The organism is Pedobacter sp. KBW01, assembly GCF_003852395.1.
Taxonomy (GTDB): Bacteria; Bacteroidota; Bacteroidia; order Sphingobacteriales; family Sphingobacteriaceae; genus Pedobacter.
This window is the reverse complement of record NZ_QAJQ01000004.1, coordinates 298360-354439: the sequence shown is the minus strand read 5'-3', so window position 1 is coordinate 354439 and position 56080 is coordinate 298360. Positions and strand designations below refer to the sequence as shown.

At 39.4% G+C, this 56080-nt stretch carries 65 protein-coding genes, 2 tRNA genes and 1 other RNA gene (1 of these 68 cut by a window edge); 50 read left to right on the top strand and 18 right to left on the bottom strand.

Annotated elements, in window-relative coordinates; genetic code table 11:
* From DBR40_RS05375 to DBR40_RS05335, 9 genes are all read left to right on the top strand, one after another.
* A protein-coding gene (locus DBR40_RS05375) for a DCL family protein (RefSeq protein WP_158673989.1) crosses the window boundary here: on the top strand, nucleotides 1–458 show its 3' portion. 181 nt of this gene lie to the left of the window's left edge; only the last 458 of its 639 coding nucleotides appear in the window; its start codon lies beyond the left edge, outside the window; the stop codon is at nucleotides 456–458.
* A 148-nt stretch (nucleotides 459–606) separates the two neighbouring features.
* Entirely contained in the window at nucleotides 607–1059 is a 453-nt protein-coding gene (locus DBR40_RS05370; RefSeq protein ID WP_124558728.1) for an HNH endonuclease, read from the top strand.
* Entirely contained in the window at nucleotides 1060–3363 is a 2304-nt protein-coding gene (locus DBR40_RS05365) for a DUF3987 domain-containing protein (protein ID WP_124558727.1), read from the top strand.
* Nucleotides 3364–3788: 425 nt separating this feature from the next.
* Nucleotides 3789–5141 (top strand): SNF2-related protein, encoded by a 1353-nt coding sequence (locus DBR40_RS05360; protein ID WP_124558726.1) that lies wholly within the window; start codon nucleotides 3789–3791, stop codon nucleotides 5139–5141.
* The gene (locus DBR40_RS05355) at nucleotides 5141–5395 is read left to right on the top strand and encodes a VRR-NUC domain-containing protein (protein WP_124558725.1); all 255 of its coding nucleotides are present in this window, start codon (nucleotides 5141–5143) and stop codon (nucleotides 5393–5395) included. The genes DBR40_RS05360 and DBR40_RS05355 overlap by 1 nt, the downstream gene beginning before the upstream one ends.
* On the top strand, nucleotides 5388–5675 hold the full coding sequence (locus DBR40_RS05350; protein ID WP_124558724.1) for a hypothetical protein: 288 nt from the start codon (nucleotides 5388–5390) through the stop codon (nucleotides 5673–5675). The genes DBR40_RS05355 and DBR40_RS05350 overlap by 8 nt, the downstream gene beginning before the upstream one ends.
* Before the next feature lie 57 nt (nucleotides 5676–5732).
* Complete coding sequence (locus DBR40_RS05345) at nucleotides 5733–6161, top strand: hypothetical protein (protein ID WP_124558723.1); 429 nt, start codon at nucleotides 5733–5735, stop codon at nucleotides 6159–6161.
* Nucleotides 6162–6650, top strand: coding sequence for a terminase small subunit (locus DBR40_RS05340; protein ID WP_124558722.1), 489 nt, complete (start codon nucleotides 6162–6164; stop codon nucleotides 6648–6650). It begins immediately after the preceding gene.
* A complete protein-coding gene (locus DBR40_RS05335) occupies nucleotides 6640–8076 on the top strand; it encodes a hypothetical protein (RefSeq protein WP_124558721.1) in 1437 nt (478 codons plus the stop codon). Before DBR40_RS05340 ends, DBR40_RS05335 begins: the two co-directional genes overlap by 11 nt.
* Here DBR40_RS05335 and DBR40_RS05330 read toward each other — a convergent pair.
* A complete protein-coding gene (locus DBR40_RS05330) occupies nucleotides 8073–9029 on the bottom strand; it encodes a hypothetical protein (RefSeq protein ID WP_124558720.1) in 957 nt (318 codons plus the stop codon). The two genes, DBR40_RS05335 and DBR40_RS05330, sit on opposite strands and share 4 nt — an antisense overlap.
* 443 nt (nucleotides 9030–9472) lie before the next feature.
* Between DBR40_RS05330 and DBR40_RS05325 the strand changes: the two genes are divergently transcribed.
* From DBR40_RS05325 to DBR40_RS05305, 5 genes are all read left to right on the top strand, one after another.
* Nucleotides 9473–9545, top strand: a tRNA-Pro gene (locus DBR40_RS05325).
* Between the two features lie 170 nt (nucleotides 9546–9715).
* Nucleotides 9716–9788: transfer RNA gene (locus DBR40_RS05320), tRNA-Ile, on the top strand.
* Between the two features lie 444 nt (nucleotides 9789–10232).
* Nucleotides 10233–10634, top strand: a complete 402-nt coding sequence (locus tag DBR40_RS05315; RefSeq protein ID WP_124558719.1) for a hypothetical protein — start codon at nucleotides 10233–10235, stop codon at nucleotides 10632–10634.
* Between the two features lie 92 nt (nucleotides 10635–10726).
* Nucleotides 10727–10930 carry a hypothetical protein gene (locus DBR40_RS05310; RefSeq protein WP_124558718.1) on the top strand — a complete coding sequence of 68 codons (204 nt, stop codon included), beginning with the start codon at nucleotides 10727–10729 and terminating at the stop codon, nucleotides 10928–10930.
* Nucleotides 10931–11409: 479 nt separating this feature from the next.
* Entirely contained in the window at nucleotides 11410–12051 is a 642-nt protein-coding gene (locus tag DBR40_RS05305; RefSeq protein WP_124558717.1) for a thymidylate synthase, read from the top strand.
* Nucleotides 12052–12121: 70 nt separating this feature from the next.
* On the opposite strand, the gene DBR40_RS05300 is transcribed toward DBR40_RS05305, so the two are convergent.
* Entirely contained in the window at nucleotides 12122–12952 is an 831-nt protein-coding gene (locus DBR40_RS05300; RefSeq protein ID WP_124558716.1) for a hypothetical protein, read from the bottom strand.
* A 147-nt stretch (nucleotides 12953–13099) separates the two neighbouring features.
* Between DBR40_RS05300 and DBR40_RS05295 the strand changes: the two genes are divergently transcribed.
* The 10 genes from DBR40_RS05295 to DBR40_RS05255 all read left to right on the top strand — a co-directional run bounded on the left by DBR40_RS05295 (nucleotide 13100) and on the right by DBR40_RS05255 (nucleotide 18605).
* Entirely contained in the window at nucleotides 13100–14548 is a 1449-nt protein-coding gene (locus DBR40_RS05295) for a phage portal protein (RefSeq protein WP_124558715.1), read from the top strand.
* A gap of 233 nt (nucleotides 14549–14781) precedes the next feature.
* Entirely contained in the window at nucleotides 14782–15084 is a 303-nt protein-coding gene (locus DBR40_RS05290) for a hypothetical protein (RefSeq protein WP_124558714.1), read from the top strand.
* Complete coding sequence (locus DBR40_RS05285) at nucleotides 15078–15266, top strand: hypothetical protein (RefSeq protein WP_124558713.1); 189 nt, start codon at nucleotides 15078–15080, stop codon at nucleotides 15264–15266. Before DBR40_RS05290 ends, DBR40_RS05285 begins: the two co-directional genes overlap by 7 nt.
* Nucleotides 15267–15373: 107 nt before the next feature.
* Entirely contained in the window at nucleotides 15374–15706 is a 333-nt protein-coding gene (locus DBR40_RS05280; protein ID WP_124558712.1) for a hypothetical protein, read from the top strand.
* Between the two features lie 2 nt (nucleotides 15707–15708).
* On the top strand, nucleotides 15709–16275 hold the full coding sequence (locus tag DBR40_RS05275) for a hypothetical protein (protein ID WP_124558711.1): 567 nt from the start codon (nucleotides 15709–15711) through the stop codon (nucleotides 16273–16275).
* Nucleotides 16272–16421 carry a hypothetical protein gene (locus tag DBR40_RS26635; RefSeq protein ID WP_158673988.1) on the top strand — a complete coding sequence of 50 codons (150 nt, stop codon included), beginning with the start codon at nucleotides 16272–16274 and terminating at the stop codon, nucleotides 16419–16421. The genes DBR40_RS05275 and DBR40_RS26635 overlap by 4 nt, the downstream gene beginning before the upstream one ends.
* Before the next feature lie 270 nt (nucleotides 16422–16691).
* Complete coding sequence (locus DBR40_RS05270; protein WP_124558710.1) at nucleotides 16692–16973, top strand: hypothetical protein; 282 nt, start codon at nucleotides 16692–16694, stop codon at nucleotides 16971–16973.
* The gene (locus tag DBR40_RS05265; protein ID WP_124558709.1) at nucleotides 16973–17488 is read left to right on the top strand and encodes a hypothetical protein; all 516 of its coding nucleotides are present in this window, start codon (nucleotides 16973–16975) and stop codon (nucleotides 17486–17488) included. Before DBR40_RS05270 ends, DBR40_RS05265 begins: the two co-directional genes overlap by 1 nt.
* A gap of 154 nt (nucleotides 17489–17642) precedes the next feature.
* Nucleotides 17643–17951, top strand: a complete 309-nt coding sequence (locus tag DBR40_RS05260) for a hypothetical protein (RefSeq protein WP_410522634.1) — start codon at nucleotides 17643–17645, stop codon at nucleotides 17949–17951.
* A gap of 108 nt (nucleotides 17952–18059) precedes the next feature.
* On the top strand, nucleotides 18060–18605 hold the full coding sequence (locus DBR40_RS05255) for a hypothetical protein (RefSeq protein ID WP_124558707.1): 546 nt from the start codon (nucleotides 18060–18062) through the stop codon (nucleotides 18603–18605).
* Between the two features lie 55 nt (nucleotides 18606–18660).
* Here the strand turns inward: DBR40_RS05255 and DBR40_RS05250 are convergent, their stop codons facing one another.
* Nucleotides 18661–18900 (bottom strand): hypothetical protein, encoded by a 240-nt coding sequence (locus DBR40_RS05250; protein WP_124558706.1) that lies wholly within the window; start codon nucleotides 18898–18900, stop codon nucleotides 18661–18663.
* A gap of 120 nt (nucleotides 18901–19020) precedes the next feature.
* Between DBR40_RS05250 and DBR40_RS05245 the strand changes: the two genes are divergently transcribed.
* Genes DBR40_RS05245 through DBR40_RS05200 form a run of 10 tightly spaced genes read left to right on the top strand, consistent with a single transcriptional unit; the run spans nucleotide 19021 to nucleotide 24301 of the window.
* Complete coding sequence (locus tag DBR40_RS05245) at nucleotides 19021–19701, top strand: hypothetical protein (RefSeq protein ID WP_124558705.1); 681 nt, start codon at nucleotides 19021–19023, stop codon at nucleotides 19699–19701.
* Nucleotides 19702–19729: 28 nt separating this feature from the next.
* A complete protein-coding gene (locus DBR40_RS05240) occupies nucleotides 19730–20320 on the top strand; it encodes a hypothetical protein (RefSeq protein ID WP_124558704.1) in 591 nt (196 codons plus the stop codon).
* A gap of 3 nt (nucleotides 20321–20323) precedes the next feature.
* A complete protein-coding gene (locus DBR40_RS05235; protein ID WP_124558703.1) occupies nucleotides 20324–21421 on the top strand; it encodes a major capsid protein in 1098 nt (365 codons plus the stop codon).
* Between the two features lie 11 nt (nucleotides 21422–21432).
* A complete protein-coding gene (locus tag DBR40_RS05230; protein ID WP_124558702.1) occupies nucleotides 21433–21750 on the top strand; it encodes a DUF6706 family protein in 318 nt (105 codons plus the stop codon).
* Complete coding sequence (locus DBR40_RS05225; RefSeq protein WP_124558701.1) at nucleotides 21751–22068, top strand: hypothetical protein; 318 nt, start codon at nucleotides 21751–21753, stop codon at nucleotides 22066–22068.
* On the top strand, nucleotides 22065–22499 hold the full coding sequence (locus DBR40_RS05220; protein ID WP_124558700.1) for a hypothetical protein: 435 nt from the start codon (nucleotides 22065–22067) through the stop codon (nucleotides 22497–22499). The genes DBR40_RS05225 and DBR40_RS05220 overlap by 4 nt, the downstream gene beginning before the upstream one ends.
* The gene (locus DBR40_RS05215) at nucleotides 22496–22933 is read left to right on the top strand and encodes a hypothetical protein (protein WP_124558699.1); all 438 of its coding nucleotides are present in this window, start codon (nucleotides 22496–22498) and stop codon (nucleotides 22931–22933) included. The genes DBR40_RS05220 and DBR40_RS05215 overlap by 4 nt, the downstream gene beginning before the upstream one ends.
* A 29-nt stretch (nucleotides 22934–22962) precedes the next feature.
* The gene (locus DBR40_RS05210; RefSeq protein WP_124558698.1) at nucleotides 22963–23529 is read left to right on the top strand and encodes a hypothetical protein; all 567 of its coding nucleotides are present in this window, start codon (nucleotides 22963–22965) and stop codon (nucleotides 23527–23529) included.
* Between the two features lie 2 nt (nucleotides 23530–23531).
* Entirely contained in the window at nucleotides 23532–23711 is a 180-nt protein-coding gene (locus DBR40_RS05205) for a hypothetical protein (RefSeq protein ID WP_124558697.1), read from the top strand.
* A gap of 47 nt (nucleotides 23712–23758) precedes the next feature.
* Nucleotides 23759–24301 (top strand): hypothetical protein, encoded by a 543-nt coding sequence (locus DBR40_RS05200; protein ID WP_124558696.1) that lies wholly within the window; start codon nucleotides 23759–23761, stop codon nucleotides 24299–24301.
* Between the two features lie 204 nt (nucleotides 24302–24505).
* Here DBR40_RS05200 and DBR40_RS05195 read toward each other — a convergent pair whose 3' ends face one another.
* From DBR40_RS05195 to DBR40_RS05185, 3 genes are all read right to left on the bottom strand, one after another.
* A complete protein-coding gene (locus DBR40_RS05195; protein WP_124558695.1) occupies nucleotides 24506–24898 on the bottom strand; it encodes a helix-turn-helix domain-containing protein in 393 nt (130 codons plus the stop codon).
* Nucleotides 24899–24997: 99 nt separating this feature from the next.
* Nucleotides 24998–25189 (bottom strand): type II toxin-antitoxin system HicA family toxin, encoded by a 192-nt coding sequence (locus DBR40_RS27245; RefSeq protein ID WP_124558694.1) that lies wholly within the window; start codon nucleotides 25187–25189, stop codon nucleotides 24998–25000.
* 608 nt (nucleotides 25190–25797) lie between these two features.
* Nucleotides 25798–25977, bottom strand: a complete 180-nt coding sequence (locus DBR40_RS05185) for a hypothetical protein (RefSeq protein WP_124558693.1) — start codon at nucleotides 25975–25977, stop codon at nucleotides 25798–25800.
* Between the two features lie 200 nt (nucleotides 25978–26177).
* On the opposite strand from DBR40_RS05185, the gene DBR40_RS05180 reads away from it, so the two are divergent.
* From DBR40_RS05180 to DBR40_RS05135, 10 genes are read left to right on the top strand one after another with little or no spacing between them, the layout of a single operon-like run.
* Nucleotides 26178–30488: a phage tail tape measure protein gene (locus DBR40_RS05180; RefSeq protein WP_233603810.1), complete on the top strand. Its 4311-nt coding sequence runs from the start codon at nucleotides 26178–26180 to the stop codon at nucleotides 30486–30488.
* 2 nt (nucleotides 30489–30490) lie between these two features.
* Nucleotides 30491–30973 carry a hypothetical protein gene (locus DBR40_RS05175; protein ID WP_124558691.1) on the top strand — a complete coding sequence of 161 codons (483 nt, stop codon included), beginning with the start codon at nucleotides 30491–30493 and terminating at the stop codon, nucleotides 30971–30973.
* Nucleotides 30973–32367 (top strand): phage tail protein, encoded by a 1395-nt coding sequence (locus DBR40_RS05170; protein WP_124558690.1) that lies wholly within the window; start codon nucleotides 30973–30975, stop codon nucleotides 32365–32367. Before DBR40_RS05175 ends, DBR40_RS05170 begins: the two co-directional genes overlap by 1 nt.
* A 1-nt stretch (nucleotide 32368) precedes the next feature.
* Complete coding sequence (locus tag DBR40_RS05165) at nucleotides 32369–33301, top strand: hypothetical protein (protein WP_124558689.1); 933 nt, start codon at nucleotides 32369–32371, stop codon at nucleotides 33299–33301.
* Nucleotides 33302–33304: 3 nt separating this feature from the next.
* Nucleotides 33305–33745 carry a hypothetical protein gene (locus tag DBR40_RS05160; protein ID WP_124558688.1) on the top strand — a complete coding sequence of 147 codons (441 nt, stop codon included), beginning with the start codon at nucleotides 33305–33307 and terminating at the stop codon, nucleotides 33743–33745.
* A 1-nt stretch (nucleotide 33746) separates the two neighbouring features.
* Nucleotides 33747–36863 (top strand): beta strand repeat-containing protein, encoded by a 3117-nt coding sequence (locus DBR40_RS05155; protein ID WP_124558687.1) that lies wholly within the window; start codon nucleotides 33747–33749, stop codon nucleotides 36861–36863.
* 24 nt (nucleotides 36864–36887) lie between these two features.
* Nucleotides 36888–37232, top strand: a complete 345-nt coding sequence (locus tag DBR40_RS05150) for a hypothetical protein (protein WP_124558686.1) — start codon at nucleotides 36888–36890, stop codon at nucleotides 37230–37232.
* A 1-nt stretch (nucleotide 37233) separates the two neighbouring features.
* Nucleotides 37234–37695 carry a lysozyme gene (locus DBR40_RS05145; RefSeq protein ID WP_124558685.1) on the top strand — a complete coding sequence of 154 codons (462 nt, stop codon included), beginning with the start codon at nucleotides 37234–37236 and terminating at the stop codon, nucleotides 37693–37695.
* Between the two features lies 1 nt (nucleotide 37696).
* The gene (locus DBR40_RS05140) at nucleotides 37697–38038 is read left to right on the top strand and encodes a hypothetical protein (protein WP_124558684.1); all 342 of its coding nucleotides are present in this window, start codon (nucleotides 37697–37699) and stop codon (nucleotides 38036–38038) included.
* A gap of 15 nt (nucleotides 38039–38053) precedes the next feature.
* On the top strand, nucleotides 38054–38482 hold the full coding sequence (locus DBR40_RS05135; RefSeq protein ID WP_124558683.1) for a hypothetical protein: 429 nt from the start codon (nucleotides 38054–38056) through the stop codon (nucleotides 38480–38482).
* Nucleotides 38483–38513: 31 nt separating this feature from the next.
* On the opposite strand, the gene DBR40_RS05130 is transcribed toward DBR40_RS05135, so the two are convergent.
* Nucleotides 38514–38717, bottom strand: a complete 204-nt coding sequence (locus DBR40_RS05130) for a hypothetical protein (protein ID WP_124558682.1) — start codon at nucleotides 38715–38717, stop codon at nucleotides 38514–38516.
* Nucleotides 38718–38788: 71 nt separating this feature from the next.
* On the opposite strand from DBR40_RS05130, the gene DBR40_RS05125 reads away from it, so the two are divergent.
* The 4 genes from DBR40_RS05125 to DBR40_RS05110 are packed head-to-tail and all read left to right on the top strand — an operon-like array spanning nucleotide 38789 to nucleotide 40647.
* On the top strand, nucleotides 38789–39142 hold the full coding sequence (locus DBR40_RS05125) for a hypothetical protein (protein ID WP_124558681.1): 354 nt from the start codon (nucleotides 38789–38791) through the stop codon (nucleotides 39140–39142).
* The gene (locus DBR40_RS05120; RefSeq protein ID WP_124558680.1) at nucleotides 39139–39471 is read left to right on the top strand and encodes a hypothetical protein; all 333 of its coding nucleotides are present in this window, start codon (nucleotides 39139–39141) and stop codon (nucleotides 39469–39471) included. Before DBR40_RS05125 ends, DBR40_RS05120 begins: the two co-directional genes overlap by 4 nt.
* Before the next feature lie 12 nt (nucleotides 39472–39483).
* Entirely contained in the window at nucleotides 39484–39933 is a 450-nt protein-coding gene (locus DBR40_RS05115; protein WP_124558679.1) for a hypothetical protein, read from the top strand.
* Between the two features lie 3 nt (nucleotides 39934–39936).
* Nucleotides 39937–40647 (top strand): SOS response-associated peptidase, encoded by a 711-nt coding sequence (locus DBR40_RS05110; protein WP_124558678.1) that lies wholly within the window; start codon nucleotides 39937–39939, stop codon nucleotides 40645–40647.
* Nucleotide 40648: 1 nt separating this feature from the next.
* On the opposite strand, the gene DBR40_RS05105 is transcribed toward DBR40_RS05110, so the two are convergent.
* From DBR40_RS05105 to DBR40_RS05085, 5 genes are all read right to left on the bottom strand, one after another.
* Nucleotides 40649–40867 (bottom strand): DUF6965 family protein, encoded by a 219-nt coding sequence (locus DBR40_RS05105; RefSeq protein ID WP_124558677.1) that lies wholly within the window; start codon nucleotides 40865–40867, stop codon nucleotides 40649–40651.
* A 154-nt stretch (nucleotides 40868–41021) separates the two neighbouring features.
* Nucleotides 41022–42197 (bottom strand): tyrosine-type recombinase/integrase, encoded by a 1176-nt coding sequence (locus DBR40_RS05100; RefSeq protein ID WP_124558676.1) that lies wholly within the window; start codon nucleotides 42195–42197, stop codon nucleotides 41022–41024.
* Between the two features lie 152 nt (nucleotides 42198–42349).
* Nucleotides 42350–42717: a transfer-messenger RNA gene (gene ssrA / locus DBR40_RS05095) on the bottom strand.
* 137 nt (nucleotides 42718–42854) lie between these two features.
* Nucleotides 42855–44054 carry a pyridoxal phosphate-dependent aminotransferase gene (locus DBR40_RS05090; RefSeq protein ID WP_124558675.1) on the bottom strand — a complete coding sequence of 400 codons (1200 nt, stop codon included), beginning with the start codon at nucleotides 44052–44054 and terminating at the stop codon, nucleotides 42855–42857.
* A gap of 63 nt (nucleotides 44055–44117) precedes the next feature.
* Entirely contained in the window at nucleotides 44118–44510 is a 393-nt protein-coding gene (locus tag DBR40_RS05085) for a DUF1573 domain-containing protein (protein WP_124558674.1), read from the bottom strand.
* Nucleotides 44511–44680: 170 nt separating this feature from the next.
* Here DBR40_RS05085 and DBR40_RS05080 point away from each other — a divergent pair, with 170 nt between their 5' ends.
* The gene (locus DBR40_RS05080; protein ID WP_124558673.1) at nucleotides 44681–47101 is read left to right on the top strand and encodes a thiamine pyrophosphate-dependent enzyme; all 2421 of its coding nucleotides are present in this window, start codon (nucleotides 44681–44683) and stop codon (nucleotides 47099–47101) included.
* A gap of 306 nt (nucleotides 47102–47407) precedes the next feature.
* Nucleotides 47408–49696 carry a tetratricopeptide repeat protein gene (locus DBR40_RS05075; RefSeq protein WP_158673987.1) on the top strand — a complete coding sequence of 763 codons (2289 nt, stop codon included), beginning with the start codon at nucleotides 47408–47410 and terminating at the stop codon, nucleotides 49694–49696.
* Here the strand turns inward: DBR40_RS05075 and DBR40_RS05070 are convergent, their stop codons facing one another.
* The 6 genes from DBR40_RS05070 to DBR40_RS05045 all read right to left on the bottom strand — a co-directional run bounded on the left by DBR40_RS05070 (nucleotide 49697) and on the right by DBR40_RS05045 (nucleotide 56063).
* Nucleotides 49697–50449, bottom strand: coding sequence for a LytR/AlgR family response regulator transcription factor (locus DBR40_RS05070; RefSeq protein ID WP_124558671.1), 753 nt, complete (start codon nucleotides 50447–50449; stop codon nucleotides 49697–49699). It lies immediately after the preceding gene.
* A 127-nt stretch (nucleotides 50450–50576) separates the two neighbouring features.
* Nucleotides 50577–51188 carry a DUF1684 domain-containing protein gene (locus DBR40_RS05065; protein WP_233603808.1) on the bottom strand — a complete coding sequence of 204 codons (612 nt, stop codon included), beginning with the start codon at nucleotides 51186–51188 and terminating at the stop codon, nucleotides 50577–50579.
* Between the two features lie 4 nt (nucleotides 51189–51192).
* Entirely contained in the window at nucleotides 51193–52290 is a 1098-nt protein-coding gene (aroC, locus tag DBR40_RS05060) for a chorismate synthase (protein WP_124558670.1), read from the bottom strand.
* 165 nt (nucleotides 52291–52455) lie between these two features.
* The gene (aroA, locus tag DBR40_RS05055) at nucleotides 52456–53745 is read right to left on the bottom strand and encodes a 3-phosphoshikimate 1-carboxyvinyltransferase (protein WP_124558669.1); all 1290 of its coding nucleotides are present in this window, start codon (nucleotides 53743–53745) and stop codon (nucleotides 52456–52458) included.
* A 213-nt stretch (nucleotides 53746–53958) separates the two neighbouring features.
* The gene (locus tag DBR40_RS05050) at nucleotides 53959–55098 is read right to left on the bottom strand and encodes a chorismate mutase (RefSeq protein WP_124558668.1); all 1140 of its coding nucleotides are present in this window, start codon (nucleotides 55096–55098) and stop codon (nucleotides 53959–53961) included.
* Between the two features lie 131 nt (nucleotides 55099–55229).
* Complete coding sequence (locus tag DBR40_RS05045) at nucleotides 55230–56063, bottom strand: prephenate dehydratase (protein ID WP_090771471.1); 834 nt, start codon at nucleotides 56061–56063, stop codon at nucleotides 55230–55232.
* Between the last annotated feature and the right edge of the window lie 17 nt (nucleotides 56064–56080).

Below are 56080 nucleotides of genomic sequence, written 5' to 3'. Positions count from 1 at the left end.
TTAGTACCCGTTGTTTTTTCATTACTAGAATTGATGGCAGCACAACAGATATATCATATATCCGCTCAATTGATGGAGCCACATCAAAAATAAGCGATATCAAGTGCGCATGCAGGTCAGCAGTAAAGGATGTTGTTGAAAGAAGGAGGCTTAAGGTTGTTTATGGAGAGACTAAATGTCCAATCAGTGGAGATATTCTATATCCTGAAAATACCCACATTGATCATTACAATTTACCATTTAATGAGGTTTGTGATGCCTGGTTGAAGTCGCAAAATATTGATATCGTTCATTCGTGCTTAAATGACAATTCTGTTGATCATGTGCAAGAAATTTCATTCGCTTCAAAAACCTTGAAGGAGTCTTTTATTACATTTCATAATGCTAATACCAGGCTAAGGGCAGTCAGCAAAACCGCGAACCTATCTACATTAAAAAAAAGAAGGGAGAAAAATTAGTATGATATGCGGAAATAATTTTTTCGATTGTTCAGGTAATAAGACCGAATATAAAACTAAATGCGATACGTTTATAGTGTGCAACCATTGTTTAAATGGTAGAACAAAAGACTATGAAGGCTGTTGCATAAACCCGGATATAATACACGTGAATCAACCAAATGTTAATGGCACACCATCTAAAAAGCCATTTTGTAAAAACTGCGGTAGCACTTTTAAAGCTGTAAAATTTGATCACAATAAAGAGCACCTTGAACTGCCATTGTTAACTAAAGAGGTTCAGGAGACTATTCGGACTAACAGAAATAATAAAGTTAAAAAATTTAGAGAATGGATAGACGGGAGGAGAAGAACCGAAACATCGCCATTGCTAGAGGAATATAATAGTAAATACAATGAATATTTAAAAACGCCTGAATGGAAAGTCAAGCGAGATAAAGTTCTAAAAAGAGACAATTATATATGTCAGGGATGCTTAGAAAATAAAGCAACACAAGTGCATCACATCACTTACCAAAATATTTACAATGAACCTTTATTTGATCTTGTGTCGGTTTGCGATGCTTGTCATCATAATATACATTTCCCAATTCAAGATTAAATGGAGCAGTCTTACATAGTAGATTTATTGAACCTTGGTCTTAAGCCAGTCCCGATGGTATGGGATTCTGTAACAAAAACAGCTTCATCGCATTGTATTGCTCATTCTAAAATAACCAGCAACAACTATGATGTTACGAATTTTCACAATTTTATTTCAAATCTAGCAGAGGCGAACGGGATTGGAATCAAGTTATTTTCACCTTTCGGCTGTTTAGATTTTGATTTAAAGAATACTGAAGATAAGCAGCTTTTCGATAAGTGGCTCCAGGCAGTCAACTCGCTTGATGAAGAAATACTTGAAAAAATCTGTATAGAGACTACACGTAACGGAGGGTACCATGTATACATAAAGTATGCCAAATTAACATCCAAAAAAAGTCTAGCAAAAGGTATTAATGGCGAAGAAATTATCGCGATTTATACTGGTGGAACATTGTCTTACTGTGATCCTACTCCGGGTTATAATATGTATCATAACGAGTGGCAAGATCTAGAAGAACTGACAGATGATCAGTATGACATATTGGTATCATCGGCAATTGTTTTTAATTTACATAACGACCCTTTTAACGACGATAAAGAGCCAATAAAAGTTGAATATCCTATAGAGTATGAAAATTTATGTATTCAATTCGATAATAACATAACTGATGATGTGTTCAATATTTTATTGAATGACATGGGCTTATTTAATGTAGCGGATTACAAGTACGGAAAAAAGGATAAGTACATTGCTTACCTTAGGAAAGGATCAAAAGCACGTTATTCTGCAAAAGCATATTTTGGTGCTAAAAGGGTTCTATTATTCACATCATCGATCAAGGGGTTCCCTTGTTGGAGCGATAGACAGCATGACAAGGACCATACCTGGAATCTTAGTCCAACAAAGATTCTTTACTATAAAAATGATAAGGACTGGATTTCGACTATAGAAGAAATCAAAGCGATTGCTGAAAGTATAGGTCTCGATTTAGTTGAGCACAAACCGGTTACAGATCAGGGCCTCATACCTAAAGACAGACTTAAATTCCCCTACGATATTTTTCCTGAAGCAGTTCAAAACTACATTTCATCCCATAACTTTCAACATGAATACTTAGCTGGGTTTGCACTATCTGCATTTTCAACAGCGATAGGAAATTCTGTTTCGTTATTGGCCAACGAAGGCTACAATGTCAAGCCAATACTTTATATGGCGGTTGTTGCTCCACCTGGGGCGTCAAAAACACCATCGCTAAAATCAATGTTCAAATTTATTAATGATGTTGATTCGGATACATATAAGCATTATGTATCTGAACGGGATAAATACAAACAAGAATTAGCGCATTTTAAAAACCAGAAAAAAGGTGAGGGGATGAAAGAGCCTGAAGCTCCAGTGATGAGGCAAATGGTAATTAATGACTCCACCATTGAAATGGCTGTAAAAATATTAAAGTACAATCCTATGGGTTGTTGTGTAGTCGCTGATGAGCTTGCAGGATTCCTAAAAAGAATGGTTCGTTACGAAGGTGATGAGAAGGAAAAATGGCTTGAGATGTGGAGTGGTGGCAACATCAAGATACAACGTATGGCAAGAGAGGAAGATGTTGTTGAAAATGCATTTTGTTCGATAGTTGGCGGTATTCAACCTGGCGTTCTAGACGCTCTGAGCACAAAAGAAAATGCGCACAATGGATTTTACCATAGATTCTTATTCGTTTACCCTAAGCCAATGGATAAACCAAACTGGCAGCAATATGAAACCCCCGAGCATATCAAAGTGGATATGGCCAATGTGTTTAACTCAATATTCTATTTTCGAAACGATAAATGCGTTTATCGGCTTTCACCAGAAGCCAATGATTTGTATGCGGAATGGTATAATAATAAAAATCAAAAATATAACAGGTCAAGTACTGATGATCCAAAAGGAATCATAGCAAAGTACCAGGATTACTGTCTTCGATTTGCTTTAATTCTCCAGGTTATCCATGATGAAGGTGCAAGGCTATTTATAGTTGAATCAAAAAATATGGAGCGCGCCATAAGGCTCACTGAATACTTCTTTGGAAACATGCATAAGGCTATGAAGGTTCTTGCTCCTGAAACACCGGTAGATAAATTAAGTGGTAATCATCTTGATTTTTACAATGCATTGCCGCCATCATTTACATCAAAAACAGCTATTGAAGTGGCAAAGAATTATAACATTAAAGGGCCTAATTGCAAGATGCTTCTTATGAGGTGGAGCAAACAGGACGCTTACATTTTAACTAAGTCTGGAGATAAATATGATGCAACATACGATAAGAATTTTTAAACACAACGCAGTTTCAAGGGATAGAACACCCTTTTACGAAAGTAACAAAGTAACACGCATATAACAAAGACAATGTTACTTTAAAACGGTATTTAATGTTGTTTAAACGCTGTTTTTAGCTGAAAGTAACAAAGTAACAAACATTACTGATGTAGATAAATAAAAGTAACATAAGTAACATTTAACAGAGAATAATTAGAATAGTATTATTTATTTATTTAATACTTTATTCTCTTACATAAACACGTTAAATTCTAATTTTTAGAAAAACGTGTTACTTTGTTACTTTATGTGTTAACTATCTTGTTATCAGCATCTTGTGTATAACAAAAAAGTAACAAAGTATTATTTAGCTTGTTACATTTAAAATTAATATTACTGTAAACTGTTGTTTGTCAGTTGATTATAAAGTAACAAATACTATTATGAAGATTTTAAGGGATTACCAAATAGCTAATGCTAAAAAGGGGATTGAAATTCTACAGGAAAGACACTTAGTATACTTGCAATGCGAGGTGAGAACAGGAAAGACGTTAATGGCTCTTGAAATTGCAAAAATTGGAGGGTATGGCAATGTTTTATTTGCCACCAAGAAGAAAGCCATTTCATCAATTCAAAAAGATTATGATGATTTTGGATATAAATTCGATATCACAATCATAAATGACGAGTCATTGCATACTGTTGTTGGTGATTTTGACTTAGTGATTCATGACGAACACCATAGGTTTGGATCATTTCCTAAACCAGGCATAGCTACAAAAAAATTTAAGGAAAGGTTTTCGCATTTACCAATGATATTTTTATCAGGAACACCACATCCGGAATCATACTCGCAGGTATACCACCAGTTTTGGATATCTAACTTTTCTCCATTTGCAGAGTTTAAAAACTTTTATAAATGGTTTGCAGGTTTGGAGTTCGTTAAAACCGAATTTGACTTAGGATACGGGATGGTTGCCAACTATTCAAATAATGAAGATACGATTTACAAATTCTATTCGATACAGCTCAGAAAGCTTAATAAGAAAGATCCAAAATACACCGATAAGCAAATTGAAATAAAAGTCAATCAAACTAAAAGCATTGCTGCTATGCATAAAGCAAATGCAAAACTTATGCGAATAATTGATCCCTATTTGATTAAACAAACTCAAGCTGAAGCGGGGTTTACTTCTTCAGTTAATGAAAAGGTAATCTACTGCAAAATGCAGGATATCACTTATAAATTGATCAACAAATTGAAAAAGGATAAAGTTGTAAGGGGTAAGGATGAAGTGATTTTGGGGGATACAGCTGTGAAATGTATGGGAAAGGTACACCAACTTTCTTCAGGAACGATAAAGTTTGAAAGTGGTAATTCTGCTATAATTGATGATTCAAAAGCGAGATTTATCAGGGATAAGTTTACGTCGTATAAGATAGGTATCTTTTATAAATTCCAATCTGAGCTGGATATGCTTAAGCAGGTTTACGGAGATAAACTTTGTACAGACCTTGATACTTTTAATGCGACTGATAAAAATATTGCCTTGCAGATTGTTTCTGGACGTGAGGGCATTAGTTTGTCGAAAGCTGACTACCTAGTTTACATAAACATAGATTTTTCTAGCCTATCATACTGGCATAGTAGGGATAGGCTAACTACCATGGATCGAAAGAATAATGACATTTTCTGGGTTTTCGCTGAGGGTGGCATTGAAGATTATGTCTATAACGCAGTTATTAAGAAAAAAGACTATACGAGTTCAGTATTTAAAAAAGATTTTTTATCATAATGGCATCTGGATTTCAAAATAGAATCAAACGAGAGTACGAAAAAAAGGGATACAAGGTGATTAAGCTAGCTAAAACAAACGCCAACGGCATAACGGATTTGATGTGCTTAAAGGATGGAAAATCAATATTCATTGAATCTAAGGAGGCTAACGATTCACTAAAAGAACTACAAAAGTATCGAATCGACGAACTTAAGGCATTAGGTTTTGATGCGTTTTGCCTGCAGGATGGTAAGGGGAGGGTTTATGGTTGAGTTATTACGAAAAATGGGCCCAAACTCATATCAGTTCAACTATATTGCCTTTATTGGAGATAATGAAGAATGGATGTTAATCGGTACAATATGCGATTTGAAAGGTGAATCTGGGGATTCCTTAGATGAATATAAAAGTAAGTCAGGTAAATACATGGAAGTTTTAAGAAGTAGAATGTACAGAGAACAATTGAAAGGCAAGATTACACCAATAATCACCATGCCATCTATGGGGCCTAAACCATACAACAGCAAGGAGAAGAAAAAATTTTTCGGTTAATTATAACTATTTGTTATTAAAATTATTACTTTTGTTTTATCACAGATCAGGAGGAGAATGAATACACAAACAATCATTTCGCGCGTACTACAACACAGGGATTATGCCCTTTACCAGCAATTGCAAGAGGAGGTAACGCCGATGCTTAAGGACCTTACCCATATCGCAGAGATTTATCAGGTAGTACAGGATATGTTCCCGGATCTCGATTCCAGGGATAAGCAAATTTACTTCACCTCATGTGTGTATTACTTCTATTGCCCAGCATCATTCGTAGGTGCTAAAGTTCAAAAACTTCCGATCGGTATTCGTGATGAAGCAGCGAAAGTACTTGGTTATGCTAATCCCGAAAACATCAACGCCATTCGCAGCATAGGCGAGGTTTACATGAAATCACCGGTAAAGCGAGGAAAGATCGAGCAAGTTAAAGAGTATTTCAAAAAGTACTCGGTTAGGAACATGGATTGGGAATTAGCGCTTGTGTAGATGGGAAGGCCTAAAAAGCAAGACAAGCTCGGCGCTCCTTACAAGTTCACGCCTGAACAGTTTGAGTTAGCCTGGCAACAATATTTCCAATGGGTTGACGACAATCCATGGTTTAAATCAGAAGCTATCAAATCTGGCGAAATGGCTGGCCAGATCATTCAAATTCCAACAGCAAGACCTTATTCCGAAGTTGGTTTCTGCGCCTTCCACAATCTTGGAGAGAAATATATTACAGAGCTTGCCAATACGCTTGAAGGAAAAGAGAAGAAAAAAGATTTTGAAGTGCAATTATCCAACATCTTAACGCAGGCGCGCGCAAGATGCCGGGCGCAAAAGTTTGAAGGAGCAGCTGTGGGTGCCTTTAATGCAAATATAATTGCCAGGGACTTAGGGATGGTTGACAACAAGAAGATCGAACATGACGGAATCCCAGAGAATACCCAGCCTAAACAGGTGATCATTATAAACGGTAAAGAAATTGAGTTCTAATGTTGCTCCAGCTAAACAAGTTCTATTTGAACCATTCCCAAAACAGGAGGAGTTTATTAATGCCGTATTAAGCGGCAATTATTCATTCGTCCTTTTTGGTGGTGCTATTCGTGGAGGTAAGACTTTCGCATTGCTCGCTCTCTTTATTGTACTATCTAAAGTTTTCCCCGGCAGTAGATGGGCTTTGGTTCGTAAGGATCTTCCAACAATAAAACGTAACCTTTATCCTTCCTGGAATAAAATTAAACCCGATCGATTCATTAAGAATCATAATAATGAAACTCATACGGTTACTTTTAATAACGGTAGCCAGATTATTTTTTACCCTGAAAACTATGCCCAGGATAAAAATCTTGATAGATGGAAAGGACTTGAGGTAAATGGATTTGGCTTTGAGGAAATAAACGAATGCCAGCAGGTAAGTCTTTACAAAGCATTTGAGCGTGCCGGTTCATACGTAGTGCCAGGATTGAAGGTTCAACCAAAGCCGATTGTTATCGGGACCTGTAATCCAACACAAGGGTGGGTTAAGGAGTTGGTTTATACACCATGGAAAAATGGAAGTCTGAAAGATACATGGTTGTATATACAGTCGCGTATTCATGATAATTTGCCGTTATTAGCTGCTCAGCCGGATTATCTTCCTTCATTGCGGGAAAACCTTAACACTTATGAATTTTTGGTTTATGTTGAGGGTGACTGGGATGTACAGCTGAAAATGGGGGGAGAGTTCCTGGCGAAATTCGAATTAAGTGATCATGTTAGGCCAAATAGCTGGGATATCAATAAAATGATGTGCATTTCGCTGGATAGTAACGTTTATCCGCATATTGCAGTTACATGCTGGCAGATCGATGAAAAAGGCAACGGCAAGCTGATCAAACAGGTTCATGAATTGCCGGCTGAAGATCCGATCAATACTGGGACTAAAGCAGGAAAGAATGTTGCTGATTGGCTGAAATCTATTGGATACAATCAACGGGTGAAAATTTATGGTGATAGATCCACCAAAAACCGTAATAACATAGATGATAACAAGAAATCATTTTTCGCTCTGTTTACAGAGGCTATATCTAAGGAGGGTTTTAGAATTGAGGACTGCATGCTGAACAGTGCTCCAGTAGTATCGACCATTGCAGACTTCATTAACGCAATTTTTGCAGGTGAGGTACCGGGATTATCCATTGAGGTTGGTGAGCATTGCAAAAAGTCTATCAACGATTACATTGAAACGAAGACCAACGAAAATGGGGGTATCCTAAAGGTTCGTGTTAAACACCCGACGATTGATAAGTTGACCTACGAAAAGAACGGCCACTTAACTGATACGCTAAAGGATTTTATAGTTTCTGCATTCCATTCGGAATACCTGGCATTCATCAACAAGAAAAAAGGCTTGGGTGTTAAGGCGCTTAGCGGGATTTAGACTGTTTTTTTCTTAACGCTATCTTTGATGCCAGCGAGCTTGGAAATAATCGCCAGTGTATTTGTTTCATCATTTTTTGATTTTTCTAACTCAACAGTGCTTTCTCCTTTTTTTAAGATGAAGTTCCTTTCTGTCTTTAGAATTTCCATTGCAATTTTTTCTAGAAGCTTGGTATTGTCTTCCAACATTGCTGATTTAATTGCAATACTCTTGAATTCAATGTTTGTTAACTCATTGTTCCAGTATTTTATTTCTTCAAGATTTTTAGTGTATAGTCTCAAGAAGAAGTATGCAAATACCTCCAATATTATACTCAATGATATTCTTGGTATAAAATGGATTAAATAGTCACCAGCAGAAGTAAGGGTTGTATCAAACGTGGCAACAGAATAGCCTAAAAAAGCAATGACAGCAGCAGTTGTTGTCACTCCAATTGTTAAATTGAGGGCAGTAGACCTTGCAAGGCGTTGGGATTGATATCTAATTCTGTGCTTTAAATCATCAAGCTCTCTTTCGATTATCTTAACTTTGTTGTTGATAATTGCGTCTTTTTTAAACTCCTCATAGACTTTAGTGACAATCGATTCCGACGTAAGCTCATTGATTTTGCTGTAGAAAATCGATTCAGCGTCTTTTTTAATTTTTTCTGGGTCGATTAGGGAGCTCTTTAGTGATGCGAATTCAGATTTGAGAAAAAACAAATCTTCAGATGACATTTTGATTTCATCTGAAAGCGATCTTGAAACACTGTTACGGTCATCGCTACCGCGTAGGAAATTAAACACTCCCATAAACACCAAAACCAATAGAGTAGGTATCACAAGAAAATATATGATATCTGTCTTTCCCATCGGTTCAGCCGATTTATAATTTTGATAAATACCATAGGAGAGTAGTATTATTGTGATAAATCCTATAGCGATTGTAACTGGGGCAAATTTTTTATTGAACATTGAGATAATTAATTTATCGCAATTATAGATTAATTACATAAAAACACAAAAAAGTAGGTCATAAAAAAACTTTAAAATTATTTTTTATAACATTTGGTTATTAAAGTTATAATTGTTATTTTTGTTCAAGCGAACGGGAAACCAAGCACGGCAGGATCTGAAAGAAGTCCTGTCTTTGTTGTATGAGAGCGTTAATTTAGATAGGGCGGCAGCGGTTGATAAGTGTTGATGATGGCCGCCTTTCTTTTGTTCAAACGCCATTGATTAGCATAAACACATATAGAGAGAGGGCGGTGAGGCTCAGGCCAAAACTCCGCAATATTGAGTTGCACACAGAGGTAAGGGATTGGAGAGATAGCGCAGTGCAACGCGTGAGACAGCAGTGGGGTGACAGCAACGAGCTTAAACAACCGTGACCCAGTAGTCCTGCTGCTTGTTTTAATCAGGATGTATATCAGTTGGTAGATAGCTTGCTTTGGGAGCAAGAGGTCAAAGGTTCGAGTCCTTTTATCCTGACGCGGTTAAACTAAATAACGGTTGGTAGCCGTTTTATGTGTCCATTGTTTTCTAGCGGTTCAATTCCGCAAACAAAAAGTCAAACATTAAAAGCGAGTGACTTTAACTCGAATCGCTTTTCCCTTCGCTTGTTTAGATAACGGCCTTTGGGTTAAAAGTGCCGTTTACTTTTGAATTAGCTCAGTTGGTTAGAGTATCTCCCTGATACGGAGATGGTCGGTGGTTCGAGTCCATCATTCAACACACGATTTCTTTGGTGTAAATCAAAATCCACGTTAAGCAAGAGGGCAGTAAGTGGTCTGCCTCATCCATAGAAAGCAACACATGGACTGGACGAGTACATTTAGAAACGATGTGATTTATGCACGTGAAGGTGCGCAAAGAACTTTGTTAATCGGGTGCCAATAGTCCGCACCATTAAGTCCTGTCAGCGGGTGATCCGCATAGTGCAGGCAAAGCATTTTTTCATAGTTAGCCCCTATGGGCGGTTTTAGTTTGAGGTTTGGTTTGCAGGTTGAGAGTGGTTCCTCAGCCTGCTTTTTTACACCAACATTATTGAGCCATACAAAACGAAAAGTAATTGCATGCACCAATCCAAATCAACAATCACAAATGCAAAGCATATCCTCTGCTGGCTGTGCATGGCAGCAGCATGCGTGATTACCTACTTAGCAAACAAATAGCAATATGATAAACGCAAACGAATTACGGATTGGCAATGTAGTTGCTGTTCCGCCACTGAACCGAAAGGGAATTGTGACTAGCTTTACTCAAAGAAACGTAAAACTGAAATTAAAAGGCTCACGGGTTAGTGTTACTAGCCACAGAGGAGTGATTGGCTTGGACGTAAATGGGGTTGATATTACTGATCAACTACTAATTGTTAACGGCTTTGTGCAAGTTAACACTGGTTTTCAGATATCGATTGACAAGGGTAATTTGCTGCACCTAATTGGAGCTGGCGACCGTTACATCATTGGTTTGAACGGTGCCTTTGGTTTGGTGAATGCCGGATCTGTTCGATCACTTCACCAACTCCAGAACTTATACTTCGCTTTAACAGGGAAGGAGATAGTGTATACGCCATGAAAACAAAACAAATAACATGGCTTACGATCGGAGCGATTACAATAGCCATAAATTCATTAATAATCTATCAAATAATTAAATAATCGATACAAATGCAACAACAGATGATTGCGTTACAACGCGAAAACAAACTAATGAAGGAGCATCTTCAGGATGCTGTTATGCTTGCCGGCAAATACAAAAACAATATGGGCGTAATCGATCAGGAAGAATTAGCAAGGCTCGATGCGAAAGCAAATGGTAAGGTGTTCAATGTTCGTGATTTCGATATGGCCGATAGGAATGGGGAGCAGTAAAAGGCAAGGAGGGGAGGTAAAAGTTAGCCTTCCCCCTCCTCAAGATCTCGATTTTATCCTAACTCGCAAAAAGTATTATAGGAACATTTTGATAAATTTTCTCAATTGCTTAATCAGTTCCGGAGAGTTTTTCATCAACGGCCTGATCACAATTAAGAAAACAATGATTTTTGTAAACACTGTTCTCTAGATTTAGATAGTACATAACTTCTTATCTCGGATTTATTAAAACATCTGCTTTTCTGACTGGGATTTCTCCCAGAAATGATCTGCCACAAAAGTAAACAATAGTGAACATTTTAACTAAAATACCTCGAAAAAAATATGGATAGTTGATGGGATATTAAACGCCCCAGCTCCCCTTCGTAAACTCTCACATAAACAAAAAAGAATGCATAAAGCACTGTGCTGAGGCGTAAGCCGAGCAGGTGTGATTTAGGCATTCTGTTTATGTGAGGTTGCAAATTTAATAAATCGAGATGAATAAGTATCATGAAATCCTGAGTAAAATACTTTCCAGTGGGAAAGATCAGGAAAACAAAAAGGGGAGTATTAAGTATTTAACAAACCAAAAGCTGCATTTAAGCAAAGGAGATTTGTTGGATATTTTTGAGGGGCATGGAGTGGCTCGAAAGAAATTGAAAGATGAACTGGAACTGTTTATCGCCGGTGAAAGGTCTACTGATGCATATAGATCGTGTGGGATTACCTGGTGGGACTATTGCGGGCCCATACTTGTAAACAGTTATCCTACTTACTTTGAACATTTGCCAGCACTGATCAAAAAGATCAATAAGGAAAAACGTAATTCTAAAAATTACATGCTATTTCTTGGGAGCAATAATTCAGAGAGTAATCAACATCCATGTTTATCGCTTATCCAATTTCAAATTGAGCATGAAAAGCTAGTCGTTTCTGCATATCAGCGCAGTTCGGATGGTAATTTAGGGCTGCCGTCCGACATTTACCATTTGTATCTGATTTCTAAGAGTATTGAAGTAAAATTAAAATCAATTACTTTGTTTCTGGGGAACGTACACATTTATGAGAACAACGTTGAATCAACCCGGGAGTTGTTACGTGGCGAGAAGGCCAAGTTTAATTTAAATGTAGGTTTATAACAAGTTGGTGTCAACCAAGTATAGTAAGACAAGCTTAACTTATTATGACTGGTTGACACCAATCTAAAATTTAATCTTTAAATTTTGGTTGCCCAATCAAATTTGGGTTATTGATGAAATTATCGTAATCTATAATAAGCTCACGGGCTGCTTTTATAACTAATTTTTGGGTTGAGAGAAGCACTGGGGCGGGCATGAATCGAGGCCACCTATCTGTGTTGTGTATCCAAAAAATCTCATCTGTTTTAATATGGTTGTCCATATCTGTATAAAAGATTTTGCTATATAAAATGGTGTTTTTATCAAATGCAATGCTTTTAGGGAGCACTAAAGCAATGGTGTGTCCACCACCTCCACCCAGTTTAAATTTTCCTGGCATATTGGCCGCATGATAAGCGGGTATTTTGCTGTTATAAATAAATGAAAGTACACGTTGTATATGTACAGGCCTTTTTCCCTTATTAATGAACGTTGTATAGAATTCCCCGTCAATATTGTTTCTGTTGACGAATTTTATTGAATCAATAGTGAAATAAGGTTTGTCTATCTCATTTTGCATTTTTATGGCCCTTAGTTGCCCATCAAGTTGTTTTTCTATGAACTCGTTTTGCTTTTTTGATATATCAATTTGCTCAGTGGTAACTTTATTCTGCGCAACCAGATTATTAGAATCTCTGATGTCTTTTAATGAATCTCTAACATCTTTTAAGGAATCCTGAAGCCGAGCATATTCAAAGCTTTTTCTAGTATCCAACATAGTCCTCGCTGAAAAAAATACTGTTACTAACAAGGCGGCAATAGTTAGATAGAACTGAATTGTGCTAGAATTCCTCTCGTACCAGTTTTTGGAATTCTCGTTTTTTAAAAATTGCTTGAACTGTTTTTTGTAAATTTTCTTCAAATTATATGATAGTTTTCTGAATGATAAAATTAAGCAAACTTAATTCAATTCACATAGCTTACAATTAAGCCCAAATAAAAATGACACCGAAATACCCTGCATTATGTGGGGTATTTTTGCTTTTGCCGATCCGGCAAGTAGAGAGATATGGAGAAAGAGGAAATAGACGGACTTATTGATACACCAAAGGAACTTGTTGAGGCGGTTACAGAGCTTACGCCGGAGATACCGGCTTATGTTTATGATATCGAGCCAGAGGACCACAAAGCGGTTAAGGATTTAAATTATCGTCCTTGGCGTGATGTTCAGGTAGCAACTGGTATTACAGACGCACAGGGCAACATGACTTACCGAGAAGAAAAAAAGGATGTGCACCGTATTCCTTCCAATACTCAAAAACAAATTACCGAATGGGCGGTTCGCATGGCGTTGTCTGGAGGTATCGAAATTGAGGCCTATGTTCGTGAAGGCAATGCCACTGACGAAACCATGCTGGCAATGCTGAAGAAAACATGGGAAGATAATAAGATCGATTATATCGCCCAGAAAATAGATAAGCTTAAAAAGAATTATACACAATGCCTGGTTGTTTGGTATAGTGAAGCCCTCGAGCCTGGCGATGAGTTTTGGGCAGATATATCACCGAACAGCAGGTTTAAGATGCGCTGTTCAATCTTTAGTCCGGAAGATGGCGATATTATCATCCCAATTTATGATCAGTACAAGAAAATGATTGGATGCGCCCGTAAATACACCGTTAAGGTGGATAAGAAGGACATAAAAAAGATGGATCTATTCTTGGCTGATAAATACATCATTTATGCGGAGGCTGAGGGAGGCTGGAAGATAGAAGATACCAAACCAATCACATATGGCAAGGCCAATTTCGTTTACCATGGCCAGAAGCGCCCACAATATGCGGATGTGCTGCCGAAAATCGAACGGGTAGAGGAAGTGGACAGCGATACAGCTGACGAGAACCAACAAAGTGCCTTCCCGATCTTAGCTGCAACTGGAGAAATTACAGCCAGTGCAGGTGGTGGCACCAAAAATACCCGTAAAACCTTTATGATGGCCGAAGGTGGCGATTTAAAGTATGTTGAGGCTAAAGGTTCGCAGCAGTCAGCTAAAGATGAGCGGGAGAACCTGCGCCGAGATATTTACGATGAAACAAATACCCCACAAATCTCAATGGAGCAGATAAAAGGCTCATCCAATATACCAGGTGTTGCAATTGAAATGATGTTCTTACCAGCAACCAATCAGGCTAAGTCTGATCAGCAGGGTGATTTGGGCATGGAGTGGCAGCGGCACCTCAATTTTCTTAAATCAGCCATGGCTGTAATTAATGTAGGTGTGAAGGCCAGCGTGAGCATGGCGGTTAAGCCGAAGTTCAAAATAGAATTGCCCCGTAACCTCACCGAAGAATATAATCGAATCATTTCCCTGGTTGCAGCTGGCTTAATGTCGGTCCGTACCGCTATTGCAAAGCTGGGCATTGTTGATAATATCGATGAGGAAATAATTGCGATTGAGAAAGAAGTGGCTGCTAGGGCAGCGCTGGCACCGAGAGTGACACCGCCGGTTACTGAGTAATGATCGATATCGGTAGGTGAAATATTTTTTTAAAATTATTTTCTATAACATTTGGTTATTAAAATTATAATATTTACTTTTACATCGTAGTTCGGGAGTTGATTTGTGTGTTGTTGTTATGGACTAGCACGATTTGGTGTAGAATGAATAAAAATATGATTGCTCAATTGGGTGATCATATTTTTTTGGTTTAAAATTATAACAAATAGTTATTTAAATTATAGCTCTGTTTTATGAATACTCACAACACCAGGTTACTTATTCCATCACTGATTGAGCTAAATGGCTCAAAGGTTGAGTTTACAACAGATCGAGGTATGATCTCCATTCCGGTTCGTGCTATGTCTTTGGAAATTCCGGAAGTTGGCGTGCACGTCGGCCAAAGGCCATTCGGTTCACTATCCCCATTCGATACAGACTTTGTTGTATATTACGATGCAGATGTATTGGAGTGGCTATTAAACTGCTCTGAAGAAGAATTTCAGGCAGCAATGCTAGGTTTCTGGAAAACCAGAAAGGAGGCATTTGTATGTTAACGACTCAAGAGCGTAACGAACAAGCCTATTTATCAATTTGCAGCACTCAGGCCATTTACTCAGGCAGCGAAGATCCGCTTGGATATCATGCAGGCATAGAAATGGGATTAAAAATCGCTAAAGCAGCAATGGAAAGCTGGGGTTGTGTTCAGCCTGAACAAAAGGAGGTGGCCAATGTGTAATTGGATATTAATCGATAGGATAATCTATGCCGTGCTTTTCTGTGCGGCAATCATAGGAGCAATAATTTGTTAACCTGCCCCGATCGGGGTGTTAAACAACCAAAAGAATGAAAACAACGGAAATGATGGTTAAATCGTTAGATGCGATAACCTACCAGACATTTAAAGATGCAGTAATAAAAATTGTTGCTGCTCGAATCACAAGCAGAGCTCCACTAGGCTACAGCTCCGACACCACACTACTATATGGCACTGAAGGCAACGAAAGGCGTAATGGCGTTTCAGTTCGCAATCATTCGGGAAATCTGTCAATGTTGATTTGCGATAGGTATGGTCGTTTTATTTTTCACGGAGGTTTTTCTATAAAGCTACCGTCTGTTTTTATTGCCCGTGAGCTATTCAAAACGTTCAAAAAGGTTCGTAAGCATTTGGAGGATTAACAATGGAAAAACTAACGCTGGAGCAACTGGCTCCTTATTTGCCGTATGGGTTGAAAATGTTTACGCCTGTTTGGGTAAGAAATATAACGGAGCTAACAACATTTAATTTTGATTTAGTTACCTCATTTTATAATACCAGAGCAATCCTTAGGCCAATGTCGGATTTAACAAAACAAATTGATCAATTAGGATTTACCCCGCTGATTGAGCTTTTAAGGCTTTTAGAATCAAATCACTTTTCGAAGGATAAAGTTTTAGTTTCTTGCTGTAAAGATTTTACACCTAAAGTTATTGATTGTTTTTCAAAAACATACAGTGAAAAACATACCGAGCATATTGTAAAACAATTGATATCGACTTCAAACATGGGAGATCTAATCTACAGTTTTGGATATTCTGAGCATTTCAACAGGTTCCAAAAAAGAGACGAGACAAGAGAGATAACCCTTGGTACAGGCCACCAGTTACATTTGTTTCAGAAACTCTATGAGTGGCACTTCGACGTTTTCGGCCTTATCGAACAAGGTTTAGCAATATCTATTCACGATGCAAAGGAGGTTACGCCATGAACTACAACGATACAGGTGGTAAACCCATCATAAAAACAAAAGATTGGATAGAAACGATCTTCAATAAGGATACCGGAATAGCCTTCATCATCGTTGCCGCTTGCGGTTACATTAACTTAATAATTTACATAATCGATACCTGGTAGGCCATGAGAAAGACCAAAAAACAAAAAAGTTTCGAATCAAAGCATTGGCTAATGTTCGGATATAAATTTTACAATAACCTTCCTAAAAAAATTACACGCATGCCATTAAGGCCAAATAGGTTCAGATTATCGAATTTCAGGAGTTTGGTTCTTGGGTTGATTGCTCGTAAAAAATGTGAGTTTACTGGTCGCGGAAGTTGCACAACAAGAGGCATAAGCTTTGATTATTGCACAAATAAAATAGGTATTCACACTTCAAAATTTTAAGCGATGAAATCACTTGAGCAAGTAAAAGACCAGGTTGCTAATAGAATGGGCTTTGCTAGCTGGAAGCGTTTCTGTTTGTTCTGCAAACCTACTCCAGAAATTGTGGATGAAGTAGCCAAGCTATACGCCAATCGAAAGCTTGATGAAGCCGCTGAAAAAGCAACGCTTGCTATTGAAAGAGGCGGGAAGCTTATTTTAAGAAAGCAGTTGGCGTATTTTGCAGACGACATGGATCATGTTGAAGTCGACAAACAATCAATCCTTTCACTTAAAGACAAAGTATAATGCAAGTAGAATATAAAACAGAAAAAGGAACGGTGCTTTTTGTAAAGGTGCCGGATGAAGCAAAAAAATTTCAAATAGATTTTGAACGATATGGTGTTGTCGATGATTTTGATGAAGCTATCGTTTTGAAGTGCGAAAATGATAATCACAAATTTGACCCAATTTTTATATACGATGACAATTGGCAAATAATAAGCCTAACAATAGACATTAGAGAGGATCAGTTAACTGAAATTCTCTCCCCTAAAATTGGTATCCTTTATGAAATGTTCGGATATGATTATTTAACAACTGATATCTTTAAGTGCTTCAAATCCCTAATGCATCGTTTACAGGTGCATGAGGTTAATCCTGATCCATTAACTTGTTGCTCAGGCTCTATTCAGTCCGGTTGTGGCTGCATGGGTTTCCCCTACAACTACAGTTCAGAAAAAGAACTTGATGCTTATTGTGATGCCAAGGAAAGAACCGGTAAATGGCTAGTATTATTTAACCCCAATGAGCCGATTAAATAGATTATTCGGCTCATAAAAAAAAATATTAATGAAAGCATTATCAATAAAACAGCCATGGGCAACCGCGATTGCTATTGGAGTAAAGCCGGTTGAAAACCGGACTAAACGAACTCATTTTCGAGGCCGGATTGCGTTGCATACTTCTGCTAAACCAATGCCGGGGTCGCCACGAGATACCATTGGCCATAAACGATGGGATACGCTAACGAATGCCCAAAAGGAAACGATCTGGGAAGGAATGAAAGTAACAGGCGCTATTATCGGTGAAGCGACGATAGTTGATTGCGTAGAAAACCATCCGTCCATTTGGACCGATGCAGGTCATTATCAATGGGTGCTCGAAGATGTAGTGTTGTACGACGAACCTATAATGGGAATAAAAGGAGCATTAGGGCTGTGGGAATGGGAAAAACCTTACTATGTAGTTGGCAGCGCCGAGTTGGTTAATAACATTATTGTATAAAAATACTGAATATAGTGTATTGTTAAGTCTATATAAATAATTTCGTTTATAACACTTTTAATATGTTTAAATCACTACCTTGTATGAAATTAAATTTATCTAATTAACATGAATAAAAAACTCACATTAATTGCAATTGCGATTGCAGCAACATTCTCATCATGTAAAAAAGAAATGCCAAAGGAGGTTGAAACTTTTAAAAAACCAAATTTGCAGGCTAAAGGCTTACCAGGTGGTTCATCAAACTATTTGGTAAAAGACGGGAATAATTATATTGGTTACTGGGGTGGTGCTACCCTCACGTTTGCCCAGATTTTGTATCCAACAAACTCGCAGCAAGGACAGCTCTGCAACGGTTATTCCGTAAGTACGAATACAGGTGAAGTTACGGTGTCTGATGGTATAATATTATTAGCCTTACCTTCGTTTGTCGGTGCAAGCGGAGACCTAATTGGCGACTATCAGAACTACGCAAATGCTTTAGACGTTTATTTTTTGACCGGCGGGGCGCTGCCATTATGGGATAATTTTGTCTCAACAACCTACGGACAAACTCAAGCAATGGGCTGTTTCGTAATTGTTGATTTTAATTCTCCATCTGGATTTTCTTTAGTTAGCTCCACGTTTGCAGGGGTAAAACCTCCATCAATTTAAAGTAAATATCATTCTAAATGATAATGAGCCCTGGCCAGTAATGGTTCAGGGCTCATTAATTTGATTTCACCTCGGTAACTTCGTATATTCTAAGTCCAATGCCGTCCTCACTCCCGAAAACTAATTTGTATTTGTAGTAGTGATTAAGAGCATTTTTATAAAGTTCTAATGACGGTATATGTTCTGAAACGTAAATGTCATCCCACTGAAATCGATCGCCAACCTTCAAAACTGGTTTTTTGCCATTGAAGAAATGGCGCATGATCAATTCGCCTGGTGTTATTGCTTGCGTCATTCTCAAATATATATAATCGCAACTATTTTACCAACCCCTCTTAGTAATCCCGTTTACTTTACCACCCCATGCCTTACAGGTAATTTCGTGCAATAACCCATAAATCGGGGTATTTCTCACATGAAACAAAAATTAATCGCATTGTTAAAGACCTCGTTTGCAAGCAAGGGTTTTAACGCAAAAGAATTAGAGAGTCTAGCCGACCTATTGATCAGCCAGCAATCTCTAACCGATGAATCAACAGATGAGGATTTAACAACAGCAGTTACAGCCGCAAAACCTACAGCTGATTTCGTTCAGTCAGTAGCAAGCCGCCAAGTTTCTGATGTTAAGAAGCCTAAAACTGATGATCCAAAAGATCCAGCAAAACCGGCAGATCCAGCAAAACCTGCTGCAACTCCAGATGACATGCCTGAATGGGCAAAAGGTTTAGTTACCAGCGTAGGAGCATTAGCACAGGGTTTAGCATCGATTCAAGCCGAGAAAGTTGGTAACACTCGCAGGGATCAGTACTCGAAAACATTAGAGGGGACTTCTGAAGCTTTCAAAAATGAGGCATTGGCTGATTTCGATTTACTAACCTTTAAGGATGATGCACATTATTCTGAATGGCTTGGTAAAAAGACCGAAAGCGTTAAATCATTTATTCAGGAAGAAGCAAATAATGGTTTAGGTGGTGAAAGGCCGGTGGGTGGACAAGGCGGCAACCAAGGTAAAGTAGAAAAAGTGGCTCCGGCCGTTGCAAATTTTATCAAAAAATCTGCCGCAGAAAGAACAGCGGAGCCTTCTGAAAAGGCTTAAAAATTAACATTAAAGAACATTCTACAAAATGGGATTAGGATTTAAAAAAGTTATTGGTACTGGGTCTATTCCAGTATTTCAAGGCTATGGCAAAGACATTTCGTTGGCTCAGGGTGGTTTTGGATTAGATATCACAGGGCTTAGGATAGGTGCAATTATTCCCGCCGGGACGCCCATGATTTGTGATGAATCAACCAGACTTGCTAAGCCTTTTGTTACAGCGAAATTAACCGCTGCAGCAACAAATACCGATGTTGCATATAAAGTAACAAAGAATTCGTTATTCGCGATCGGTGACAATTTTTCAGCGGTAAAAGGCGCTAAAGCATATCCGATTACAGCAATTGACACCTCTAATGCAGGTTATGATTTGGTAACAGTAGGGACAACCTTGGGGGCTGTTTTGGCGGAAGGAACTTTGGTTTTCGAATCGACAGCAACTGGAGCGACCGCATCTGCACTTCCTGGATTAGGGGGAGTACTCTATTCTGATTCGATAATCGAAGCGGGTGAATCAGTATCGGTTGCAATCAAAGCAACTGTATACGCCAGACGTGTGCCATACACAGCAGATATCGCGGCTGCGTTACCGCGTATTATTTATTCACAATCATATTAATATATGGCAATTGTAGATTCAATTTTCGGAGATTTAGCGAAAAGCGCTTCACTCCAGGCATTGGTAGATAATACTGCCATCGATTTATATCCAAAGGCTGTTTGGAGACAAAATTTAGATGTTGGATTGCCGCAGGCATCATTAACATTTGAGTCTGTTATTGGCAGGTCAAGAGTTAAGGCAGCGGCATCACTAGTTGATCCTGATGCTCCAGCTCCAAAAAGAGGGCGTCCTAACCTTGAAACATTGACCGGTAAAATTCCGACAATGAAAGAAGGGTTTGAAATGAACCAGGCTGATTATCGTTCATTGATGACAATCAAAGAGAACTCCAGATTAAAGCAAAATGGAGTTGACGAGATGATTGTTAATTTTTTGAATAATGACCTTAAAGATGCTGCAAGTTCAACAGACGACCGTTTAGACATCATGCACATTCAAGGCTATTCAAGCTTTAAAGTGGATGCCAGCGTTATCGTTAATCCAGATGGTATAACTGTTGGGGAGGTAGATTTGCTGGCTCAGCCAGAACAGACCAGACAGGTTGCAAAAGTTTGGAGCGATCCTACTGCTGATCCATTAAAGGATATTGAAGCAGTTGTAGAATATGCTTCAGGTATCGGTAGGTCGTTTAGCAAAATCCAAATTGATCGTACCACTTGGGGAGTAATGAAGAACTTAGCGTCAGTAAAATCGGCCATTTCTGCTTTCTATAACCCTGGTTCGAACAAAAATTACGTGGTTACTTTAAGTTCAGTTAATGAATACCTGGTAGAAAATTTACTTCCAACTATCGAGGTTGTTAACTATCGTTATGGTATTCAGAAAGATGGAATCGTTTCTTTAATTAACCCATTCAAAGCAACGAATGTAGTTTTCTTGCCAGCTGGTAAATTAGGGACACTTCATAACGCTGTTGCGATTGAGGAGTGGAAGAAAAGTCCATTGAAATCGTATGCGAAATATGGTACCGCACTTTTGTCGAAGTTTCAAGATGACAATCCTTGGAAAGAGTTCACAGAAGTGGAAATGAATGCATTTCCTGGCCTTGAAGCAATCGATGGTATTATGCACTTACAGACTGATGTAGCTGCCGTTTAATAACCATAACCATGACCATAAAAGAAGCGTTAAAAACCAAATCTGAGAACCTTACAGTTAGTGATGGTAAGTTGAATCTGGTGCTGTTGGAGAGCAATCTTAGCGGTACCGATACCTACAATCCAGATGCTAACGAAAAGGCTGTTGATATGGCTTATTTAACGCTTCTTTTGGAATCTATCAGTGTAAGCGAAATAAGGGAAGATGATGTAGCTATCAAATACACCAACAACCTAAAGGAAATCGTTAGTGCCATTTGCAAGAAATGGGGGCTACCTGATCCGTATGCAGTGGCCAAACCATCCGTTAAACAAGTTCAGATTTTCTAAATGGAACTGAGACCTCATATTTTGAAATGGATACAACCTGGCACACCCGGTGGTACTAATCCAGAAACCGGTTATCCGTTACCTGATCAGCCGGGGCAGGCAATGGAAATTCCGTGTAGGTTTCATTTGGCAACCAATGGCGCAATCAAAACATTTAAAAATGAAGATAGCACGATCGTAAATCAGGTCGGTACCATCAGGGTTGACGCTGGACAGGAATTGCCACAGGTAGATACAATCATCACGGTTGAAGGGCATTTTATTGGCCCTGTTCGTGCCATTTTCCGAGGACAGCTTTCTCATAGAATTGAAGTATGATTAACGTCACTGCCGATTTTACGTTTGATGACCTTGATAAAGTTATCGAGTATGAAAGTAACCAATGGTTTGATAGCCTTGTAGATGACTACAGGCAAACAGGTATTCGATTTGTTGAAAGGGCAGTCGCAAAGGCTGCATTTAATAACATAACCTGGAATCTGAGATCGTCAATTGGTTATTTGATCATTTGGAACGGAGAAGTACTGGAAAGTTATTTCAAAGATCTAAATGACGGCACAGAAGGGCAGGAAGTTGGGCGTGACTATGCGCTATTTGTAGCTAAGCTTATCGATGAAGGCGAGGGATTATCGATGGCATTAGTAGCCGGAGAAGAATATGCTGCCTTCGTTCAACAGAAGGGTATTGATGTAATCAAAGGCTCATCAGCCTATTTTGAAACTGAAATTATTGCATTACTAAAAGGATGAGTGATTACAAAGATGTATTTGATATGGTTACCGACGTCAGAAAACTGATTGATGTACCAGCTATTACTGCGCTATTGGGAACAGGAGCGAGGGTGGAGGCGAGCATCAAATCAACAGGGCCATCAGTTAAAGGAATTATCGTAAATGGCCTTTCCATAAGCAATACTGCTGACCAGATTGGTTTCGGCAATGTCAATTGCTATGCGCCTGCGATTTCATCAACGGTGAATGGTAAAACCGTTTTATTGGCTGACCAAGAGACCTTAAGTAATTTAGCAAAAGCAGTTAAACCCCTGATAGACGGCATTTACATGACTGATTTTAGGGTTTGGGTGGAAAGTTTACCAACAATTACCCAGGATACCGACGGTAGCTATTTTGCTAATATGACTTATAGATACCAAAGCATCCAAAACAATTTTAATAATATTTAAACCGCCCTGTGGGGCATAAACAAATTAATATGGCAACGAATATTGTAGGTGGTGTGGAGATGATCGAAGTTGCTCCAGCAGTTACCACAGAGGCTGGCATCACAGGCGCTACGTTTGTGAGGCTTGAAAACATTGCTCCGGATAGTGTGATTTACACTAAAAACAGCGATACTGAAACCGATCTTATTCCAGAGGATAAAGATGTGGCATTATTGACCTTTTATACACCTGGTGAGGCAGATGTTATAGCCATCGGTGTTTTAGAGCAAAAACCAGAAGTTCTGGCCCTATTGTTCAATCAGGAATATACTGAGGCTACAACCCGTATCGTGACTTTAGCGAAAAGGAAAGTGGCCAATCTAATGATCAGGATTACAACCAGGTCAATGAAGGATGATCGTAAACAAATTATTGTGCTTCCGAACGTTGCGGTAACCACTACCTATGTAAACAACCTGAATAAAACATCCGTACAGCAATTATTGCTTACTGGTAAAGTTGGTTCATTCAAAACCACAACTAGCCTCAAAGATGCTATTTCAGTTAAAACCTGGGTAACTGATGCTGGGGCTCCAATCGATTCAACTACTCCATAATCATGAGGTGGGTGAAGTTTAAGAGTGATTTGCTTGTGGAGGCCACAGGCAAAAATCACAAGTCCGGAGAGGTGGCGGAAGTATCGGATGAGTTCGCCAAGCGGCATGGTAAAAATGGTACTGGACTCCTTGAAGAAACATCTAAGCCTAAAGACCAGGAAAAGGAAACAGTTGAAAAATAAAGGAAATCCCCTTGCAATGTGTAGGGGGATTTTTTATGCCAAATGAAATGGAAGAAAAAGAAATACTACAAAATATAGCGGATACGCTAATTGAGAAGTCGGTGTATACGTTAAAAGTGCCTATAAAAGAGCCATTGCCAGCGACTAAGCGTACGTTAATTGATAAGGTTTTGCGCAGGCCGATCGTGCAGCCAGAAACAGTGCGAGAATTTAAAATTAATCCTTGCTTGGTTGGGAATATGTATAGGATAGCTGGGCGGGCAGTGAAGTTGCCTGATGAGATTTTAGAAAGCTCGATGGCCGCATCATTGCTGCCGATTATAAACGAGCACCTTTCAGACTTGGTATATATTGTAGCTGCAGGAATTCAAAATACGAAGCGAGAACCTGATCCTGAGTTAATCGAGTTTATTGAAGATAATTTCGAAGCAGAAGATTTATATGAGGCCTTGCTGCCGATACTGGAAAACCTTGGCATGCAGTCTTTTTTGAATTCTATTGCCTTGGCGAAAGGGACGGTGAAGATTCTGAAGCCAAACGTAAGTCCGATCGACGGGAGCGAGTTGATAGCCTCCCACATACAGGAATAGGTAGCGCCTTGCGGTACTTCAAAGGTGCATATACTGCAAATAGCTTACTTTGGGAAACCAGCTGGAAAAATTATATGCTTTACCTTGGCGCAATTCAATCTGAGGAAGATGACAAGCCAAAGGAAAAATTAGAGGTTAAGGATTCCGACGATATATTCTAATAAAAAAGCCCCTCACAATTGTAAGGGGCTTTCGGTATGATAATTAAGAAATGGTTAAATTAAGTGTTGATAGTTCCTGGCCTAATTGTCTGACACCGGACAGTATACGATCGACCTGTTTTGGTCCGGGTTTTTTATGGCCATTGACATATTGTGAGATTAAGGTTTTACCCATTCCGATTTTCTCGCCCAGGGCACTGGCATTGATGATTTTGTAATACTCAAAGAATTGCTTTACATCTAATGTGATTATTACATCATCGATAGTGATCTGATCGAGATCCTTAATTTCTGCATACGAGTTGTATGCATCAACAATATTGGTTTTTAATTCGTTTACATCGTCTCCTGAAGTCCCGATTGGAAGGGAATCATCCGATGCATAGGCAGAAAAACCAGTATCGGTTTTTTCTACAATAAATTCAATTTTCGACATTTTCTGTCCTGTATTTGATCTTACCCCCTGCTGTGAGGGCGAACCCGTTGACGTACGAGACCACGCTGCTTATCGCAGTATATGTTTTGTAAAGCAGGGTTATTTCAACCCTGCTTGCTTTAGTAGCTTGTTTGCTAGACCTGTGCCGACTTCTTTCGAATTATGGCTAGTGAGAATCATTTCACTGTTTGGCCTTTGTGGGTGGTGCCAAACCTCGTGGCTACCTTTCGCTTCTCTTAAGAACTCGAACCCCTCTTTTTTCAATTTTCGTTTAAGTTCGCTCCATTTCATTTCCTTTAATTATCATACGATAAAGGTAAACAATAGTTTACTTTTTTGCAAATAAAAGGTAAACTATTTTATACTTTTTATTTTGCAAAGTCAACGCTTTTTGATTCTTTGTATTTGTTATGATGCAAGTTTTCCACATTAAACCACAGGTTATTAAATTGTTTAAGTAAATATTTATATTTGGTTTTCATTTTGTTACAAGGTTTTAGACTGATTCGCGTCAACTAATCAAATACAAATAAACAAAATCATGAAACGACAAGGAGCAGAAGGATTTTTGTTCTGGTTACTCGATTATACAGAACAATTCGACCAAATCGAGAAGGGTTTTAAAAGCAACTTGTCCAAAATCTAAGTTGCTAGAAAGGAGGACGCGAAAAATGCAAGAAGAAATTATTGTACGAGATGGAAAATCTTATAGAGTGATTTATACTAGATACATTACCCGTAAAGGTAAGCGTATTTATCATCCAAAAGGCGGAGTATTCCGTTTCGAGGTGGCTTTGTAAGCCAAATTAAATGTCGCAGTTTAATTTGAAAGAAGGGTCGGCGCTTGGTCAGTGCTGGCCTTTTCTTTTGAAATACAACACCTTTTGGATGATAATATTTTAGATAGGTTTTACAACCTCAATCTTATACCCGTCTTCCGATGGGAAAATATCTTCTATAAAAATTCTGATATCAATTAATTTATCGTAGAAAAAGTTCGTGCCTTTAACATCCATCGTTTGCTCATTGAAATAGCATGGAATGGAATAGAATTTCGCTATGTGGGTAAACTTACTCATTGATTGGTTCGACAAATCTAGTTTAAAAATAATTAAAAAATAAATAAAAACTGTTAAATAAAATAAAATGACAATTGCGAAAAATCGAATTTAGCTCATTTATTTATTTGATAAACATGTGATTATCGTTTTTGTTTTACCACCACCTTTTGATAACCACCATCCCCAAATCACCCCAATAGTACAGGGTATTTTTGCGTATGGGGATAGATGTGAGTGGGAATAGGGGGCTGAATTTTACGGCTACCCTTAGTATTACAGAAGCGAAAAAGAATGCGCAGGAGTTAAAACGCGTACTGGCCGATCTGGGGATTAATACGGTTAACCAAAGCCAAAAGATTTTTAACCAGTCTCAGGTTGAGTTTCAAAATCAATTACGTAAGGCCAGATTAGAGGTTGCTGCCTTAAAGAAGGAAGAACAGGAACTTAAAAATACCAAACTACAATCTGGTGCGGCCACCGCAGAACTAACCAGAAAAATCGCGGAAAACCGTTTAGCGCAACAGGAATTAACCAAAGCAACTAAAGCAGCAAAGGAAGCTCAGAAGGCAACCGCTGGCTCATATAAGGAGGCAACCGAAAAGTTAAAAGCCCTTGGCGCTGAGATTCGCAATACAACCGGTGGATTCACCCGGATGACACCAGAGCTAAAGGCTAAAATACGTGAGTATAACGAGCTGAACACCAGGTTAAAAGCCTTCGATGAAACGATGGGTATCCATACCCGTAACGTTGGTAATTATAAGTCTGCCTTGGATGGTTTGAAAAGCTTGGTAACTGGATATTTTAGCACCCAAGCCATTTTATCAGGAATAAAACAGGTACTACAAAGCAATGCTGAACTTTCTGATAGCCTTTCAGATGTTCGCCGTACGGCAGGTTTAACCGCTGAAGAGGCAGACAATCTCGCTGAACAACTGAAAAAGATTGATACCAGGACTTCCCTTAAGGGCCTGTTAGATATTGCTATCATCGGGGGCCAGCTCGGTATAGCAAAAGATCAGTTAGCAGGTTTTACTATAGCCGTTGATCAATTAGCAGTATCATTATCTGGAGAATTGGAGGGTGGGCCAGAGGGCATCGCTAAGTCATTAGGTGTCCTGGATAATGTTTTCGGAATTACAAAGGCAAACGCAGGCGATGTAGAAAAATCATTTAACCAAATTGGTTCGGCAATATTAGGGTTGGGACAATCGGGTCTTGCAACAGGCGATTTTCTTTCTGATTTTGGTGAGCGTGTAGGAGGTTTAGCCAAACAGGCTGGTTTATCATTGCCTGTCATCCTATCTTATGGTGCAGTACTGCAAGAAAACGGTGTAAGTGCCGAGGTTGCCGGATCTTCATTCAAACGATTACTATCATCACTTACCGTTAACCGATCGAAATTCTTCGCAGTGGCACAGTTAGCAGACGCTAACTTAACTTTAAAGGCCTTCACCAATATCATCAACACCGATGCTAAAGCGGCACTGGATTTATTCTTCGCAGGCCTAGCTAAAGGGGGAACAACAACCAGTTCTTTCAATGATATTCTTAAATCGCTCAAGTTAACTGGTGCCGGCGTATCTCAGACCGTGGCAGCATTGGCGAATGGACAAGAATCACTAAACGGCCACATTGCGCAGGCAACCCAAGATTTTAACCAGGCTACTTTATCGGCAGAGCAATTCGCTATTAAAAACGATAACCTGGCTGGGAGTTTAAATAAACTAGACAAAACTGTTGTTAAAATAACAACATCTGGGTCAATTTCCAAGTTTTTTAAATCCATTGTAGATGGGGCAAATTATGCCCTTAAAGCTGTAGACGATTTGTTTCACAGGGTTTCTGAAAACGACAGTAGAACTGAAAGAAATGTCGCACTAAATGACTACAAAAACACTGGCGTTTTGACTGACGAGGTAAAGAAAATCCTTCAAGAACAAAAAAATGCTGCCCAGAAGGGTTACGTTGAAGGATTAAACGATCAGGGACGCGCATTTGCAAGAACGCTGTCTGAAAGAGCGAACGGGGAAAAGGAACTAAACAACACAATCACAGCCCAATCTGCTAAGCTTAATAATTTGGAACGTGAACGAAACAAGCTACTTAACAATAGAAGTGATTTTAATGGTATTATTTCTAACCAGGAAAGACAGATTTTAAATCAAACTACTGCAAATTATGGCAGGCAGAAAGCTGTCGTTCAGGAGCTACTTAATGTCAGGGAAAAATTATATCCTAAAGCGAAAGAAGCCCCTGCGGAAACTGTAATTGATACTAAAACACAAGCTTCCGAAGCTCGTAAGCTAGAAAACGCATTAAAAGCGCAGCGTGCTTTACAAGCTGAGATTGATGCGCTAACCAAAAAAGGTAGCGATAAACGCCAGGATGATGATGCCAGGGAGCTTGCCGAAGTAGATGCGAAATATAAAAAGCTACGTGAAAAAGCAATTGCATTTAACAATGATTCGAGGAACAAGGCAAAAGGTCTTCGTGTGGATTCAAGCGGGTTATTGCGTGCCCAATCTGACGAAGAAGATGCTTTACGTGATAAACAGGCTTCGGTGAAGCTAAAAACCACCATTGATGAGCAGAAAAAGCTTTACGAAGATTTTGAACAGTACAAAAACAATTTTGGGGTAGCCAAAGCCAAAGAGCGTTATGCTTCGCTGATTAATGTAGATCAAACCTATCTTGAAAACCTTAAATCACGTCAGGCCGCATTAGTGGGTGATGATAAAGCAAAAGGAGGCGATGCTGGAGGTGGTACCTATGTTGCTAAACAGCAAAAGGTTCTCGAAGAAGCGACCAAAGTAGCCCAGCAGGAAGAACAAAAACGAACCGATATCCTGCTGAAAGAATTCATGACCTATGCCGACAAACGCAAAGTACTCATCGAAAAATACAACGCTGATTTTGCGTCATTGGATGGGAATGCTGGTGCCCAATCTGAACGTACCAAACGATACGAACGCGACTTAAAAGAACTCGACGATGCCAACGCTAAAAAATTGGAGAGTTACGAGAAAATGTTTGAGGGGATAGAGGTTCTGTCTAAAAAGCAAGCTTTGGCTGTTTTGCAGGCTGGCCGCGCACAATTGGCCAAGGATATAAAATCTGGGGCAATTGTCGATCCTGCTGAAATTACCAAGGTAAAAAAATACTTTGACGAAGTTGAAAATACAATACGTGAAGGTAGTGGTCAGGCACTCATTGACCTGGCTAGGCAGGTTGACGAGGTTGCCTCAGCAGTTGGAGGTATAGATTCTGCATTTGGAAAGGTGCTTGGGACCTTGGGAAATGTGCTTGGCCAGGTTGGGAATATTAAGAAAGGGTTTAAAGATCTACAAGCAGCTCAAAAAACTAACAGTATCACCGGTCAACTTACGGCTGGCCTCGGAATTTTTGGCGCTGGATTGTCTATTTTCCAAAGCGTGGTGTCATTTTTTACCCGCTCTGAGCAAAGGGAGGCGCAGGCTTCTTACGCTCGTGACCTTCAGAACAAACAAACCGAAGCGCTCAATAAAGCCCTCGAAAGGCAGGTGGCGCTGCTTGATAATGTGTACGGTACCGATCGTATCAGGGATTACTCAGCAGCGATTAAACAGGCGCAGGACAATCAGGCAGCTTATGCGCAGCAGCTTACAAGACGATATTCGTTAACCGGTGATGCGCAGCTAGATGAATTTCTAACGAAACTAAATAATGGAGAAAAGATTGATCCCACATTTAACGGATTGGTTGAAAAAGCAAAAAGAGCATCTTCGTTACTACCATCTGATATAAACGCCCTTCAAAAGCTATTGGATGATCAGAAACTTGATGCCAACACAGCGACAATTGTTACCAACCTGATTAAAGCCAGGGATACTGCTGAGCAGCTTTTGAATAATCTTCGGGCTGAAACCACAGGCACAACTCTGGACCAGATTGCGGACGATTTTATTAGCACGCTTACCGATGGGGTTCAGGATTTTGGAAAGACGTTTGAGGAGATCATGCAGAAATCGATCCTGAATGGTTTTAAAGGTGAGTTAATTAGGAAGCAGCTACAGGCATTCTATTCGCAGTTTGCTACACTTAGCGATGGCGGCCTCACCAGCGAAGAAATTGAAACTTTGCGCAAGGCATACTTATCAGCCAGTGAAAAAGCCAAAAAGGATTTGGAAGCATTGAGCAAAGCTACAGGGATAGATTTAACAACCGGCACTGGTACTTCAACCGCCCAATCAACCAGGATAACCGATGCTGTAACTGAAACAACAGCAAACAAAGTGGAGGGGGCGTTTAACGGAATGCGGTTAGTGCAATTGCAGACAAATGTTTTATTAACAGCGCAAGGTAAAACGCTTGGCGATTTATACCTGATTGCATCCAATAACTTTGCTTTACAGCAAAAGATAGAAGCAAATACCAGGAGAGGGGCCGATGCAGGCGAAAGCGCGCTGCCGTTACTCCGCAGTATTGCTGATAACACAAAAGACAGTTTAGCTGCACAGCTAAGGGCAGGTGGAAAATTTGGGTATTAGGGATGGCGAGCAAGTTAAATAATAAAGATTTACAGTCGGTTTTTGGCGTTTTTGTCGAGCAGGACGGGATAAATGATTTTTTGTCTTTTCCTAAGCGCAAAGCCAGTCAGGAGCACAGTTGGCCTGAGGTCAATGGTAAAGATATTGATCTCACCAATCCAACTTTCGAATCCAGGCAGTTCACTTTGAAATGCGTACTTACCGCCTATGGTGATTCAGAGCAGCAAAGAAATGAAAATTTTTGGCAGCTATACAATGGGTTATTTACTGAATTGTCAGGACAGGGTGTACATGAATTGTATCTCGATTCTATTGATAAGACCTATACGGTTTTTTACGTTGACCAGCAGGGTGCAAATAAAGTTACTCATGAAGAAGATCGCATGATTATCAAGTTCGATCTTCTTTTTGAAGAAACTGACCCTTTCACCAATATTCAGAAAGTTTACCTTGTCGATCAGGACGGCATATTTCTGGTTGCGTAATGGGGAGGCAGTTATCTATATATAAATATAGTGGTGCGCTCAGGGCGGTGGTTCATCCAGATCAAACCAGCGGAGAGGCTTGCGAGATCATGGGACAAGATGTTTTCCAAATGGCTATTTCGGTGCCTACACCGATTTTCTTTGAATACGGTGATTATGTTAAGGTAAATGGCCGAAAGTTCAGACTAAATACTCCACCCAATCCGATTACCAAAAATGCCGAACGCGATTATGAGTATAAGCTAACTTTTGAAAGCGATGTTCAGCAAATAGGAAAGGTGGCCTTTTTATTTCTTGATACCCTGGGTCGGTTTACTGAAAGCCAGTTTTCAATAACTGGTACCGCAGAGATTTTTCTTACGCTGCTGGTTGATAACCTGAAAAGGATTTATCCAAATTATGGCTATGTAGTCGGGTCGGTTGTGGATGGCGATACTAAAACAATCACATTGGATAGCACCAACTGCCTTGATGCATTGAACATCATTGCCGAGCAGTTTGAGACTGAATGGCACGTTGTGGGCAACCGGGTAAACTTGTATAAGCGAACATTAGGCAGTGGCATTGTGCTTAAGTATGGTAAGGAGGAGGGGCTATATCAACTCAGCCAAGCACCGCAAACAAATGCAAACCCGATTACCAGGGTTTATGGATATGGCAGTGACAGGAATATTGGGAGTAATTACAGGAATGGTGCCAGGCGTTTGCGTATGGCTGACAGCCTTTATCTGGAGAAAAACTCAGGGCTTGATCAAGGTACAGGAAAGTACGATATCATCGAGGTAACAAAAATCTTCGAAGATGTTTATCCACGTAGAAATGGTACGGTTACCAGTGTGGCCAGTCCTTTGGTATTTTCCGATTCTGGAATGGATTTTAATGTCAATATCTGTAGGATACCGAACGTTGATGCGAAAATCGAATTTACATCAGGGCAATTGTCGGGTAATGCTTTCACGTTGGCCTCTTATAATAATGCTGCCAAAACCTTCACTATAAATAAGAATACCAGTGATCAAACACTGGATATTCCAAGTGAACTGCTTAAGCCTGCTGTTGGCGATACGTATGTAATTACTGGCATATTAATGCCAAATGTATACATCATCAATGCTGAGGCTGAATTAAGGCAAAAGGTTCAGGCCTATTTAGATTCTTTTTCCGGAGAAGTTCCAACACAGCTATCAGTGGTTTGCAATCCCAGATATTTTGCACGAACAGGATTTACCGTATCGCTGGGCACTATGGTCAGCGTACAAGACACCAGGCTTAATATAAATAGGCAAATAAGGGTGATAGGTTACACTCGTAATTGGCAATACCCAACACTCTACACTTTATCGCTCGCTGATTCTGTAAAAGACAAATCATTGATCAAATTAATTAATACATAAGATGCCAGGAGAAGTACCACATATAACATTAAACCTACCCAATACGCCGCCACTCGGTAGAAATGCAATCGGGGATGATATGATTTGGATTTGGGATTCCGAGCTGTCATTGCTTCGCCGGTGCAATATTTCCGAATTACCATTTGGCTCTGGAGGCGGGGGAGGTGGTTCAGGTACCATCTTGGCCAGTCCTTTCAAAGTAAGATTGGGTGATCCAGAGGTTGTAATCGTAACGGTTTCGCCAGGTGTTTTTAATACCGAGATTTCCGATCTGAGATTGGTGGGTAAAACTGATTATCCGGTTACGACAACACAGTTAAATAATGCCGCATTCCGCGATGCAGAAATAAGCTATAACTCGGTTGATGGCAAAGTTACCATAAAAGATTTTAGCCTTTTGGCTGGAGAGTTTGTGGTGTTATATCCAACAGGTGTACCATCATCATCAGGAAGTGGTGGTAGTACCGCGCTGTTGCAGGAACAGATTGATGAGTTAAAAAGAATGATAGCGCCATTTGTTCCAACGGTGACTGGAGCAGCTGGAGGTAGAGTATGGTGGCCATCCGAAGATGCTCCACCTCCAGGTTGGATTATCGATACTGCTATGGCTGGTTATTTCCCAATGGCACAGAATTCATCTGATCCTGATTTTGCAACCATTGGTCAAAAGTTAGGCTCTAAAACACATACAAATACCGAGGAAGAAATGCCGCCTCACAATCATACTGCTGCTGGCAATCCAGGTGTGGGTAACAACTATAAAAGCGGTGGTTCTGGTGCGCCTTTGGATAATGTTACCGGTGATAAGAAATACAACTGGACTGAGAAGACAGGTGGTTATTTACCAAGCGGCGCAAGTGAAAAGGTGGCTAAGCCTTATAGCATTATGAACCCTTACTTTGTAGGGAACTGGATAAAATACGTGGGGGTGTAGGATATGGCAAAGGAAATATATGTAAGAACCCCGGAAAGCAACAGAACTATTCAGGATGATGATATAAAAGCTGCCAATATCTTCGAAATGCCTGTTATCACTTCAGATAATGAGGATGATCAGCGGCCAGGCTGTTTGGGGATGAAGTCGGGAACACCCCATTATCATAATGGGACGGAAATGGTACCCATATCCAGCGGTATAAAGCCGGCGATACCCGTAACATCTGACCTAACTATAAACTGGCAAACAGAGTTGGTGTCTGGAACGGCTAAAACTTATGCGCAGATTTTCGGAAACCACATTTTCGACGTGAAAGGTGTATGGAATGATGGGGGTGTTAGGAGGCCATACACCCCAGATTGGAGCTATACAAAATCAGGAGTAAACATAGATACAGTAACGATTAACGCAGTATTTGAAGGAGAAATAACATTTATATAACATGAAAAGATTACTATTTATAATCGTTTGGGCTTTGATGGGAGTTAGCGTATTCGCCCAAACTTATGATACTTTACCTACAGGCTCAAAACCTTATGGTAATCAGCTTTACATTACTCCCACCGGTTTAATTATTGGCGGTACCGGATCGGCCAAGTTCCGGGTATTGGGTACCAAAAAGTATGTTGATTCATTAGTGCAGGCTAACAGTCTAACTTTTAACAACGGTCTTGCCAAAAATTTAAACAATGTTTCACTAGGCGGCATTTATTCCGGTAATATAGTTATTGGCGAAGATGCAAGCGGTGATTATTTGGTGCCAACTATCGCACTTTATCCTAGTACACCAGGTTTCCCAAGAAGGGGTGGTTTAAATTTTGCTTCTGAGTGGTCGGGAGGTAAGGGCGTAAATGTTGATTTGTTTAATAGCGGCGCGTGGAGGATTGGTGGATGGAAAACACCATCAGGAGATACTAAATTATTGTCTGGTGAGATTGGATTTGATGATGTGACCAGTCAGCTTGTTATTAACAATGATTACGGAAACGCAAAAAGTTCTTTATCTAAAGGTATAAGACTTAAAAGAGATTATTCGACTGGATGGGGTGTTGCTGATAGTTTATTTCTAGCACCGAAAGCCTATGTTGATCGTGCTGTAGGTGCTATAGATTTGAGTGAGTATGTAACCAAAACCGGAACGCAAACACTTACCAATAAAACGCTAACTGCTCCGGTAATTAATACACCGGATATTACTAACGGTACGGCCAATTCGATGACTTTGGTTAACGGAACCATCAATAACACCACAATTGGAACCACTGGTGCCAGTACTGTAAGAGGCACAACGATAACCGCCACTGTAGATGTTTTACTTCCCTCGGCCACGCCTTCAAATGCGTTATCAGCAGCTCCGGTAGCGTACGTGCAAAACGCGATCAATGGATTAAGCTGGAAGCAACAGGTCGATTTTGCAACTACCGGCAATGTTACGTTGTCTGGCAGCCAAACGGTCGACGGGGTTAGCTCAGGGAATGCAAAACGTGCACTGGTAAAAAACCAAACTAATCCGGCACAAAATGGGGTTTATATTACTTCATCATCCGGATCATGGACACGAACAGCCGATGCAAATACCGCTGACAACCTTAGTAAATTAACTGTGCTAGTTGGTGGTGGCCTTAGCCAACAATACACCGTTTGGACTTCGGCCGGTTCAGTTACGACGGTCGGAACAGATCCGGTTAACCTGGTGCAAAGCGCTGGCCCCGGATCATATCTTGCAGGCTCAAACATGACCCTTTCAGGCAATGTTTTCAGCACAGTTAATGCCCCTGTTTTCGATACTCAACCAGTATCGGATAATTCAAATAAAGCTGCTACAACCTATTATGTTGGAAGTAAACTTGCCACAGGGCAAACTATTGGGGCAAATACTACAGGAAGTGCAGATAAATGGAATGGCTTATACAATGATTTTAATACTTCATTAGAAAGCGGCTTAACTGGAATAATTGGCACAAACGGCACATCTACAATCCATAGTTTTACACCCGCAAGCGTAACGGTAGGTAATTCGGTACTTTGGAATGGCCAGGAGTATCAAGGTATAGCTCCTACAAACATTAACGCTATATTAGCAAGGGACGCTTCTAACGGCAAATATGCTCCAATATCACAAACACAGGCTAAAGCGGCTTTAAATATTAACGACGGGAGTGTTTTAAATAACGACGCTACCAAGTGGGGTGGCAGGGAGTTTGACGCTGTAGAAGCTACATCGGTAGATAGATTAATGGGTTACGATGGCGCTACGAGCAAGTGGAAGTATGCTCAAATGTCAGTTGTTAAAACAGCATTAAACCTTAACGACGGAAGCAACTTAAATAATAACGCTAAACTTTGGGGTAATTATGAGTTTGACACATCGGACTTAGGAACAGGTGTAACCTGGATGATGGGATTAGATGCCACTACTGGAAAAGTAATGCCTTTTTCAAAACCCACCATTAAAACAGCTTTAGCCACAAGTTTACAGGACGTAACAAGCGTGGGCAATACTACTACAACAGGCGCAAATTTTGGTGGGATTCTTTCTTGGGGCAGTGGTTCTGGCTCGTCTAATATTGGTCAAATATTTAATAATGCCGCATTAGGCACCACTATTTTACCAAAAATAGGCACCACATCCGATCTAACATTGGCCAATGGTGCGGGGACAGCTGTTATAAGCATACCAACAGGCACAACAAACGCTAAAATAAACGGAAAACTTACATGGGGTTATGGTGCTTATACATCCGGAGAAAGCCAAATATTTAATGATAATTCAGATGGAACTATTCTAGTTGCTAAAACAGGATCAACAAACGACTTCATTTTAGCTAACGGCAGTGGTGCAACAGTAATGAATGTACCAACAGGCACTTTAAATCCTGTATTTCCGGGTAATGTAAAGATTGGATTGGGAGCACCGCCAGTAGAAAAACTAGATGTTAGTGGCAACGTAATAGCAAGCGGATTTTTTAAAGGTAATTCTATTATAGCTACTTCTGGCGGCGCTTCAAATGTTACGCTTAATAATAGTGGACAAGGCGTGTTCCAATCAACAGCTACCAAAACAATAACTATTGACCCTGATTCGCAAAGAATACAAGCAGTTAACGGGCAAATTATGAACCTCAATTTTGAGACCCCTACAGCTACAAGAAATGTATTAATACGCGATAGATCAGGGTCGTTAGCTTTTACGGACGAAATAAGTACAACAGCAAGCGGAACTTATACACCAACGCTATCAAATACTTTTAACGTAACATCTACAACGCCATTAGTAGCGCATTATATGAGGGTTGGCAACGAGGTTACGGTTACCGGTAGATTCGCTGCCACATCAACATCAGCCGGTACTATGCAGGTAGGTATATCATTACCGATATCCAGCTCGATGACTGCTACCGAAGATGCAACTGGTATGGGAAGTTCAACAACTACCAGCACTTTCAGGCGTGTTGATCTTTACTACAAAACAGCGGATAGCACCGTTGTTTTAGAAACCGTAACGAACGATACCGGCAGTAATAATTATAGGTTTCAGTTCACTTACACAATCAAATAATTCAAAACCGCTCTTAATATGGTTATGTCAGAAACAGCGCAGGTATTTCTTGGAATTTTTGGTGGTGGAAGCATAGGGGTATTATTTACCCTGATTGCGACGCGCGGTAAAACAAAAGCCGAAGCCGGGAACATTCATGCAAATACAGATAACATCATTGCAGATACTTATGGCAAGCTGCTGGATGAAGTTCGTGAAACGGTAAAGTTCCAGGGCGAACAGATCAAAGCTTCACAGGAACGTGAGGTAGAATATTTAAAAATTATCAATGGTCATCAAGAGACTGAAAGGGAGTTAAGGGGGCAAATTAAAGCCCTTGAAATTAAACTTTCACTCAGGATAACCAAAATAGAAAAGGAGAATCAGTAAAATGAATATTTCAGCAAACGGAATTGCCTTCATTAAGAATGAGGAACAATTCAGAAGTAAGCCATACTTAGATAGCGTTGGAGTGCCTACCATTGGGTATGGTTCCACTGTATATGAAAATGGCAAGGATGTAACCTTAAAGGATGCGCCAATAACAGAAAAACGCGCTACTGAGCTACTCATTCATAAACTTTCAACAAGATACCTGCCAGCGGTAAATAAAGGGCTTAAAGTAGCTGTAAATCAAAATCAGTTCGATGCATTAGCTTCCTTCATTTACAACGTAGGGCCAGGTGGTACAGATTCAACTTTATTCAAGAAGATAAATTACGGCATTAAAGACCGGGCCACGATTGAATACTGGTTCGGGGTATGGTGCAAAGGTACTGTTAACTGCAAAAAAGTTGTGTTGCCTGGCTTAGTGGCCAGACGGAAAAGAGAAGCAAATTTATTTTTAAAATAATATGGACAAATTTCAATCATTAATTTTAGGTAACACGGATTTACCTACTTACGCCGCCTACTTTGTTTTTGCATTGATAGGGGCAATCATTTCACTGTATATCAAATCTCAGAAGCGAGATAAGCTAAGTGAAAACACGCCTTATAACTTTTCATTGCGCTTTTTATTCCAGGATAATCTATTGCGTATTGTGGTTGGGATACTATTAGCCTTTTTAGCTTTTAGATTCGGGACCGAGTTTGTGGGTTCAGAGGTAACAGTTCTTTCGGCTGTATTTATTGGCGGAACAACTGACAGGTTAGCTGGGTTATTCCAAAATATACAAGATAACGCACGTAAATAACTTAAATAAATTAATATGTCACAAGAAAAGAAAACATGGCTGGGGCGCGTGTTCGCGACTATTGCCGCATTATTCATGAACAATTATGAAACATGGCTTAAAAAGCTTTGGAACAACATTGCAGAGGAATTAAAACCGGATTTAATTAATATCGTTCAGATCATAGAGCGTGTTAAATCATATGCAGATAGTCCTGGCGTTGATTTAATCACATTTGCCATTCCAGGTGATATGGACGATAAGGCTGTGGCTTGGACTAGAAAGGTATTAGACAACATCCTGACAGAACTTAACCTAATCGCAAAACCCGCTTCTGAACTCACCAAAGTAGATAAGCAGTCTTTAGCAACCAGGTTTACTGAGGAAGTTACAGGCCTTCCGTTTGATCAGGCATCGACTACTATCAAAACAGCTTATTGGAATGTAGTTAAGTTAGCAGTTTAATTACTCCAAATTCGAAAACTATTAAAGCCTTTCAGTAATGAGAGGCTTTTTCTTTGAATATCTCCCAGGTACCATCTTCTAAACCTTGATGTATCACCCTTTCATCAATCGGCATTTCGTAAGGATCATTATCATCCATTGCGCTTATTTTGTAGCCGCCATGATCGTAAAGATGGACTATTTCAAAAAAACGTTTTTGTGTTTTAAGTATCGTTCCGAGCGGTAATTGATTCATATACAAATATAAAATATAATTTACCATTTGCATTTACTAAAAATATTAGCAAACTTTGTGGTGTAATTATTATGGAAACGAATTTTGCAATATATAAACCCGCTCTCGAACGGCAGATACAAAGTTGGTTTTGGCTGAATAACTTCATGCGGCCATGGATAATAAGCCTTGAAAAACTTGTGGAAGTACAGGGAACTGACATAGTTATTGACTTAGTTGGTTTCAATGAATTGTATACAGATCGGTATTTCAAAGGCAAAATAGATGAAGTTGCCCCTCGAATGATCGACCAAATTTTAAAATATAACCTTGGTAACTTTCTAAAGCATACAGGATATCAAGGATATGTTTTTTGTATCATTATTCGTGGACGAGGAATGTCCTATAAAAAAAGGTTAAATGTTAAAAATCCAGATTGGGAATGAGTTCGTGGGGACCAGCGCCAGACGTAGGCCGAGATTTTCGTGCAAACCTGGCATTAAAAGCAAAAGCAAATAATCAGTGGATTTATAGCAAGACCACTAAGAAATGGTATACTCCGGAAGAATTTGCCTTTTCAAATGAAGAAATAAAAGTCCATAGGAATAAAGCAGATGCACCGCAACTTATTTTAATGGACCCTCGGCAAGGCTTGGAAATGGCCAACGAAATGATAGTTAGGTCATCAAAATTTATTCAAGAACACACTAAAAAAATGTGGGAATATTACGATCTTAAACTAAAGCCAAGTAAAAATGTTAATATTCAAAAATAAACATCCCAAATTATGCATACATCAACATTCACTTATATCCCAACAAAGGTAGGGTTGCCAATGGTAGTTACCATCGATCAGGACGATGAAGTTTTAAATGTCACTATAGGAGATAAATATTTAGGTTCTATGGTTGAGGATTCTACTTCGCCTTATGGCTGGCAAACAACAGATCCTTTATTGCTTGAAGAATTACCAGACTTATCTATGGCACTAAAAGAGGAAGACGCAATGGGTAATCTTCCTTATGCACTAAAAAAATTATTTAGTGATAGTTTGATTGGGTGGGCATGGATAGATGACCAAAACTTAAAATTAATTGCTCACCCTGATTTAGACCTGCAGGAATTTGCCGATACAATCCGGGACCAGATTAACGAAATTGTGTTATTCGATAAAACAATGGTCATTAACTTAAGCCAGGCAGGTAATTCAGAAGTTGAAGAAATTTATATAAATTAGTGTATGTGTTACAGAGCGACCCAAACATCAAAAGCTTACGAATACGCGGATTATTATTCTGCACAACTTATCGATGAAGCTGATCTAAATGATCAAATCTATTATCATGCGAATGGATTTGCACACCCTAACCTGGTTACCATTGCTGCAAATGAGGGGGCAAGACAAGCCGAAAGGATGCAATGGGGTTTGCTGCCGAGCTGGGGCAAATCTCTTGAAGATGCAGTTAAGCAGAGCAACAACACGCTTAATGCCAAATCAGAAACAATATTTGAAAAGCCTTCGTTTAAGAAGTCAATATTAACCAAAAGGTGTATTGTGCCTGTTAATGGATTTTTCGAGTACAAAGAAGTCGATAAGGATAAGTTACCGTACTTCATCCACCCAAAAGAACACCCATATTTTAACCTGGCCTGTATTTATGGATTATTCAAAGACCCTGGAACAGGCATCTGGCATAAATCATTTTCAATTGTTACTGCTCCGGCCAATGAACTGATGGCCAGTATCCACAACGTAAAATTGAGGCAGCCGGTTATTATCTCTAACGAACAAATTAATGCTTGGCTCAATCCAACTACCAGCCAGGAAGAAATAAAACATTTAATGGAGCCTTGCGACGATACAAACATGGCTGCATATCGTGTGGATCGGGAATTAATTAAGATCGGCAATAAACCTGAAGCCATTGCAGAGGTGCCTGAAACAATATAACCTAAAGATTAGATTCAATCAGCAGTTTTAAGGCCTTTAGTCGATAATTAACAGGGACATTCGTCTTACTGGCGGGATCGTTCTTTAATGATAGAAACTGCACCTCCAAAAACCTATGTACATTAGATATCTCTGTACCAGGGAAAAGCAATACCGGAGGTTTCGGTAATTCAACATTTTTAAACCAATCTTCTAACTCAGCAACTTCTTGTAATGTCATGGGGTAAAGGTATATCAAAAGCTTGATTTTAAAGTCAACTTTTTGATATCTTTGTGCAGAGAGCGTAATTTGAATAAAACGGGTTCTGATGTTCTATCAGGCCCGTTTTTGTTTGTAATTTATCTGGTGGCCATTGTTTCGATTTGTTAGATAGTTAGCTAAAAATATCATCAGCTGCAGCATCTAATTCATCATCCTTTCTGATATCGTTTAAGTAGGCCTGATGAACCGCTAATGAGCTGTGCCCCAATAGCTCCATTGTTACCATTGGGTTGTTTATTTTGTCGATTGCCATTCTTGCAAATGTATGCCTTGCGATGTGTGAGGTGAGTGGTTTTTGTATACCAGCCATAACAGCTAGGACTTTGAGGTATTTATTGATTGCAGTGGTGCAGGTTTCTTTATGCTTTAAGCGGGCCCTATCGTTATTGAATGCAGAAATGCCTTTTGCTGGCTTCCAGGTGAAAAAAGGGAACAGCCTTTCATATTTTCCGGAATAATGATCAACGATAGCCTGAGCCTGTGGTATAAGTTTAATAGTTTGCTTCTTATCCGTTTTATCAGCGGTATATTCATACCGACCATTAACGAAGTCTTTGGCGTAGGCCTGCAACAAATCTCCAACGCGAACCCCTCGGAGGTAAACTTGTAGGAGAAACAAATCCCGAGTTGCCCTAAGTAAATCTTCTTCTGGTAAATCCAATTTGGCTAATGCCTCCATTTCCAAAGTATTTAGTTTTTGCTTTACCGATTTGTTTTGAACCACTCTAACGGCTTTTACTTCCTTGGTAACCCCTTTAGTTGAATAACGCAATATAAGACCGCGAATAAGTTTTATTTTACGCATTATAGTACTCCCCATATTGCCCGCAGCCTCTTGTTCCGATATCAACTTCGCAAACCATTTTTCATCAACCTGATCAATGGGGATATCTTTGTTCTTGATTTGGCGCTGCAAAGCCAAAATCTTATCGTAATAACCAGACTTAAATTCCTCCTGCATCCTTTTCAACTCCAATTTCATGGCATCATTCAACGTAATCGAATCTTCCTCGCGGAATATCTCCGATATCGTTTTTAACCCTTCTTTTACATCATACAGCTCCCTCTCAGCTTTGGCGAAGGCATCTGATAAAAATGCATTGATCCTGGGAGAATTTTTAGCCTTGGTCTTTAGCTTATTATTTCGTTGATCCCAATCATCCCGTTGACACCGGGCTACAACTTTGCGTTTCACTTTCCCGTTGATAATGTACTGCAACACTATTGGGTGGCAGTTATCTTTGTATGTTTTCGATGTGTATAAGTGGAGCCGAACGCTTGCTTTCATGGTGTCAACGATTTTTTAATAGTGGTGTAAATACGGTTTCAATAAATGTTGCTTTTTTATTCTTGAATTTACTACTAAAAATATTAGTAATCACTCTTTGGTCGTTAAAAAAGCCACTTATTATGGTAATAAGTGGCTAATACTAGTAAAATTGGTGGAGCCGAAGGGAGTCGAACCCTTGTCCAGTTGTGAGATAAATTATACCTTCTACATGCTTATTTTTCAATTGATTTTCGGGAAATAAACCGGCTGAAAACCGACCTTATTTAAATCCTTAGATACTTTATCTCACTTTAAGTCGCATCTCCTTAAAGCCAGCTTTGTTGTTTCGATGCCCCAGATTCTAACCCAACAATGCAGCAGTTAGAGGGACAAAAGCTAAGCGTAGTTCTAAACTAGGCAGCTAAGGCGTAAGTATTTTCGCCAACTAAAATGTGATCGTTCACTTTAAGTGCTCTCCGAACAACGCACTGCATGCTAACATAACCTTCGCCACCCTGTCAAATCCAAGAACGGCCCCGGTATTCAGTTTTGCAATTATCAATTACAGAATAGAACTACAAATATACAAATTTATTGGTTAACTGGTTAATTGTTTAAATTGGTTAATTGTTGGAACAACACAACAGTTAACCAATTAACCAGTTAACCTTTTGATTATGCTTGTCTTCCAGGGTATTGCTGTAAGGCGATTTCTAAACAATCCATTGCGGCATTTAAATCGTCTGTATTCAATACATAGGCCATACGCACCTCATTTTTACCCGATCCCGGTGTAGAATAGAAGCCTGTAGCTGGCGCCATCATCACCGTTTGGTTATTGTGGCTAAATTCTTCTAAAATCCACTGGCAGAATTGATCTGCATCATCAATCGGGAACTTGGCCACCACATAGAACGCGCCACCCGGATTAGGACAGTACACACCATCAATGTTGTTTAAACGGTTCACCAAAGTATTACGGCGTAAAGTATATTCGGTATTTACTTTTTCAAAATAGCTGTCAGGTGTATCAACAGCAGCTGCGCCGGCAATTTGCTCTACCATACCCGGACTTAACCTCGCTTGTGCAAATTTTAATCCCGAAGCAATTACCGCTTTGTTTTTCGTAATTAAACAGCCTAAACGGGCACCACAGGCACTGTAACGCTTAGAAACAGTATCCATAATCACCACATTTTCATCAAGACCATCTAGATGCATCGGAGAAATAAATTCTCTTCCATCATAACAGAATTCGCGGTAAGCCTCGTCTGAGAATAAGAATAGGTCGTATTTTACACAAAGCGTTTTTAAAGCTTCAAGCTCTTCTCTCGAATATAAATAACCGGTTGGGTTATTCGGATTGCAGATAATAATCGCTTTGGTTTTTTCAGTAATCAGCTTTTCAAATTCTGCAATTGGCGGTAAAGCAAAACCATTATCAATATACGATAAAATAGGTTTTACTACCACATTACTCATGCAGGCAAAGCCATTATAATTGGCATAAAAAGGCTCGGGGATAATAATTTCATCGCCTTCATTTACACAGGTTTGCATGGCGATGGTAATGGCTTCTGAGCCACCAACCGTTACCAGTATATTTTCGGGGCTAATGTTATAGCCCAGTTTATTATAGTATTCGGTAAGTTTTAAGCGGTAAGCAAGGGTACCTTCTGATGGCGTATAGGCCCAAACATTAAAGTCAATGTTTTTAATGGCATTTAACATCCCTTCCGGTGTTTCAATATCTGGCTGGCCAATATTTAAATGGTAAACCTTTTTACCATCTTTTTTAGCTTTATCAGCAAATGGTGTTAACTTTCTAATGGGCGATGCAGGCATCTGCACGCCTTTTTGTGAAATTTTTGGCATGGCACAAAAATAAAAAAGTCCCGATGAAAATCGGGACTTTTTAAAATAATATCGTTTAAAAAATTACTTTGATGCTGGGGCAACGGTTTCGCCTTTAATGTAAAGTACTTTAACCGGTGTTTTTGCATTTGAAGTAATGGTTACTGCTTTAGAGAAAGTAGATGGACCAGCGGCAGCATTGAAAGTTACCGAAATTACACCAGTTTCACCTTTCTTAAGTGGAGTAGAAGTGTATTTTGGAACTGTACAGCCGCAACTTGCTTCAGCTTTGCTGATAATTAATGGTTCTTCACCAACGTTGGTATATTTAAAATCGTAAGTTACTGGTTTGTTTAAAACAATTTTACCAAAATCATGTGTTTCTGACTCAAACTTAAATTCTGCAGGTTTAGTTTGTGCATTAGCAGCAATACCAAAACCTAAAACAAAAGCGAATAATACTAAGATCTTTTTCATGTTATGAGGGTGTATTTTATTTTTAAATTACTAAAACAAATTTAATGTTTTCAAATTAAAACAAAAACTATTCCAATTATATTTTACTATTCCATATATAATTTTACATAAGAGGATAAAGGCAAACTTTTAATTTTGTCTATATTTGCCGCAACCAATCTTTGATTACTATGCAGAATGAAAAATTGATTACCAATGCTATTGATGCTGCTGAATTAAGTTTTAACGATTTTAAATCAATCGTGATAAACGACTACAGAATAGCCGTTGAAAGCAGGCAGGCCAGTGTTTTAGGACGAAGGGAAGTGTTAACTGGCAAGGCTAAATTTGGCATTTTTGGCGATGGTAAGGAAGTACCGCAGGTAGCGATGGCGAAAGCATTTAAGAACGGAGATTGGCGTTCGGGCTATTACCGCGATCAAACCTTTGCATTTGCTACAGGTATTTCAACAATTAAAGAATTCTTTGCACAGCTTTATGCTAATCCGGCTAATGGCGCCGATCCTTTTTCGGGTGGCAGGCAAATGAATTGTCACTTTGCAACCCAGTCTATTAACGAAGATGGCACCTGGAATGATTTAACTCAAATTAAAAATTGTTCTTCAGATATTTCACCAACAGGTGGCCAAATGGCCCGTTTGGTTGGTTTAGCTTATGCCTCTAAATTATTCAGGGAGAATAAAGAACTCGATTATTTAAAGCACTTTTCTGTTAACGGAAACGAAGTAGCTTTTGGTACCATAGGCAATGCCTCTACATCAGAAGGGGTGTTTTTTGAAGCCATTAATGCTGCGGGAGTGCTACAGGTGCCCATGGCGATTTCTATCTGGGATGATGCCTACGGTATTTCCGTTCCTGCAAAATATCAAACCACTAAAGAAGATATTTCTGAAGTTTTAAAAGGTTTTCAGCGTGATACTGAAAAACCAGGATATGAAATTTATAAAGTAAAAGGCTGGGATTATCCTGCCCTTTGCGAAGTTTATGAAAAAGCCATTAACGTTTGCAGAGACGAGCATGTGCCGGTTTTAATTCATGTTACAGAACTTACGCAACCTCAGGGCCATTCTACTTCTGGCTCGCATGAAAGGTATAAATCGAAAGAACGTCTTGACTGGGAAACCGAACACGATTGCATTTTGAAGATGCGTGGCTGGATGCTCGATTCGGCAGTGGCTACCGAAGAAGAAATTCTTGAAATTGAAAAAGAAGCCAAACTTTTTGTACGCAATGCTCAAAAGGAAGCCTGGAACGAGTTCCTGGATAGTATAAGGCCTGAACAAAAACAGGCGGTAGATTTAGTGAGTGCAATGGCCAAACACCAACCTGAACTGGCTAAGGTTGCGGCTACATTAGCTGCAACCGCCGATGCCCAGCGCAGAGAGGTTTTTACTGCCGTACGTAAAGCAATCCGCTCATCAGCAAAAGTTAATTCGCCGGAGCGAGATGAACTTTTAACCTGGTACAAGAAACAGGAGCCACTTAATTTCGACCGTTATAACTCTAAACTGCATACCGATGGGATGGAAAGTCCCGATATGATTCCTGTAGTGGATGCCATGTATGACGAGTTTTCTAAAATGATTGATGGAAGGGAAGTGCTGAATGCCTGCTTTAACGAAAACTTTGCCCGCGACCAGCGTTTGGTGGCTTTTGGTGAAGATTTGGGAAATATAGGTGATGTGAATCAAGGCTTTGCCGGTTTGCAGGCCAAATATGGCGAGCTAAGGATTACTGATACCGGAATAAGGGAAATGACCATTATGGGGCAGGGCATAGGCCTGGCACTGCGTGGTTTAAAACCAATTGCCGAAATACAGTATTTAGATTATTTAATATTTGCCTTAAATGTATTGAGTGATGATTTAGCATCGCTATCTTACCGTACAAAAGGCATTCAAAAAGCCCCGGTTATTGTACGTACCCGTGGCCATAGGCTCGAAGGAATCTGGCACTCCGGTTCTCCGATTGGGATGTTATTGGGCTCGTTAAGAGGTTTGCACCTTTGCGTACCGCGCAACATGACGCAGGCTGCAGGTATGTATAACACTTTATTTAGGGCAGACGAGCCTGCAGTGGTAATCGAATGTTTGAACGGTTATCGTTTAAAAGAGAAATTACCTGTTAACGTTGGCGAATTTACTGTGCCACTAGGTAAAGCAGAGGTACTTGAAGAGGGTACCGATATTACCGTAATTTCTTACGGCTCATCTTTAAAAATTGTGCAGGAAGCTGCCGAAGAATTGGCTCTTTTAGGTATTTCTGTCGAAATTATTGACCCTCAAACACTTTTGCCTTTCGATATCAGCCATGTTTGTGTTAACTCTTTGGCTAAAACCAGTAAATTATTGGTTGTAGATGAGGATGTACCTGGAGGTGCTTCAGCATATATCCTGCAAAAGGTACTCGAAGAACAAAAGGGTTATTTTCATCTGGATGGACAGCCAAAAACATTATCGGCAAAAGCACATCGTCCGCCTTTTGGTTCAGATGGCGATTATTTTAGCAAACCTTCGGTTGATGATGTAATTGAAACCATTTACCAGATGATGCACGATGCCAATCCAAATAAATATCCGGCTCTTTTTTAAAGCTATTTATTGAATTGCTTTAAAGGTTCTAGTTTTTTATTAAATAGCTGACAATCATTTTATTACATTTATTGTATTCCTGTATGGAATAAATATGGTGTTTTTTTTAGGTATGGAGTAAGCATTCGATTACTGAATGATCGGATTTTTATATACATTTATATACCAAACCCTATTTTTGTTATTTCAGTATGTCCCAAGTCATCCCCATTGGAGATTGCTGCATGATGCAAGTTTTTTGTTTATCCTTAATAAATAATCACCAGTTTTTATTATAGGATGAGTAAATGTCTTGTTTTCAATCGGTTGATTAATAAAACTTATTCGTATAAGATAGGTATTGCATTTACTTTGTTCTTATTTCTGGGCTTAACAAGCTTTGCACAAACCAATGTTTCGCAAAAAAAACTCGATAGCCTTTTAAACCTAAACGAAAAAAATTTAAAGACCGATTCTTCTAAAATAAAAATCCTGACCGAAGTGTACCGCCAGTACATGCGAATGAAAAATGTAGATAAAGCAGAAGAGTTTCTAAACAAAAGTATTCAGCTATCGCATGAAAAAAATCTGAAGAAGTTTTCGGCCATGGCCTACTACCGCAGGGGCTTAATGTATCATGGTAAGTCCAATTATCAAAAAGCAGAAGAAAATTATTTAACTGCTGTTACCGAATTTGCGTCCATTGGGAATTTGGATATGACTGCTGGTACTTATCTTAATCTAGGCGCGCTATATGGCAGTATTCCCGATTATGTTAAAGCTTTAGAAGTTAACCAAAAGGCAATTGCCATTTACGAAAAACTCGGTAATGAAACCGATATGGCCAGCTGTTATACCAATATCTCGGGCATTTATCAAAGTCTGGGCAATCAGAGTCAGGCACTGGTATACCTCAAAATGGCACTAAAAGTATTTGCGCAGGAAGGTGAAAATTCGCGTGGCGTAGCTGTTGTTTATGGTTTAATTGGTACAAACTATTTCGAAGCATCAGACCGCGAATTGACGGAAATGAAGGTTTTACCTGGCCAAAAAGTGAAACTGGCCTTAGAATATTACAATAAGTCGTTAAAGGTATCAGAAACAATTGCTGATGTTGGTTTAGTAGCCAGTGTTAAACGAAATCTGGCCGATTTATACAGTTCGATAGGGCAGCAGGAACAGGCTTTAAAATCTTACCAGAAATCGGTTGAGCTGAGCAGAGATGGAGAAGATCAGGAAAGTTATGCATCCAGTTTATACGCACTTGGCAATTATTACCAAAAGGAAAATGATTTAGGAAATGCCATTGTTTTGCTTAACCATAGCTTAAAAATTGCCGAAGAAAATAGATTGCTGGATATAGAAAAAGAATCTTGTTTAGGTTTAAGTGCTGTGTATGAAAAACAGAAAGATTACAATAAGGCCTTAGCTTATTACAGGCAATATATTGGGGCAAGAGATAAAATTTTCGACCAGGAAAAAGAAAAGGAAATTACCAGAAGGCAGATGCAACTCGATTTTGGAGTCAAGGAACGCGATTACCTGCTCAAACAAAAAATTACAGAGGGGGAGTTAAAAAGGCAGCAACAAGAGTTGGTATTAAAACGGCAGCAACTGGCACTGAGCGATAAAGAAAAGGCTCTAGATTTGCTTACATTTCAAAAAGCAAAAGCCGATCTGGATATTCAGCGTTTGGCACAGGAGAGTAAGTTTGAAAAGGTTAGGTTTCAGGCACAGATAGCTGCAGAGGTAAAAGATAAGGAGATTAGCAAACAGCGACAACAAATTAAGCTCGATGAGCGAGTAAAACTATTGCTAACCATTGCCTTTACTTTAATCCTGATTATTGCAGTTGTAATCTTTTTCAACCAGCGCAAAACAACGCGGCTTAACAAAATCATCAATAACCAAAAACGAGAACTCGAGCAGTTAAGTAAGGTAAAAGACCGCATTTTTAGTGTGGTAAGCCATGACATGCGTGCGCCAGTTAATTCCCTTATTTCATTTATGCAATTGCTTGAAGGCGGAAACATTGAACAACAAAAGTTAAACCGTTATGCTGCATCGCTGAAGAATAATTTAACCTATACCTCTACCATGATGGAAAACCTCCTAAACTGGGCTGCCAGTCAAATGCACGGTTTTAATCCTTGTTTAGAAGCACTGGATATTCAAGGTTTGGTAAATGAAGTAATTTGGTCGCTACAGGATCAGGCCAATCAAAAGGAACTGAATTTACAAAATTTAATCCCTGCCGAAACCACTTGTATGGCCGATGCAAACATGCTTAGCCTCGTAATCCGCAACATTGTTAATAATGCCATTAAATTTACACCGAACGGTGGTGCAATTGAGGTTAGCTCGGTCTATGGGAACAATCATTTAGAGATTAAAATTACCGATAATGGCATTGGTTTAACACCGGTTCAAATAGACCACTTTAATAAACCTGGTTATCTTGGCGGCGGGGTAAGTACACCGGGTACCAATAAAGAAAAAGGAACAGGACTGGGTTTACTACTCTGCAGAACGTTTATTGCCCTCATGAACGGGAAAATCAGTGCTGGTATCAATCCTACAGGAGGAAGTTTCTTTAAAATTTTACTGGGTAAATAACTATTTTAAAAAACGCGAAAGGATTTTCTTATCAATCGATTTCTCCAGCAATTCCTGCCTGTTTGTTGCACTGATTGGCACGGTAAAATTGTGGTCTAAATGTACCTCATGGTTGGTTAGGGTTGCAATATGGTTAATGTTGATGATGTATTGCTTGTGCACGCGCGCAAAAAGTTTAGCTGGCAATTGTTTCTCCAAGTTTTTTAAACTAACGAGAATCACATGTTTATCTATACTAGTAAACAGCTTGGAAAAATCGCCCATACTTTCGATGTAAATCACATCGTCGTACTTTAATTTCGTAATGCCTTTTGTTTCTCTGAAAAAGAAGTGATCGTCTTCTTCACTGGCCGGCTGCTCATCATGCAGAGTGTCCATTCCAACCAATTTTTTAAGCTCGAGGTATTCAATTGCCTTATTGGTGGCTTTAAGTATGCGTTCAAACGTAGCTGGCTTTACAATAAAATCTAAAGCATCCAGGTTAAAACTTTCGGCAGCATACTCACTAAAAGAAGTAATAAATATAAATAAAGGTTGTTTTTTTAGGCTTTTTAGCAAATCCATGCCCGAAAGTTCTGGCATATCAATATCCGAATAAACAATATCAACCTTTGTTGAAGTTAAAATTTGTGAGGCCTCTATACCGTTACTGCAAACTGCTAATATGTTTAACGAAGGGATCTTTTTGAGGTGCATTTCTATGGCATCTCTTTCTATTTCGTTGTCATCAACAATTAAGCAGTTGTACGTCATTTAGGGATAGATTAAGTGTATTTGGTTATAAGAACAGAAATTGATGCTTAAAGTTTGTAATTTACACTAAAATGTGGATTATCATACAATAGCATCAATTATTTTAGATGATTTGCAGTGGTAAATTTTATTTTTGATGTTTCTTTTCGCCTGTATATAACTTTTCGCCGGCGGCTACAGCCAGTTGTAAGTCATTTTCTTCGGGCGGCACCGGACAGCGGTAGCCATCACTGTAGGCACAATAAGGATTATAGGCCTTATTAAAGTCTATTTCTATTTTATTGTTCTCGATTGCTTTGGTATCCAGATCAATATACCTGCCTCCACCATAAGTGGTTTTACGGTTGGTTTCATCGGTAAAAGGCAAAAAAAGATGGTCTTTATAAACCGGATTGGCTGAGAGTGCAACACTTTTATATAAAGTCATTTGCAGTTTTTTACCTTTTAAGCTGAAACTGACATGTGCGTACCTAAAATAATCGCTGCTGGTACCATCGTAGGTAGGCATTTTAAAAACTTTTTCGTTTTGAAGCAGCGCCACATCCGCTAGAACTTTATAATTACTATCGGCATCGTAGAAATGGAGGTTTTCCAGGTCTTTTTTCTTTAGGGGAGAACGGCTATCAGTAATAAAATCCTGTTTATAAGCTTCCCGGTGCTTTGCAATTTTTTCGGTATAACTTTGAGCAAAGGCATTTAAGCTAATGAAAACGAGCAGAACAGGCAGGAATCTTATCATAGGATTAAAGGGTACTTACTTTATTTCTCAAAAACTGATCGGCTAAAACAAGTGCAGCCATCGCTTCTACAATAACTACAGCACGGGGCACTACACAAGGATCGTGGCGGCCCTTGCCTTTAATTTCAGCTGCTTCGCCCGCGGCATTAATCGTTTGCTGATTGTGCATAATGGTAGCAACCGGTTTAAAAGCCACTTTAAAAGTAATATCCATTCCGTTCGAAATACCACCTAAAATACCACCTGCATAATTGGTAGTGGTTTTAAATACTTTCGAATCAGCTGCTTTAGGCTGAGGGATATCATTGTGCTGCGAACCTCTTAACTCGCTGCCAGCAAAGCCAGAACCATACTCGAAACCATGTACAGCATTAATGCTCAGCATGGCTTTGCCTAAATCGGCATGCAGTTTATCAAAAACCGGTTCGCCCAGTCCAGCCGGACATCCTTTTACCACACAGCTAATTTTTCCGCCAACGGTATCTCCATCTTTGCGGATGGCATCAATAAATTCGATCATTTCGTATGCCGTCGCCGGATCGGCACAGCGCACAATATTTTCTTCTCTGATTTGAAGTAAAGCTGATAAATCGTTGCTTTCCAGGTTTGGTGCTTCAATTGTACCCACAGCTGTTACGTGAGCAAATATTTCAATCCCTTGTTGTTTTAAGAACAATTTGGCAATTGCACCTGCGGCTACGCGGGCAGCAGTTTCGCGTGCCGATGAACGGCCGCCACCGCGGTGATCGCGGATACCGTATTTGGCATCGTAAACATAATCAGCATGACTCGGACGGTACACATCAACATTGTGACCATAATCTTTAGAACGCTGATCTTCGTTTGGAATAAGTAAGGCAATTGGCGTTCCGGTACTTTTTCCCTCAAAAATACCCGATAATACCTGAACAGTATCGCTTTCCTTTCTTTGCGTTGTAATTTTCGATTGACCTGGTTTGCGTTTATCCAGTTCTGATTGGATAAAATCCATATCAATATTGAGTTGCGCCGGACAGCCATCGATAATTACCCCAATGGCTACGCCATGAGATTCGCCAAAAGTAGTAATACGAAATAGTTGTCCGAAAGAGTTACCTGCCATATATTTTTGATGTGAGAAGCTAGATATGAGATTTGAGAAATATTTCGGTTCTCATAGCTAAGCTTCAGTTTTTTAAGTTTAATTATTTTACTTTAGGTGTTTGAATTGAAATCTGTAATGTGAGAATTTTAATAGCCTCATATCTCACGTCTCAAATCTGGTATCTTAAATCTCTTGTACCTCAAACCCCGCTTTTTTCAAATCCTCCCAGTAATATGGATAAGATTTTTCCACTACCTGCATTTCTTCAATCTCTACTTCATTGATGAGTAAGGCAAGTGGAGCAAAAGCCATCGCCATACGGTGGTCCTCGTAGGTTGCAATGGTAATTTTATCAGGGAAATGAAGGTTATCGGTATTTAAGGTATAAACCAGGTTATCTTCTGTTAAAGTAACACCAATTTTAGCCAATTCATTTTGTAAAGCAGCAATGCGGTCGGTTTCTTTGATTTTTAAGGTTTCTAGTCCGGTAAAAGACATGTTTTTGCCTAATGCAGCTGCAATAACTACAATAGTTTGCGCTAAATCAGGGCAGGTTTTAAGGTCTAGTACCTGATTGGTATCTAATGATAAACCCAGGTTACTGATCGAAATCCCTTTTTCTGTTTTGCTGGTTGCGATGCCAAAAATCTTCATAATTTTCTGGATCTGACTATCGCCTTGTAAGCTTTTATCTTTTAACGCTGGTAAGCCGATTTCTGCCTCATCTGCTAATGCAGCAATGCTGTACCAGTATGATGCTGCGCTCCAATCGGGTTCTACCACGAGTGTAGCCGGTTTAAAAGCCTGTGGTTTTATCGAAATCAAATTGCCTGTCCAGCTGTGTGCTATACCCACTTCTGCAAGCATATCTAAAGTCATATCTACATAAGGCTTAGAAGTAAGCTCGCCCTCAATTTCTAAAGTTAAGCCTTGTGGTAACACAGGGGCAATCATCAACAATGCAGAAATATACTGACTACTGATATCGCCTTTAATTTTAACTTCAGCTGCTTTTTGATTCAACGGGCCAACAATATTCAAAGGAGGAAAGCCTTCGGCTTCAGCATAAGAAATATCGGCACCAATTGTTTTTAATGCTTCTGCCAAAATACCGATCGGGCGTTGTTTCATGCGCTCGGTCCCGGTTAGCAAGAAATTACCGTTTTTAGCCGAAAGATAGGCCGAAAGAAAACGCATTGCAGTTCCTGCAGGGCCAACGTCAACCAGTTCGGAGTTTGCAGTTTTCAGTTTGGAGTCTCCTCCCAAATCACCACTCTCAACTCCCAACTTATTCAGGATGCCATTTAAGGTAACTGTATCAGCTGCGTTAGATAAGTTTTCTACTTTAACCAGTTTTTTGCTTAAAGCGCTTATAATTAACGCCCGGTTGCATTCGCTTTTAGAGCCTGTTAATTGGATTTCCGTATTAATATTCTTGGTTCCTTTAAAAGAAACTAAGGCATTTTTTGACATTTTATTCTGTTTTATGCTCAAATGTAAGTGTCAGATGGAAACATCTGACACTACACTATATTTGTTTCTTAACATCATATTGTTTGTCGAAAGTTATTGTAAATCCCTCCAACATGCACTTTATGATATTATTGCCAGACTTCTGGCTTTAGTCTTTCAGCTTTTCGTTTTGGTTAATCCCTCCACCTTCAGCCTTCCAACCTTCGGCCTTTCTTAGGCTTTAACTTCAGTATGTTGCTCTGCAGCTATACCTTGCTCAGCTTTACCAGCATTCATAATTTCAGTTTGCTTACGGATCGACTCACCGTGTACCAATTCTAAGAACTTTTCGGTAAAGTTTAAGTCTAATTTTAAAGCTTTTGCAAATGCCTGACCTTTTTGAATAATGGCATCCCAACGGTTAACCTGTAAAATAGTTACCTGGTTATCGCGTTTAAATTCACCAATTTTAGCTACAATAGCCATACGCTCACCTAATTTCTGCAATAAGATATCATCAATTTTATCGATCGATTTACGTAATTCAGCTAATTTATCAGCAGAAGCTTCGTTTGCTACTTCTGGTTCGCGCACGGTTAAACGGTCTACCAATTCTGATAAAGCAGCAGGTGTAACTTGTTGTTTAGCATCTGTCCAGGCTACTGATGGATCAACGTGAGATTCGATCATTAAGCCTTGCATATCTAAATCTAATGCTTTTTGCGAGATGTAAGGGATTAACTCACGGTTACCGCAAATGTGGCTTGGATCGTTGATGATTGGTAAATCAGGGCAAAGTGTTTTTAACTGGATAGCAAGTTCCCACATTGGTTCGTTACGGAAAGAGCTTTTCTCGAACGAAGAGAATCCACGGTGGATTGCACCAATTTTAGTAATACCTGCGCCATTGATACGCTCAATTGCACCAATCCATAATTGTAAATCAGGATTAACCGGGTTTTTAATCAATACCGGAACATCATGCCCTTTTAAAGCATCAGCAATTTCCTGTACGGTGAAAGGGTTTACAGTAGAACGAGCACCAATCCAAAGGATATCAACACCTGCAGCTAAAGCTTCTTCAACGTGTTTTGCATTTGCAACTTCAACTGCTGTTGGTAAACCAGTTTCTGCTTTAGCACGTTTTAACCACTCTAAACCAATGCTGCCAATACCTTCAAATTCTCCCGGACGTGTGCGTGGCTTCCAGATACCAGCCCTTAAAACTGATACTTTACCAGTTGCAGCCAGTAAGTGTGCAGTAGTTAATAATTGCTCTTCAGTTTCTGCACTGCATGGTCCAGAAATGATTAACGGTTCGTTGTTTACGTTTAACCAGGTGTTTAATGGCTGGATGTTTAAATTTAGTTTCATGATGATGGGGGTGTTTAAAGTCCGGGGTCCCTTGTCGGAAGTCCGGAGTTATATTTTAATTATTTTATTGTTACAAGTTTTACTGTTCTGCTATTCTGTCTTTGGGCTCCTGACTTCGGACTCCCGACTTTTTATACTTTATCGTTCTTTTGGTATTCGCCAAGAATATTAAAGTTCGATGTGTATTTTAAGGCTTTCCTTACTGCCTTATCGTATTTATCGGTGCTTGGCCATTCTAAATCGACGTAAAAGTAATATTCGTTTCTTTTGCCCAGCACCGGCATAGATTGTATTTTTGTTAAGCTTACATCCTGTTCTGCAAAGATGTTTAACACGGTGGCCAGCGAGCCGGCTTTGTGCCCAACTTGGAAACAGATAGAAGCTTTGTTTATTTTTTTGCCTTCGTCTGTTTTATCTTTTTTCAGGATCAGAAAACGGGTGTAGTTTTTCTTGTTCGATTCAACACGACGCTCTAAAATGTTTAAACCGTAAAGTTCAGCAGCTAAGTTATTTGCGATTGCCATTGTATCTGTCAGTTTTTCTTCCTGGATGCGTTTGGCACAGGCAGCAGTATCGTTGCTTTCTACAATTTTAATGTGTGGATAATCGTAGAAGAAATCGATGCATTGACGGATAGCGATAGGGTGTGAGGTTACCACTTTAATATCTTCGAATTTTACACCCGGCAAGGCCATTAAGTGCAATTGGATGGGTAAGTAAACCTCGCCAACAACCGAGAAACCATAATCGCGGATTAAAGTGTAATTTGGCAATAAACTACCTGCAATGGAGTTTTCGATAGCCATAACCACGAAATCTGCTTCATTTTTTTCAAGCTTATCGCAGGTTTCTTTAAATGAATTACATTCTACAGTTTCAATGCTTTTACCAAAGAACTTGTAGGCTGCTTCTTCATGAAAAGAGGCCTTAATACCCTGAATTGCTACTCGTTTTGTCGTTTCCATTTTTTGCGTTAAACAAA

Excerpts from the sequence above, each read along its gene's own strand:
- DBR40_RS05365 (WP_124558727.1), top strand. The coding sequence starts at position 1,060 with ATGGAGCAGTCTTACATAGTAGATTTATTGAACCTTGGTCTTAAGCCA.
- DBR40_RS05360 (WP_124558726.1), top strand. The coding sequence starts at position 3,789 with ATGAAGATTTTAAGGGATTACCAAATAGCTAATGCTAAAAAGGGGATT.
- DBR40_RS05355 (WP_124558725.1), top strand. The coding sequence starts at position 5,141 with ATGGCATCTGGATTTCAAAATAGAATCAAACGAGAGTACGAAAAAAAG.
- DBR40_RS05350 (WP_124558724.1), top strand. The coding sequence starts at position 5,388 with ATGGTTGAGTTATTACGAAAAATGGGCCCAAACTCATATCAGTTCAAC.
- DBR40_RS05345 (WP_124558723.1), top strand. The coding sequence starts at position 5,733 with ATGAATACACAAACAATCATTTCGCGCGTACTACAACACAGGGATTAT.
- DBR40_RS05340 (WP_124558722.1), top strand. The coding sequence starts at position 6,162 with ATGGGAAGGCCTAAAAAGCAAGACAAGCTCGGCGCTCCTTACAAGTTC.
- DBR40_RS05330 (WP_124558720.1), bottom strand. The coding sequence starts at position 9,029 with ATGTTCAATAAAAAATTTGCCCCAGTTACAATCGCTATAGGATTTATC.
- DBR40_RS05315 (WP_124558719.1), top strand. The coding sequence starts at position 10,233 with ATGATAAACGCAAACGAATTACGGATTGGCAATGTAGTTGCTGTTCCG.
- DBR40_RS05310 (WP_124558718.1), top strand. The coding sequence starts at position 10,727 with ATGCAACAACAGATGATTGCGTTACAACGCGAAAACAAACTAATGAAG.
- DBR40_RS05305 (WP_124558717.1), top strand. The coding sequence starts at position 11,410 with ATGAATAAGTATCATGAAATCCTGAGTAAAATACTTTCCAGTGGGAAA.
- DBR40_RS05295 (WP_124558715.1), top strand. The coding sequence starts at position 13,100 with ATGGAGAAAGAGGAAATAGACGGACTTATTGATACACCAAAGGAACTT.
- DBR40_RS05290 (WP_124558714.1), top strand. The coding sequence starts at position 14,782 with ATGAATACTCACAACACCAGGTTACTTATTCCATCACTGATTGAGCTA.
- DBR40_RS05285 (WP_124558713.1), top strand. The coding sequence starts at position 15,078 with ATGTTAACGACTCAAGAGCGTAACGAACAAGCCTATTTATCAATTTGC.
- DBR40_RS05280 (WP_124558712.1), top strand. The coding sequence starts at position 15,374 with ATGAAAACAACGGAAATGATGGTTAAATCGTTAGATGCGATAACCTAC.
- DBR40_RS05275 (WP_124558711.1), top strand. The coding sequence starts at position 15,709 with ATGGAAAAACTAACGCTGGAGCAACTGGCTCCTTATTTGCCGTATGGG.
- DBR40_RS26635 (WP_158673988.1), top strand. The coding sequence starts at position 16,272 with ATGAACTACAACGATACAGGTGGTAAACCCATCATAAAAACAAAAGAT.
- DBR40_RS05270 (WP_124558710.1), top strand. The coding sequence starts at position 16,692 with ATGAAATCACTTGAGCAAGTAAAAGACCAGGTTGCTAATAGAATGGGC.
- DBR40_RS05265 (WP_124558709.1), top strand. The coding sequence starts at position 16,973 with ATGCAAGTAGAATATAAAACAGAAAAAGGAACGGTGCTTTTTGTAAAG.
- DBR40_RS05260 (WP_410522634.1), top strand. The coding sequence starts at position 17,643 with ATGCCGGGGTCGCCACGAGATACCATTGGCCATAAACGATGGGATACG.
- DBR40_RS05255 (WP_124558707.1), top strand. The coding sequence starts at position 18,060 with ATGAATAAAAAACTCACATTAATTGCAATTGCGATTGCAGCAACATTC.
- DBR40_RS05250 (WP_124558706.1), bottom strand. The coding sequence starts at position 18,900 with ATGACGCAAGCAATAACACCAGGCGAATTGATCATGCGCCATTTCTTC.
- DBR40_RS05245 (WP_124558705.1), top strand. The coding sequence starts at position 19,021 with ATGAAACAAAAATTAATCGCATTGTTAAAGACCTCGTTTGCAAGCAAG.
- DBR40_RS05240 (WP_124558704.1), top strand. The coding sequence starts at position 19,730 with ATGGGATTAGGATTTAAAAAAGTTATTGGTACTGGGTCTATTCCAGTA.
- DBR40_RS05235 (WP_124558703.1), top strand. The coding sequence starts at position 20,324 with ATGGCAATTGTAGATTCAATTTTCGGAGATTTAGCGAAAAGCGCTTCA.
- DBR40_RS05230 (WP_124558702.1), top strand. The coding sequence starts at position 21,433 with ATGACCATAAAAGAAGCGTTAAAAACCAAATCTGAGAACCTTACAGTT.
- DBR40_RS05225 (WP_124558701.1), top strand. The coding sequence starts at position 21,751 with ATGGAACTGAGACCTCATATTTTGAAATGGATACAACCTGGCACACCC.
- DBR40_RS05220 (WP_124558700.1), top strand. The coding sequence starts at position 22,065 with ATGATTAACGTCACTGCCGATTTTACGTTTGATGACCTTGATAAAGTT.
- DBR40_RS05215 (WP_124558699.1), top strand. The coding sequence starts at position 22,496 with ATGAGTGATTACAAAGATGTATTTGATATGGTTACCGACGTCAGAAAA.
- DBR40_RS05210 (WP_124558698.1), top strand. The coding sequence starts at position 22,963 with ATGGCAACGAATATTGTAGGTGGTGTGGAGATGATCGAAGTTGCTCCA.
- DBR40_RS05205 (WP_124558697.1), top strand. The coding sequence starts at position 23,532 with ATGAGGTGGGTGAAGTTTAAGAGTGATTTGCTTGTGGAGGCCACAGGC.
- DBR40_RS05200 (WP_124558696.1), top strand. The coding sequence starts at position 23,759 with ATGGAAGAAAAAGAAATACTACAAAATATAGCGGATACGCTAATTGAG.
- DBR40_RS05195 (WP_124558695.1), bottom strand. The coding sequence starts at position 24,898 with ATGTCGAAAATTGAATTTATTGTAGAAAAAACCGATACTGGTTTTTCT.
- DBR40_RS27245 (WP_124558694.1), bottom strand. The coding sequence starts at position 25,189 with ATGAAATGGAGCGAACTTAAACGAAAATTGAAAAAAGAGGGGTTCGAG.
- DBR40_RS05185 (WP_124558693.1), bottom strand. The coding sequence starts at position 25,977 with ATGAGTAAGTTTACCCACATAGCGAAATTCTATTCCATTCCATGCTAT.
- DBR40_RS05180 (WP_233603810.1), top strand. The coding sequence starts at position 26,178 with ATGGGGATAGATGTGAGTGGGAATAGGGGGCTGAATTTTACGGCTACC.
- DBR40_RS05175 (WP_124558691.1), top strand. The coding sequence starts at position 30,491 with ATGGCGAGCAAGTTAAATAATAAAGATTTACAGTCGGTTTTTGGCGTT.
- DBR40_RS05170 (WP_124558690.1), top strand. The coding sequence starts at position 30,973 with ATGGGGAGGCAGTTATCTATATATAAATATAGTGGTGCGCTCAGGGCG.
- DBR40_RS05165 (WP_124558689.1), top strand. The coding sequence starts at position 32,369 with ATGCCAGGAGAAGTACCACATATAACATTAAACCTACCCAATACGCCG.
- DBR40_RS05160 (WP_124558688.1), top strand. The coding sequence starts at position 33,305 with ATGGCAAAGGAAATATATGTAAGAACCCCGGAAAGCAACAGAACTATT.
- DBR40_RS05155 (WP_124558687.1), top strand. The coding sequence starts at position 33,747 with ATGAAAAGATTACTATTTATAATCGTTTGGGCTTTGATGGGAGTTAGC.
- DBR40_RS05150 (WP_124558686.1), top strand. The coding sequence starts at position 36,888 with ATGTCAGAAACAGCGCAGGTATTTCTTGGAATTTTTGGTGGTGGAAGC.
- DBR40_RS05145 (WP_124558685.1), top strand. The coding sequence starts at position 37,234 with ATGAATATTTCAGCAAACGGAATTGCCTTCATTAAGAATGAGGAACAA.
- DBR40_RS05140 (WP_124558684.1), top strand. The coding sequence starts at position 37,697 with ATGGACAAATTTCAATCATTAATTTTAGGTAACACGGATTTACCTACT.
- DBR40_RS05135 (WP_124558683.1), top strand. The coding sequence starts at position 38,054 with ATGTCACAAGAAAAGAAAACATGGCTGGGGCGCGTGTTCGCGACTATT.
- DBR40_RS05130 (WP_124558682.1), bottom strand. The coding sequence starts at position 38,717 with ATGAATCAATTACCGCTCGGAACGATACTTAAAACACAAAAACGTTTT.
- DBR40_RS05125 (WP_124558681.1), top strand. The coding sequence starts at position 38,789 with ATGGAAACGAATTTTGCAATATATAAACCCGCTCTCGAACGGCAGATA.
- DBR40_RS05120 (WP_124558680.1), top strand. The coding sequence starts at position 39,139 with ATGAGTTCGTGGGGACCAGCGCCAGACGTAGGCCGAGATTTTCGTGCA.
- DBR40_RS05115 (WP_124558679.1), top strand. The coding sequence starts at position 39,484 with ATGCATACATCAACATTCACTTATATCCCAACAAAGGTAGGGTTGCCA.
- DBR40_RS05110 (WP_124558678.1), top strand. The coding sequence starts at position 39,937 with ATGTGTTACAGAGCGACCCAAACATCAAAAGCTTACGAATACGCGGAT.
- DBR40_RS05105 (WP_124558677.1), bottom strand. The coding sequence starts at position 40,867 with ATGACATTACAAGAAGTTGCTGAGTTAGAAGATTGGTTTAAAAATGTT.
- DBR40_RS05100 (WP_124558676.1), bottom strand. The coding sequence starts at position 42,197 with ATGAAAGCAAGCGTTCGGCTCCACTTATACACATCGAAAACATACAAA.
- DBR40_RS05090 (WP_124558675.1), bottom strand. The coding sequence starts at position 44,054 with ATGCCAAAAATTTCACAAAAAGGCGTGCAGATGCCTGCATCGCCCATT.
- DBR40_RS05085 (WP_124558674.1), bottom strand. The coding sequence starts at position 44,510 with ATGAAAAAGATCTTAGTATTATTCGCTTTTGTTTTAGGTTTTGGTATT.
- DBR40_RS05080 (WP_124558673.1), top strand. The coding sequence starts at position 44,681 with ATGCAGAATGAAAAATTGATTACCAATGCTATTGATGCTGCTGAATTA.
- DBR40_RS05070 (WP_124558671.1), bottom strand. The coding sequence starts at position 50,449 with ATGACGTACAACTGCTTAATTGTTGATGACAACGAAATAGAAAGAGAT.
- DBR40_RS05065 (WP_233603808.1), bottom strand. The coding sequence starts at position 51,188 with ATGATAAGATTCCTGCCTGTTCTGCTCGTTTTCATTAGCTTAAATGCC.
- aroC (WP_124558670.1), bottom strand. The coding sequence starts at position 52,290 with ATGGCAGGTAACTCTTTCGGACAACTATTTCGTATTACTACTTTTGGC.
- aroA (WP_124558669.1), bottom strand. The coding sequence starts at position 53,745 with ATGTCAAAAAATGCCTTAGTTTCTTTTAAAGGAACCAAGAATATTAAT.
- DBR40_RS05050 (WP_124558668.1), bottom strand. The coding sequence starts at position 55,098 with ATGAAACTAAATTTAAACATCCAGCCATTAAACACCTGGTTAAACGTA.
- DBR40_RS05045 (WP_090771471.1), bottom strand. The coding sequence starts at position 56,063 with ATGGAAACGACAAAACGAGTAGCAATTCAGGGTATTAAGGCCTCTTTT.